Consider the following 57,671-nt stretch of genomic DNA (forward strand, 5'->3'; position numbering starts at 1 on the left):
AAATTAATCAACAAAATGGGTGTGTTGTATATGTTTTTCAACAATAGTGTTTATGTTAAAAAGCCAGAATTGAAAATTGATGCCATGAAGTACTTTCTATCAGATATTTTAAAAGTTTATGTAACTGATCAAAAAATTATTGATCAATATACTAATCGTGGAGATAAGTTAAATACAGTTTCAGATTATGCTTTACTTGTGCGATTCTTAATAACTGATCAATTTTCTTCTCGTGCTAAGATAGCGAAAGGCATAGAAATTGCCAAATTGCTTTCGATGTATGATATCAAACAGGGTGGTATGGCGTTCTATTTGCTGGCAATTCATGTTATTGGGCGAGATGATGTATCCCAACATGACATTGATTTTGCTAAAGAATTAGTTAAGAAATCGATTGAAATTTGCTCGGATCTGAAAAGTGATTGTGATATTGTTGAGCAAATGATTAGTCAAACAAAAGCAAAAATATAATAACTTTCAGTAGCTGAACAACCGAATGAGGCAGGCTTGTAGCCTGCTCATGCAATATGGCAGTGTTAGCAAGAGTAGGCTGGGCTGAAAAGCCCAGCAGCATATTGAATATCATTGAAAAACCAGTTATAAAAAGCCAAAATGGAATTATAGAAGACCAACCTGATGCGTTACCGTAGAGTACTGGTGTCCAACGCCACTTATTTTTTTACAGTAAATCTGCAAAATAGAAAAAGTAATTTGCTCGTTCGCAGAATAGATGCTTTAAGATTCGCTTTTAGAAAAATTCAACAGAGACATCCCTTTTATATAGACGCAATTGTCATTCTACCTGATCATTTCCATATGATTATGACCTTACCTGAAGGCGACTTGAATTACTCTACTCGTGTAAGTTTAATAAAAGCTACATTTTCCAGGCAAATTAATTCTGTTGAAACAATATCTCCATCTCGGAAAAATAAACGTGAACGTGGAGGTACTGGGAGCACATCATCAGAAACTCAACAGATTATGAACGTCATGTCGATTATATCCATTTCAACCCAGTCAAGCATGGTTATGCGCTTAACCCTTGTGATTGGAAATACTCGAGTATTCATCGTTTTATCAATCAGGATATTATAAAAAGAGATTGGGGCTGTAATGATGCTTTTGGATTATTGAGATTTGGGGAATAAGGGACGCTGGGCTTTACAGCCCAGCCTACGGTTGCTAATCCTCTCTTATAAAGGATTAAGGTTGTGCGCTGTCTATGTCTAATGGAACAGTGGGTGGGGTTCGTTTATTCTCTTCTTCATCAGCACCACCAAAAAACGTTACTTTACTGGCAAAGTGAATTTTTTTTACCTTGGCTACTTCATTAAAATTCGCTTCATCCAGTGTATCAATATCTTTAGACCATACTTGAATGTTTTTAATTGTCAAAAATTCTGGAGGAATTTTATCAGCTAATTGACTAAGTTTTTCATAGACTGGAGGGCTAATACTGTTGCTTTCCATTAACTCATTTAAAAGTTGCAGATTAACCTCTTTAAATAGCCCTGGAATGTCTTGTGTGAAGAGTGTATTTTTATCAGTGTTACTATCTACTTCACGATATTCTATATTTAAATAGCTGGCTACTTTAGCTGTTTCTTCAATAGTGAGCGTATTGAAAAAACTAATTGCTTCGTCAGTATGGTAATGAGCAGGCAAGTTACTAACAATTTCCCTAACTTCTAGATTTGCTATTTTATTTAACTGTTCGTCCATTTCGAAAGAAATCAATTCCCCAGATTTCAGTGATCTAAAAGAATATTCATCTAATTCACACATTCTTTTTAGTTTATTTGTAAAACTTTGAACTTCTTTTTGTAAACTACTGCGAAACCAATTGGATTCTGCAGATATTTCTCTATCAATTCGCTCCAAAGTGGCAATTGATTGGAGAAGTTTTTCAAGAACTTCATTTTTAGACTTGCTGTTTAAAAGAGAATTAATTTCTTGAGCGACTTTTACTAACTCATCGCATTGGGTGATTCGCAGATCATTTCGAGAGCCTTTGTACCACTGCCAGGATCGCTGGGCATTATAAATATTCACCGTTTGCAATAAACCATCGGCAACTTTATTTAATTCCAATTCCAGAAGTGGTTTATCAGAGTGTTTTGACCAGGTAATAGCACTTAAATGTTCTCTATTTACATTACTACGAGAGAGAAGTTTTATAAGATCTTCTTGCTCTTCGGGTAAGATACTGGCTGACATTGATATTTCGGCTGCAATATTTGGCCAGTTACGATTATAGGAAATATAGGTTTGCGTTTCGAGAGAAAGCATGGAATAGTTGGGCGTGCCGCTAGAGGATTTTTCTATTAAATAAGCTACTAACTCTTTTGGTTTATTCTCCGAGAGTAACTTCATCACTTCTTCTCGAAATTTCCCTATTCTTTCATATCCTTCGCTAACGATTTCATTTATGTGGTTTAACCGAGTGGGGTTTTCGCTTTTCAGCGCTTCTGAATACGTTTCAAAATCACCTAAGGAGTACTTTCCACGAGTTTGTAACTTAAAGAAATCTAAAAAATGACAAGAGATTCTTGAAAGATGAGAAAAAACATTTCCTTTAATACCTGTATCCATAACAAGAAACTCGTCAAAATGCGGAGATTCTTTAATAACAGTATAGTGTTGGGTAAATTTATCAGTAATTTCGGCCTGTTGGGTCTCGCTTAATGGCGCTTGCAGTCCAAGATCCCTGTGGTGCTGGTTGACATAGTTATAAACAATCTGCTCTATATTCGGTGCATTAGCGACAATGCCTTGTTTGACTAGGTTACCAATTTCAGTAGCGTAGGGATCTTTATCAAAAAAACGACCAAAATTATTTTTTGATAAGTCGTATTTTCTGCAGTAAATATTGATTTCAGCCAATAAATACTGAACCCTTATTGCCATTCTTTGTGCTAATTGCTCTCGACTGGTTACTTTATCTGATGAATCATAAAAAACGCTAGTATTAGTTTCACCCAAGAATTTCTGTTGAATGGCTGGATTATCCCAAATACCTTCTTGCACCTTGCTTACAATTAGAGTATTAATCCAATCTTTGATGGATGCATCTTTATCAATACCCATACTTTCTAAATAATTTAAATCAATATCGAAACCGTAATGATCTTTATCCATTGATTCTATTGTTTCGTCAACTTTTCTAATTTCCTTGAGAATGAGTTTTTTTAATTGGTCCAATCTTAGTGCCTGTTCTTCCGGTGGCACATTCATGTCTTTGTGTTCAAAAGCATTCATTACTGTTTCTATAATCTGTTCTTTAGCTGATTTTCTATCACTCAAAAGCGAGGTACCATCTTCTGGGAGAAACGCTGATCGTAAACGAGTTCCCAAGCCACTCGAAAGCACAGCAGATCCGAACAGATTAAATGCAGATCTGTTTCTTTTGATACTAAATATGGGATCTTCAAGACGAGTAAAAGGATCAGGGGTCAGAGGGGCAAGTCTCACGGCAAAAGCATTTTTCGCAGATTTAATTATTTTATGGATACTTGAGGGCAACTCTGGGATTCCGCTGTCTTGTAACTGGGAAATATCTCTGTCGTAGTTATTTTTTACTTCCCCAATTAGAACAATATATTTGTTGATTTGTTCAAGTCTTTGTATTTTCTCTTTCATTAGATCATGATATGCATAGCGGGAAATACCTTTTTGCTTCTTGATGTCTGCTATGTCATCTTCTAAATATTTTTTATAATCGAGAAGTTGATCTTCAGCGGACTTATCAGCCTGGTAACCGTGAAAAAATATTTTTAATTCCATTGATGCCATACAGGTATTATCCAGGCCAATCTCTTCTCCACCAACAATAGGTAACATCAAATGAATTTTGTTATTTTTATCGATATAAAGATAATCGAATCGTGCTGGTTCTTTGAAAGCGATAGTTTTAGTCATTTTAATAACCAATGTTGAATCACCTATAACAAGTTTAATATAAAAAGATCTAAATGGTCAATAAATTAACATCTTGTTGCTAATTATTATCTTGGTAATTGAATTAATATTCTGTTTTCGAGTTAATAAAACTTCTGGGCAATGCTTAATATTGGGCGCTGGGCTTTACAGCCCAGCCTACGGGTGCTGGATCCCCGCGGCTTTATGGGCTGTATATTCCCTCTCGCAATATAATACAGATATAAAAATTCGCGAATATAATAAACACAGAAAATAGCAAGCGTAGGCTGGGCTGAAAAGCCCAGCAAATCATCTGATGAATGGTTAATAGTTGAATTAAGATTCTGTTTTCGAGTTAATAAAATTTCTAGGCATGCTTAAGATTGGACGCTGGGCTTTACAGCCCAGCCTACGCTTGCTACGCTTGTTATAAATCAGTCAGTGAAAATTAATGACTATTAATCACAAGGGTGTAAATGTTAGCTAATCCTATTATCTGTGGAAGATACAGGCATTATAAAAACGAAAAATTATATGAAGTCATTGGCCAAGCGCGTCATAGTGAAACAGATGAAGAGATGATAGTGTATAGAGCACTTTATCATTGTGATCAATTTGGGGATAATCAACTTTGGGTTCGTCCTATGCGAATGTTTTTTGAGAATGTCCTTCATCATGGAAAAACAGTTCCTCGATTTCAACGGATAGAATAGAAATAAATGGCAAAGATTGTTTCTTATTACTTAGATATTCGTCTCTTAAAACGGAAACAGGCTGATTGCCTTTCTAATCAAGAATGCAAAACCTGAAACGTTAATTTATAGTTTTCAAGACTCCTAAATCGGTAAACATGCGTTGTATAACAAACATCAAATGAATACAATGAGATGAAAATATATTAATGATAGAGTTCAAATGCGTTTACTTTTGGCTATATTCTTGCCGTTTTCAGTATTTTTCACCATTGGTCGCCCAATAGCTGGAATTTTTTGTTTGATATTACAAATAACTCTTATTGGCTGGATCCCCGCGGCTTTATGGGCTGTATATTCCCTCTCGCAATATAATACAGATATAAAAATTCGCGAATATAATAAACACAGAAAATAGCAAGTGTAGGCTGGGCTGAAAAGCCCAGCAAATCATCTGATGAATGATTAATAGTTGAATTAAGATTCTGTTTTCGAGTTAATAAAATTTCTGGGCAATGCTTAAGGCTGGATGCTGGGCTTTACAGCCCAGCCTACGGGTGCTGGATTCCCGCGGCTTTATGGGCTGTATATTCTCTCTCGCAATATAATACAGATATAAAAATACGTGAATATAATAAATACAGAAATAGCAAGCGTAGGCTGGGCTGAAAAGACCAGCAAATCATCTGATGAATGATTAATAGTTGAATTAAGATTCTGTTTTCGAGTTAATAAAATTTCTGGGCAATGCTTAAGGCTGGACGCTGGGCTTTACAGCCCAGCCTACGGGTGCCACTCTTCATCGTTAATACTAATAAAATCAATTGGTTACAATATGTTCCTTTTTCAAAAACAGGAGCTTTACCTGATTTATCATCAGCAATACCGCACTCTTTAAGTATTGTCTATATTTCAGAGCCTCAAGTTATGAAACAAGAAGAATTAAAAATGCATGGCTCAATTTTTTTATTTTTAAATAAGTTCATTGAAAATAAATACGGCTCTGCAGGCTGGTTAAAATTATGCAAAACGGCTGATATACTCAATCCCTCTTATGAAATGCCCGAAAAAAATGACGAGAGAGTACAAATAAGAGTGGAATTTAAGTAATTACCCCCAAATATAAGCCGCGTCTTACAACTCATTATCACCTATTGAAGATGAAGTGTCGGGCCAAGGTCACACATAAGTCTTTTTAAATACGGCACGCCTGGTTGCTTTTATCTCATTTGTGTTTATGTTCCGTGGCTTGTCTGCGGGGGCTGTTTTTGTGTCGATCTTCTGGATCCCGCGGCCGCGGGGCGTCGGAGGAGCCGGGCCGGGTTTTCAGAAATATGTTTAAGATTCAGTTGCTTGCAACCAGGTTACCCCTGCTGTGTTGTCTTGAATATAGTTTTTTTAAAAGCCCCATACTAAATTTTCTAAATCCTTCAAGCTTCTTACTCTATCCTGCCAATTGGGAATTCTTATCTGCACGTTCAAATTACTGTATTGATGGAGCAGCATTAATGCCGTTAATTGATGACTCAACTTGTTGGTCAACTCTTGTGGCAGATAACCATATGCCAGTAAAAATGTATGCAGCAATTGTTTGTCGCCTTGGATCAGAAAAGCACCGGGGCCAAGCAAATCATATTGTGGCAAACCGAGCATTGCATCGCCAAAATCAATCAATCCACTGATATGCCACACACCATCTACTTGCTTAACTAAAAAATTCATAGGGGTATATTCTCCCGTTAAGAGAACAGTTTTTTTTATCTCTGGTAATATCTCTCTTATTGAATCAAGGTAAGCCGGAAGCTGCTGTAGTAAGGCCGTTGCGAGTTCTTTCTTTTGATGATTTTCTATGCAATACGCTATTTGTTTCTCAATAAATTGTGGCCAATAACAATCAATAGCCTCAAGTCCATTTGTCGGTAAGGTCTGTACTTCTCGAATAAGCGCTCCTAACTCACGAAGAATGACCATTTTATTGTTGTGTGCCATGGTTTCCCAAAGGACCTCTAAAAGTGTTCCTTCAAGTTTACTGATGATAAGATAGGGCCAACCAAATATCTCTCCCTCATACTCAAGCGCAGGAGTTTTTATCGAAAGCTTTCCCTCCACATGCTTTAATACTAATCGCTCATTTTCAAATTGGTTTTGATGAAATGGTGGAAAAATTTTAATGACTTTACTATCCCCATATGAAAAGACTATATTTGTCCCTTCGGAGAAAAGCATTAATGAGGCTTCTGGTAATTGGTGCTTACGAATAATTGCTTTAGCCAGATCTTCTTCAATACGCTGTTTATGTTGTTCATAGTTTTCGAAGGTATGAATAGTTGAGAGAGTTTGCTTTAAAGTGGTGTTATTCATCAATTTAATTCTGATATCTAATGTTAATTTATTTTACTATTTTTGGGGACAGCCGTGAAATTTTTATTGAAGCATTCGGGGGTTAATTAAATTACTTGCTTTATCTATTAGGTAATGGTGGAACTCCTGGTTGTAAGCAACCAGGTTTCTCGTTTATTTAAATCTATTGTTGGGTCTAGCGACTTATCTACTTCAGGCCCCAAAAAAATCATTGGCATCTATTTATAATTCTGGTTCAAATCTAATACTTCCTTCTGTTTCACTTTTTTTTAAGGTAGTCGCCTTGAATTTATCGATATGCTTATTTTTTCCATCAAACCATATACAGTTGATTGCATTACCTTCAATAGATTCTACCGTCATCAAATCGCCGCCGGATTTAAGCTCGACCTGATCTCCTACGCTAAATTGCTCTTCCATGGATTTCTTTCCTCATAAGATAAGCCTTTTGAATTATAGTAGAATAATGGCAATTTTAGGCTGTTGGAATAATAAAGCTCGTTCACGGGTGTAATTTCTTCACTGGGTAGATAGTTTCACACTAAACTTTTAGGAATATATGAAGATAAAAAATATTATGGTTATCGTTCTTATTATATTTAATTGGGGGTGTGCCCCTGGAGGGGAAAATCACAATAAAGCTTCATCGGTAACCGGATTTGAAGAATATAAGAATGTTGATTTTTCCAATTTATGGGAAAAAGATCGCTCATTTCAAGCTTTAGAAAGAGGCATTAGCGCTATTCTGGATGGAATATTGAGTTCATCGACTAATGAGAGGCATTTAAGTAAAAAACAGGCGAAACTTCTGGAAGAGTATGTGCGTCAAAATAGATTATTTTGTCAAAAAGGTTTTGACCATCTGTGGATGAGGCAATTGAAGAGGAATTTGGATTTGTTAGAAAAAACTGAAAATAACCGGATCGCATTTACGGTAAGTAAAAAAATGCAGGAATTATTTTCCGGGCGTCGATGCTAAGCATTAAACACGTTGAAATAACACATCATTTATAAATAATTCCATGAATTTATATTCAAGCAGCGGTAACAGTAACCGCAACAAAGAGAACATATATTTTTTTTATCAAGGAGGTATAAACATCGTTTTTTACCCATCATGGTGATTATAATGACAGTATTGGCTTTTTGTGGACCTATAGGGAGTGATTTGAAAGCGATTAGCGAACAATGTTTTTCCTTATTAACTAAAGAATGTACCTTGCTTGATAGTTCTGAACATACTTCAGGGGCACTATTATTCGCTATTGAGAGCGCTCCTGGTGATGTTATTGTTTTTGGACCAGAGATTTTCTTGGATGAAAAGCTACGTTTAAAATGTGATATCAAGGTGTTTCTGGAGCTGGATGCTGATTTGTGCTTGAGTAAACATTTGAGATTAGTTCAGGCCAATAAACTGAATGTTAATGAACATATTGAATATTATTTGAATAATATTCAGCCTTTGAATGATGAAATAAGAGTATCTGCCCAATTTGCCGATTTGCGGCGTCCCCAAGCGAGCTCAAATGAGGCATTAGTTGGTTTGCTTATTAATGCGCAAGAAAAAACCATCAGTGAACTCAAAAAAAATTGTAATGAATTTTTGCCTCGAGATGTGTTCTGGAATTCTGCAAATCATCAGCAAAAAACTGGCTCTGGCAAATCCAGCACTGTCTCCCCTGGTTCTACTCAAGTACTATTTGTATAGTTGGGTGGTAATCTATTCAGGTAAGAAACGTCGGGCCATGGGCCCGACTTACTAAAATGCAAGGCAATGAGCCTGGCATGTAGTCGTCAGACTAATCTGGGGAGTTAGATAGAGGGACTTTTAGCGTTTTCCATTTCGCTATCACTATCATTTTTTACGTCAAGCTTTGTTTTCTTTATTCTTGCTGCGGGAATTACTTTATCATCTATAAACAACGTACGACCAATCCAACCTCTCTGAGCTTTTTCATTCTCGTTAAGATCCCAGTGAAAAAAGCAGTTAGAAGAAACCTGTGGGCGATCTGCTGATTTTGGGGAGGGCTTTACTTCTGTTTTTCCATTTTTGTTAAGATCCCAGTGAAAAATGGAGTTAGAAGAAGTCAGTGGCCTGGTTGATGAGTCTTTCGAGGGCTTTACTTTTGTTTGAGTTTGATTGGAAGAAGATGAAGCCGGTGCTAATTCGTTTTCTCTTTTTCTTTTCTTATGCTCAGAATCATCACTTGCTAATCCACTATTGGATGGTGATGAATTTTCTTGTTTTATCGCTAATGGTCCCAGTAAGTCACTATAATCCAGTAGAAGGTCAAGGGGAGAATTAGTGTCGAGCTGACTAAATGCTTGATCGATTTCACAAAATTGGGCAGGGGTCATAAAAATGTACTCTCAAAAAAAATGCAAAGACTTAACTTTGCATTAATAAATGCTGCATTGTAGCTTAAAGATTAAATTTGATCTACAAGTGGCCAGTTGATTTTAAGGAAAAGAAGATTCAGTTTACACAAGGAGGCTTAAGGGTTAAATCCATGTAATTATTAAATGTAGGTTGGGCCGTTGAGTCTTGGGCCCAACCTACAATGATTTAGAAATCAAATCCAGGTATTCATCAGATTGCGGCTGTCGTGTCACTTCGGCGCGTTGCTACTTGAGACATGCGTGACAGTTCTGATAAGGACTGATCTATGGTTTCAATGATGAAATTAATTTCTTCCCGATTGATTGTCAAAGGTGGGGCTATACGGAAGACGTTACCCCACTGTCCTCCTTTGCCAACCAACAGTCCTTTGTCTTTACAAAGATCCATTAATTGAAATGCTTCATCAGAGGCCGGTGTTTTGGTTTGTTGATTTTTTACTAATTCAATGCCTAAAAGCAAACCACGACCGCGAACATCGCCGATGAGGGGATATTTCTTTTGCAGCTGTTGCAAACCATCTTTTAGTAGCTCTCCCATGATTCGCGCATTTTCAACAAGTTGTTCTTCTTTAATAATTTCCAGAGTCAGCTTGGCCTGGATCATTTGTAGTGGATCACCAGCAAAAGTATTAAAATACGTTTTGCCGGCCATTGTTTCGGCGATGTCATTTTTCATCAATACCGCCCCAACTGGAGCGCCGTTACCAAAGCCTTTAGCCATGGTTACCATGTCTGCATCGATGTTCAGGGTTTTGGTGAGTAAGAGATCACCGCCGCCACGTCCGGCTCCGGTTTGTACTTCGTCACTGATGTATTTACCGCCGTAATTATGAACAATATGAGCGACCTCATCGAAATAGGCATCGGGAGGGGTAATAAAACCGCCAACACCCATCACCGGTTCCAGTATAAAAGCCGCTATTTTGCCATGGGTCGAATTTTGAATGGTTGTTTCGACATTTTTTGCGCATTCCAGATCGCAGCTTTCAGGTTTTTGTTTAAATGGGCAGCGGTAGCAGTAGGGTTCAAGGGCAGAGGTTACCCCTGTAACTGGCTGACCTTTGAATCGCCAGATCGAGTGGCCGCATGAGGCCAGAGCAGCAGAAGTACCACCATGGTAGGAGTGACGTACATTCACCACCATAGTTTCTCCAGTCGCGTGACGGGCTGCCATTATGGCCAGTTCGTTGGCCTCAGAACCGGAATTAGTAAAGGAGACTCTGTTCATATTATTAGGAGCTTCTTCAAGCAGCTGCTCTGCCGTATCGATGGGGGCCTGATTCAAATAAAGAAGACTTGTATGTTGGATTACATCCTTTTCTATCGCTTCAATAAGCGCTTTTTTGATTTTAGGATGATTGTGTCCGGCCGAGATGCAAACAATTCCGCCTATGGCATCAAAGTAACGTTTTCCTTCAGAGTCCCATACATAAGTGCCTTGAGCCTTGGTCAGTTGAATGGGTTCTTTATGATAAAATCCAGCGGTGGGTAAAAAGTGTTTCTTTCTGAAATTAATAAGCTCTTCGTTGGAGCGTGGTTGTACTTGATCGTGGTTCTCATTCATGAGGGTTTTTTCCTTTTATGTTGATGTAGATTTGAGCTTGTAAATAAAGTACTTTTAAAGGCTCTGTTTGCTTTAAATCCTTGTTGATTTCCTGTGAGCCTTGCATTTTTTTTCAATGTATCTCGAATACCATATTCATTAGAATTCATCTCTTTATTATTCTCCTATTTTTTTATTGTCCTAAAACTGCATTGGAGAGACGCATCTAAGAAAGTATGGACGCCATAGTCTTTAACGAACTGACATAAACTTTCAAATATTCTATTAAAAGGTCGGTATAATCTTGAATAGGTAAGATGAATACATCCTATGTATTTCTTGGAAATGATGTACGGGGTGTTAATACATAGAATAATTTTTGGAGGCCCCGGCTTATAGCTTTCGCTCTCACCCGGGCTACTTATTCTGTTCTTATCCTTCATCCATTCTATTATTCGACAGAGTAAATAACCCCGTTTTGTGCTCCTTCGACACTTTTACTATAAGCCCGGGCGACACGACTGGCTGGCACTGCTTCAAAGCCACGGAAATAAGGGCCATAGTCAGCTAATGATTCCAATAGAACCGTAGGGCTTACCGCGTTAATTCGAATATTGTCAGGCATTTCAATAGCGGCACTTTTTACAAAAGAATCAATAGCGCCATTGACCATGGAGGCAGAGGAGCCATAGCGGATTGGGTCATGGCTTAAAATCCCGCTGGTTAAGGTAAATGAACCGCCTTTATTGATATAGTTCAGGCCAAGTAACACCAAATTAACTTGTCCCATGAGTTTGCTGTTCAGACCGATTTGATATTGCTCTGGTGTAAATTCATTCAAGGCTCCGAAATGGACTGTGCCTGTTGCTGAGACCAGTGCGTCGAATGAGCCAATCTCACGGTAGAGTGTTTCAATTGAATCGCGATTGGTAATATCTACTTGAAAATCGCCACTGGTGTTTCCCACCAAAATAAGGGTATGACGCGGTGCTAACTCCTTAGCAATGGCCTTTCCTATTGTTCCTGTGCCACCAACGAGAATAATCTTCATGTTCATTTCCTTTTGTCAGAGATTTCGTCTTTAAATTAGTAAAAAAATATACCTTAAAATTAATAATATAAAAAGGACGTTACTATCTACAAAGAAAGCCTGGAATGAGAAAACACTCATTTACAGACGCTAATCTGTGATTATTGCGCCAAAAAAATTTCGACGTTATTAACGTTCGGCTATCACCTTTGATCTGAATTAAATTAAATCACCATGTGTTTTATTTGCTATCATTAAGGCAATGAACATTGAAATTATCCTAAATTCCAGAGGAGAAGTTCATGTTAAAAATATATCTCTCAATATTCATCCTAATTTTAGCGGGATGCACTACTACTCAAGCTAAAAAAGAGGCAGAGCCCATTTGTTTTAAACCATCCTGTGCAACAAAAGCGGAAGACTTTTTTCCTCCAATTTATATTTCAACTCAAAATAAAGTTTTTCAGGAGATGAATTAAAAACGAGATTCAGGGCTTCTTCACTTGCAAAGGATAATGAGCAGGGACAATAAATCTTTTTCAGTTATTCAGTTTGGAGGGGGTTAATCCTGAAAAAGTTTTAAATTCATGAATAAGATGAGCTTGATCATAATAATTGCTGCTTTCCATAACCGCTTCCCAACCCATCCCTTTTCTTAAGTGCATTAAAGTATTCTGAAATCGCTTGATGAGCAGAAATTTTTTCGGGCTGAGACCAACAAGATCCTTAAAGCGTCTTTCCAGTGTTCTATCCGTGTATCCTAAATCTTTTGCCAGATGATGAACGCTGTCAGGAGCACTGAGATCCATTATTCGTTTCATCTGGGTAATAAAGCATTTATCAAAGCTTTTAGCTGTATTGGTAACTAAACCACTAAAGAACATTTCAAGCGTAGGTACAATTTCTGCCTGGGTATGAACGGATAAAAGGCGTTCCTCAAGCATGTTTTGAAGGCTTTGGCCAAAAATATCAGACAAATTGAGTGATTGATTAGTAAACGAGCTGGCAGATTCATTAAACAGAAGAGGAATGGCCCAAGGATAAAATTTGATTAAAAGGGTTCTCGTATTAGCGGTTGAACATTGGAACTCTTTATATGTGGTTTGCAGTCCACTAATACCACAACGAGCTAATTTTATTTGTTCACTCTTCTGGAGTAGTGATAAAGAACCCGAATATTGAAAACCCATGACCACATAAAAATCAGGCATTACTCTATAGGGTTGGATGCTTTTTTGTTCCTCTTTAGTGTCAATCTCAATGCTCTTTATAAGCGAAGACAATACAGGATTTAAAATTTCGGATAAAGATAATAATTGCATCAGAGATTCTTCAATTAAACATAATCTATAGAGAAAATTTTCATACGCATTATAGTATACAGGACGGTCAATAAATTGGCCAATTAAGACCTATTTAGCATCCCTTTAATTCAAGGTCTATGCCGGAATCTCCAACGCAAGGATTCTTACTTCTGTCTCCGTTTCATTGTCGTATTTTTACAATACGATTCATGAAAATTATCGCATTATTGATTTCTGATTTAAATTTCTAAACACGATGGAGAAATGACGTGAAGCAAAGTAATCAATTCATAAGTGCCAGTTACCCCTTTCAATCTCAGTTTGTTAAGGTTAAGGGCGCTAATTTACATTACATTGAAGAGGGGACAGGTAAGCCCATTCTTTTCATTCATGGTATGCCCTCTTCATCCTACATATGGCGAAATATTATTCCACACCTGAGTTCCTATGGGCGATGTATTGCACTTGATCTCATTGGTCATGGAAAATCGGACTCGCCCGACATAGAGTTTCGTGTTGAGGAGCATTTGGCGTATTTGACCGAGTTTATTGAGCGACTTAATTTAAAGGATATTTTAATTGTGGGCCACAGCTGGGGGGCCTCACTGGGCATCGCTTATGCAAAAGAGCATGAAAAGAACATTAGAGGTTTATGTTATTTAGAACCCATGTTAGGGGCATGGAAACATTGGGAGGATTTTAATCCAAATGCGTCTGAAGCTCAGGAAGTATTTAAGAAATTTCGTTCAGCTGAAGGATGGGATCTCATTGTTAATCAGAATATGTTTATGGAACAAATTTTTGTTAATGCATCAATGCGGCAACTTTCTCCGGAAGAGAAAGCAAACTATATCAATCCATTTAGCTCAATTGAAAGACGAAGAGCTGCCTGGAAAGCCCCTCAGGAATTACCTATAGAAAATACTCCAGCAGACGTTGTCTCTCTTATTGATGATAGTTTTTCCTGGCTGAAAAAAACGACTATCCCGCAACTATTTTTTTATACTGAGCCAGCGGCATTTTTCACCAAAGAAACTGTTGAAAAATACGTGCAGCAAGCGCGATCTGTAACACCCTATTGCTTGGGTAAAGGGGTTTATAATCACGCTGAAGATTATCCTCATGAGATTGGTTCCATTCTCGCCGCATGGCTTATTAATAATTATTCTTTAGGAGCAGATACACCGAAATTCAGTTTTTACACGACCATCCATAAGGCCATTAGAAAAGTCTTGTTTGATACATGTTTTATGGCTGGACAGACCGATTTTTCTGATAAGAATGAGGCAATCACATTTAGCGAAAAATTTTCTGGATTAATGAGTTTACTAAATAATCATGCGTTGCATGAAGAAACTTATATTCATCCCCTCCTGGATGAAAAAGAGATATTTACTTCGGTTGATGAGGAGCATGCTCAATTAGAGGAAGAGCTCCAAAGGCTGGAGCAAATGTTACGAATAGCGTGTGAAAATGAAGATCAGTCTGTTTGTTATGAATTGGGCAATCATTTTTATCTTGCATTCAATGAGTTTGTTCATCGCTATTTACATCATTTGTTCGAGGAGGAAACAAAAATTATGCCTGCTTTGCGAGAGGCCTATCCTCTTTCCACCTTGCTGTCTGTTATGGATAAATTTAAAAAATCACAGTCGGCAGAGGAGGTGATCCAATCAATGGGTTTAATTTTTGCTGCGATCAATATGAAAGAGGCTCTATTTATGTTGAATAGTATTCGGCAATCAGCACCTCAAGAAGTATTTGCAAAAATCCATGCACTTTTGAAACAAGTGATGCCCCAAATGAGATGGCAGCAACTTGAGACGCAACTTAGCAGTATTTCTTCTTAGGGATTGTAAGAACATCAGAACGTTGGGATTATCAGGAATTGCTGGGCAGGTTTACTAATGCCTGTTGGGAGCAAAACCCTGCTGCGGATTTTCGCGGCAGGGCTGCTCCACATGGCTAAGAAATCACGCAGGCGGTCTATAATCTTCCTTTTGGCTTTGAATCGGGCTGTTCAAGCGCTTTACAAGATCGGGAAGGTCGATATTTGTTCTTACGTTATGAAGGGTAGTTAACGCTCGTAAATCGTGCTCCGCGACCGAGCTCCCCACGAACTTGTTCCCCGCACCACCGAGGGGCCCACTAGAAATAGCACATTTCGAACCCAAGTCAACTACCGTGTCATCCCACACTTGTTTTTCATTTTTAGCTACGTCATTAAACACCAGGGTGCGTGTTAGCTTTGCCTTGGTAAAGTTGGGGTTATTCCAAAACGATTCTTCCGGGTCGCAATAATGATGACGAAAATGAGCGGTCAAGAGATTTTGGAGAAGTCCTACATCCTTGCACCAATGAAACTCCCGTTCTTTCCATGCCCAGCTTTCATAGTTTGTAACATACTGACTTAATCCGCCCATAAGCGATTGCACGCTAAACTGTTTTTCAAAATGTAGCTTACCATCTACTTCATAAACAACCCCGTGCTCCATCAGCTCTTTGTATTGGCGCTGCAATTCGGCTCTTATCTTTTCCCCTTCTTCGTTTTCGGGAAGACAATCAAGCATCATGTTGCACATGTAGAACACATCACCTGCCCATACTGCATGTTGAAATACGGTGATGCCCTTGCAGTCTCCTTTATTAATAGCGGGGCAAACATTAGAAATGTCTTTTAATGGGGCGTAGGTATAAAAAAATTCAGGATAGCTTTCTAATATAAGCTTCATCTTGTCTTGTTCACCAAATCCGGCCAATTTAAAGAGTGCATGTTGTACCAAAGGCTGAATAGCGGAGCGTAAATCAGGACGTATAGCCAGTAGCTTGACCAACATCTCAAGCTTACCTGTCGCCATGTATTGTACCAATTTAGTTTTTATGCGGTTATCTTGAATTTCACCAAGGCCAAACATGCGACTACTCAAAGCAAAACTGCTGCGCGATGGTTCCTCGTTTATATAGTTGGAAATTTCAGCCTTAGTATCTGGAGCTAAATCTTTTATACTATAATCTATCTTCTCTTGTGTCATAGCTTAATCTCAATATAGTTAGGTGCAATATTATACGTAATATATAATAATCGATCAATAATCGTTAGGCATGATCCACATTTTGAAGCTCCTTCGTTTTACTCTGAATGACGTTTTTAATAGCAGGAGGGCTGAGGAGAGGTGTGACTAAAACTTCTAAGCATGGCTATGAGTCTTCACCCGGGCAACAATTATAAATATTGGGTAAAGTCTGGGGTTTGTCAGTAAGATGATTGTTCCGTTTAAAGAGCGATCACATCGGTTTGCGATGGGATCGAATAGATGCCCATGGTATTGGTATCATTTGATAAAGTAACCGTCATCCCCAGATTATTAGCAGGCAAGCCATTTAACAGAACATTAAATGCACCGGTTAAGGGGGTGACTAAAAGCATGAAGGTTCCGGAGATAACTCCCCCCATAGTACCGGCCTGATCTCCATTGGATTCGGGAATAATAGTTCCTGTATTACAACTGGGGGATGAATTGATTAATACATCGACAACAAAGTCTACACACATCAACCAGGTCCCAATATTCATAAAAGGATTCGGCACTCCTCGAGGGGGCATCTTACAAATATCAATAGGTCCAGGAGTTAATACCTCCCCACCGGTCATGCATGCCATGGTCATCGTTATTTACCCCAGTTGAATTTGTTTTGCGGCAATCTTGGCATCACCTTCTGCATAAATTTCAATTTCATCGCAGTCTATGCGGTAATGATGTTTTACTATCGTTCTTAAGCGTCCGAGCAATTGATGTTCTAATTCTTCTATCCATTGATAGACACGTATTGCCTGAGTATTAATTGTATCGCTAAAGGTTTGTATGCGGTGACATATCATTTGCAGTGATTGATATGAGAACTTTAATTCATCGCCGCTAAATTGAGCATTTTTTATTGCAAAGATCCCTTGTTCTCCATCAATATGGTGGGAGGGGGCATCTGAATGAATGGTATCATCGGCTATCAGTCGGATAGTCTGAGCATTCACTTTTAAACAATTATTTTCACTCACCAGACTAACATTTTGGCCTAATTTAATAGAGAGCTCCGCTGTTTTATGGCGGTGAATAATCGATAAAATATAATAATCATTTACTTCTTTAAAGAGTAATACTTCATCATCCACTATGGGGGTGAGCAAACAGGAAAAAGCCAGTTGTGCTTTTATCAGTTGACCTTGAAAAATAAGGTGATAATGATGGTCAGAAATGAACTTGATTTTCCCTTTTAACAACTCTCCTTTATTCGATGTCATGGTAACGTCCGGCTCAAGCATCATGTACTCCTTCTTTGTATGACCATTGTTCCGCTTGCAATAATTCTATATTTGTTTTCAATGCCTTATCAAGATCGACCTGATCCCAGTTGACTCGAACTTCAGTCACGTGATGCAGCGAAGCGAGATTTAATAAGGCATGGGTAAAATTGCAATCGGTTAAATAACTGTTATTGAATTTTGCATAACTCAGGTTTGTTTTAATTAGTGAGCTTTTATTTATTTCCGACTCTTCAAATAATGCCTGGGTTAAATTTGCAAAATCAAAAAGACAATTTATTATTTTTGACTGGCTAAAATTAGATTGCGCTAAATGACAATGAGAAAAATCAATGCTGTCTAGGTGGGTGTTCTGAAGAACCGCTGGAGAGAAATCCATGCCTTTAAACGTGCTTTGTTTTATTATGGCTTTGAATAAATTAATGTGTTTTATTTCTGCTGCTACAGAAAAATCGACGTCTTGAATTTTTGTCTGAATAAATAAACTTCTGTGCAGGTTACAATGGGTAAATTGAATGTTACGGAATTCGCTGGAGTCAAAATTCGCAGCGGTCAAGTTAACCTTTTCAAAGAACACAGAAAAAAAAGTGCTGTTTTTTGCGGTTATTTTTTCCATATTACTATTAATAAAGAGGCTGTCTGATAAATCACATTTGGACAGATTCACTCGAGTAAGATTGCAGTTTCTGAACTCACTTTTTTTAAGATCATGACCCAGTAATTTGCTGTTTGAGAAACTCGACTCTGTCGCGTGGATTTGGATGGTTCCTTTATTAGAATTTAAAACAGCAGCAGTCCAATTGGTCTTATGGCTTATTAATTGAGTTATCGTGTTGGAAATGAACGTGCATAACCGCATGGTGCATGATTCAAAAGTCACTTGATCCAAGCGACATTGTTCAAAAACACTGGCTGTTAAGGTGACATTTTTGAAGACAACGTTTTTAAATTCGACTTCTAAAAACGCAGCACGCAAAAATTGCACATTTTCAATGGTGATGGACTCCAGGCAAACCTGCTTAATTTGCTCTCTGCGTGACAGTTTTGTGATTAACTCTTCAACATTCATGATGTTTCTTCCTGATTTAGCGCAATGTTTTTCGTCAGGCAATCTATTATTTTTTCATTCTCCCTCAGGCAGTTTGTGAAGGGGATACTGTATAAATTACAATGATTAAATTCGTTGTTTTTAAAAGCAGTTCCGTAAAAAATTCCTTGGAAAAAATTGATATCCTGAAAGAGGCAGGAGTCTATTTTGCAGGTGACAAAGCGGAGTTTTTTAGCGTTGCATTGACTGAAAATGGATTGGCTCCAGGTGCAATTAATAATCTGAGAGGCCTCCATTTCAGAATGGTTAATCGTTATTTGTTTATAATGGCCGCCCAATAGCGCTAAATTGCTCAGATTACAAGACTCAAAATGGGTGGCTGATATATTGGTCTGCTCATTGCCGCGCAATTTTATTATCCTGCATTTGATAAACTTGCTTTCGGTTACATTGGCATTGAGGAGATTTAAACCGGGCAGGGAGCAGTTGTTAAAAGTACAATCAGCAAGATTAGCTCCTTTACAGCTTAATCGGTCAAAATTGCTATCAGACACCGTTAAATGATCAAGAATACATTGGTTTAGGGAAAGATTAGGTGCGACTAGGTTGTTACCCGTTATGACGGATAATCGGGTGGAGTCAAAGCGGGTGTGGGATAAATCGGCTTTTGCCCAATTTATATTACTCCAACTCCCATGAAGCACAGTGGCAAATTGCAATCTGGCATCAGAGAAATTACACGAGTCGAAGGTACTTTCGCTAATGTTAAGAAAATTAGCTTTGAGTGCCATAAACACGCTTTCAATCAATTGACAGTTTTTAATTTGGGCGTAGTTTAAAAAGGTTTTTGAAAAATTACATTGACTGCCGGAGCATCCATCAAATACCACGTAATGGGCATGACATTCTTTAAAATCAGTTTGATTTAATGATGAGTTTTTTATTAAGGCATTGGATAAATTGGCCTGCTCCAACAGGGTTTCTGATAAATTGGTATGAATAAATGTGGCCGTTGATAAATCGGCATGGTTTAATCGGGTACGAGATAAATTGCACTCACTTAAATTGCAGCCTGACAGATTTATTCCCGATAAGTCTAAATCGGATAGATCGAGTCCCGCCAAATTCTCATTGGCAAAATGTTTCCCCTGTTGATAACCATTTAAAATGTCTTCTCGTGAAAATTTTGAAGGTTCCGCTGCTCTTTTACGAAACTGATATCGACGGCTTTCTTGATCCAACTGATCTAATTTTTGTTTCAGTTGATCTAATTTATTTAATTTCGTGGATTTTTCGGATTCAGAGTGAGAGCCATTGATAATTTGTTCTTTAAGAAAATCCAATTGTGGCAGATGATTAGGGGGTGTATTTTTAGGTGGATAAGATTCATTGGCCAACACGTTAAGACCACTGGGTGAGGGCATCGCTTGATTGTGCTTTTCATAATGTTTCGCTACGTCCAGCAATGTTTCCTCTGGCGTTTTTCCTTTGAATTGTTTTTGTGCTTCGAGCTGTTCAGGATCTTGAGTCGGGTGAAAAGATTTCACAATGTCATGAAACATGGTATCGATATTTATCTTTGTTCCAGTATTTGTTTCTGTTCCCGCTTTAGTTTTGAACGCAGCTTCTGCTTTGATTGCCTCTTCTTTTTTCCTGCTCTCCTCAACCTTGTTTTCTGGGGGAGTGCGCATTTTAATGTAATAGGTTAAGTCTTTTTTTGTTTCCGCTAGAGGTTCACTCACGCTATAGATAAAATCAATGTCTTTTGCGCTGATGTCTTGGGTATCGATTAGGCCATGCCAGATAAGAATTCCTTTTTCTTCCTCTGGAAGTAACCATACAGTATCCAAGTTCAAAGCTAACTCGTTCAGACTCTCAGTACTGGTAACGCGTTTAAAAAAACAGCGCACCCGTATACCAGGAAGCTGGCCCTGGATAATGGGTTTGACAGGATGCATGTTGGTACAGGAAAATCCTTCATCGCCATTAAAATAGTGTTCTCTTTGCTGATCACTTTCGGCAAGGTTAAAATAAAGCCAATTAATATCTGCTGGATAATAAGGGCTTTCATTTAAGAGCCAATCATTGTCAAAAGTTCCCAATTTATCGAGTTGATACTTGCAGGTAGGCGAATGGGGTAACAATAAAGCGGGAGGAGGGACATCTGTGGGTTGTCTCATCAGCTGCGTTGGTAATTCAATGTTAGGTACTTTTAATTCGCTGAAGATACCGCTTGCTGTAAATCCCTGCCCGTCTGGATTGATAGCATGTGTTTTCCCCCCATAAGCCTTATTTAAAGTAATGGGGATGTTGCTAAAACAACTGGGGCGGGATAATTGATAGCCTGAGCCAACTTCTGACCAAACCCGGTCTCCATAGACATTCAGTTGTTTTTGCATGCCATCAAGGGTCACTTTGACCATACTTTGACTGGTTGTGCCGTCGTAACTGTAACAGGAACCTTTGACAAAAAATTCCGCCCTTTTTTTGGGCATGTATAAGTCAATAAAGTCCCCTTGATTAGAGTCAAAGTTCTTTTTAGCAACCCGCCAAAACTCAGCATAGCTTAAGAATTCCTCTTTTTTTGCAAAAGAGAACATCGTCATGATGGTAATGGCTAATTGAGATTGGCCTTGATGGTGGTAGTTAAACGTGATGACCGAGTGGGTTTTATCTCTAAATATCTTCATCTTTGAAGAATAGTCCTAATGCTGCCAATTAACTTACACAGTTGTTGGCAATATGATACATGTTGAAATTGATGTCAATCGTATCTGCTTGCCTCGATTATTATCGTCTAATGACTTAGGACATGGGGATAAACTTCCTTGACAGAAACAAGAGTCTTTCGTTATTGTCTTGATTATTATTAATTTATATTCAAGCACTTCCCCTTCAAAAAAATTTCAAGGCAACAGGAGTCTTAATGAAAACTCAGATATTGATGCCCAAGCTGCAGGTTTCAGGAGTAGACAAATCACAAATAATTGTATTGGAATTTAAGGGTAAGCAAGCTATTTCTGAGTTATATCACTTTAATATTGAGTTTGTGAGTAAAACGTCCATCTCGGCATCGCAAGTCATTAATCAAAAAGCGCAATTAATTTTTGCTAAAAAAGGAGGGGGCACTACTCCATTGAATGGAGAGGTCGTATCCTTTGCGCAGCTTGATGATTTTGATGATTATCATCGATACAAAATTCTGCTGATGCCAAAAGTTCATCGCCTGCAACACATCCGAAAGACTGAGGTGTTCCTTGATAAGTCCGTTCCTCAGGTTATTAAAAAAAAATTAAATGATAATGGAATTACTCAAGTAGAATTGGATTTAATAACCGAGCACAAACCTAAAGAGTTTATTTTTCAATACAATGAGATAGATTGGAATTTTATTACGCGCTGGATGGAATTTGAAGGCTTGTTTTACTATTTTAGTCAGGATGAAAATGGCGAAAAACTGGTAATTACTGATAACAATTCAACTCTGAAAAACAATCAGGATATCAATGAGATTTATTATCAGTCTTATAAAATGGGCAGTGAGTCTAGTTCTACTGCAAATTTGGTTTATAATTTTGAGTTGACTACGGAGACCCTCCCCAAGCAAGTCATAGTAAAGTCCTATTATTATGAACAATCTTCAAAACCCTATACCTCTAAAATGAAAATTGATGAAACCGGCCACGGGGACGTCATGTTTTGGGCTGAAAATATTAAAAGTAGCAAAGAGAATCAGCAGCTCGCAAAATACATTAGTGAGAGTTATAAGTGTAAAAAGGAAATTTTAAGCGGTATTTCTTCTGGTTCGCTCATCATTCCGGGAACCATAATTAATCACAAAAATTTTAAAATATCCTCGCTAAATACCTCCATGCTCATTATTGAAAGTACTTACAGCGGCTCGCAAAAAAACTCTTATGCATCCCTTCATTCAGGAGAGGAACATTCCCCTGCGGACCACTTTAAATGCGAATATCGGGCAATTAATAAATCAACAGCCTACAGGCGCCCTATCCAGAATAACATTCCTCGTATTCCCGGGATGTTACCGGGTTTTATCGATCATGAGGGTGATGATAATCAGGTACAAATTAATAAAAAAGGATTGTATAAATTCCGCATAGCCATTAGTGAGGATAAACCAGGAAAAGGGTCGGGGTGGGTGCGAAAAATGGAGTCCTATCTTGGCGATCGCTATTCCTTTGCTTTGCCCCTTCGTAAAGGGGATGAGGTTTTAATCGGCTTCCAATTTGGTAATCCCGATCTACCCATTATAGTCGGTTCAGTTAATAACTCGACGCATCGTAGTGTTCTGACCTCTCAAAATCAAAATTATATGGGGCTGTATACCAAAGAACACAATATGTTTTTTATGAACGAACAGGAAGGTGAAACTCAAGGCATTCAATGTTCAACACCTAACAAAAATACTATGTTAACCTTGGGTACGGATGATATATTTAAGTCCCAATTAGACGCAGGTTATTTTCTTACTACAGACGGCAATGTGTATGAGCGTATTGGGAAAAGTCGTATTACCAATATATCGGATAATAGAGTACTTAGTATTGATGGCAATGAGACTAAAGAGGTTTGGGGTATTTCTGATTTTGCCTGTAAGCAAGCTGCTTATTACTCTTATTTGGGGGCTCACTCCGTATCTGTTTCGGGATTGGATTTCATGTCTAGGATGGGGGCCTCGATCACTGCTACATCCGGTTTTCAAGTCAATTTAACCAGCGGCTGGCGCTATGACGAAGATAAATCAACGAGTTTGAAAACAGCCCCGGTTATTTTGCAGGAGGCTGAAACATCCATTTCACTCAAAGTAGGCACTTCGGCAATTATCATCACTGAGGCTGGAATTACTATTGATGCACCAACTCTTGAAATTACCTCGCCCAGTATCACTATGTCTACTATGAGTATGAATGTTGCTCCGGGCAATGTGAATATCGCCGGTGTCGTCGCTGCGGGGAATCTGGTAGAACTGGGGCCTGGAGTGGCGGATGAAGCAATTGCAGCTGCAGAAATAGCTAATGTAATTGGTGAAGCCGAACTCGTTGCTGCCAGCGGCAGCATGGCCATAGTAAAAGCGGCCGCAAACGCGGCATGGGTATCAGTAAGCGACGCCACCAGTGAAGTACTGTCTAACGCGAATAAAATCCTGTTTGAACCTGTAATGACCAAAGCAGGATCTCTTATAATAAAAGCAGATGAATACCACATATTACATCCGGGGCTTGAACTTCCCCTCCATTTTAATAATGAGGAAGGAGGCTCTGAACTTCAAAGCACTTTGGCAGAGGCGCGAAAGGAGGCCGAAGAGGGTATATAAGAAAATTAGACGCCATTTTTCTTTTTTACTATGATCAAGAGAGAACAATTAATTTCATAATTATAAAAATTTATGCTAGCTTGTTACTATTACAGGATTTATAAATTATATTTGTAGTGCACAACCTGTTTATAAGGAATATAAAAATGACTAACAAGGAACAATCTGTTGCGCCAAAAGAACGGATTAATATTGTCTATAAAGCACTGATCGACGGAGTTGAGGAGGAGATTGAGCTTCCTTTACGCCAGCTGGTACTTGGAGAGTTCTTCAACGCTCCAACTAATATTCCTTTAGAAAAACGTCAAACAGTTAACGTCAATAAAGATAATTTTAATCAGGTATTAAAAGAACACAATATTAAATTATCTATTCGTATACCTAATCGTCTAAGTAAAAATAAAGATGAGACGATGAGTGTTGATTTGAAATTTGAAACAATGAGAGATTTTGATCCTGACGGGATCTTGCATCAGGTTCCGCAATTACAGAAATTGTTTGAAGTAAGGGAAGCCTTAAAGTCTCTTAAGGGGCCGTTAGGAAATATTCCAGAGTTTCGACGCAGATTGGACGCTATTGTTAAAGACTCCACGGCACGCGAAGAGCTGATTAAAGAAATGAAAGAAAAAAAATAAACAGAATAAATAGGATAGAATCGCGGAATCAAGGAGACTCCCATGGCTGATGCAAAGAAGACGGTTGAAACCCCACATGCTAAAAAGCTATTTGCCGGAACCAATCTCACTAACGATGAGGAGCAATTTGGCCTGACCCAAAAGGGTCTTATTGCATTTATAGATAATATTGTCGAAAGTAAACGCACTGAAGAAACGGTGACCCCTTCTTTAGTAGATGACATTATTGCACGTCTGGACAGGCAGTTATCTGCACAGATGGATGAGATTCTTCATTGTCCGGAATTTCAAAAGCTCGAATCGGCATGGCGAAGTCTGAAATATTTAGTGGATAAAACTGACTTTCGCGAAAATAGCTTGGTTGAGTTCATCAATGTATCAAAAGAAGAACTTTTTGACGACTTTATTGATGCTCCTGAAATTCCCAAGTCAGGCTTATTCAAGCAAGTATATACTACTGAATACGGACAATTTGGGGGCCGACCCTATGGCAGTATCATTGCCAATTATACTTTTGGACCAAGTTATAAAGATGTGACCTTGCTTCGTAATATAGCTGCTGTTTGCGCCATGGCTCATGTACCCTTTATTGCCGCAGCGGGTCCTGAGTTTTTCAACATCAAATCGTTGACAGATATGCCCCATTTGAATGACATTGAAGCGATCTTTGAAAGCCCTGTTTATATTTCCTGGCATAGCTTACGTGAATCCGAAGATGCGCGATATATTGGTTTAGTCTTGCCTCGTTTTATGCTGCGTATGCCTTATGGTGAAAATACTTATGGTGTGCGGTCATTCAATTATGAGGAAGATGTTAGCTCAAGTGAGAATGCCTTTTTATGGGGTAATAGTGCTTTTGCCTTTGCTGGCTGTTTATCCGAGAGCTTTGCCAGATATCGTTGGTGCGTCAATATTATTGGCCCACAAGGAGGCGGTGCAGTTGAAAATTTACCCTCTTATTTTTTTGATGCGTTGAATGATATTCAAACTAAAATTCCCACTGAATTGTTAATTTCAGAACGACGTGAATACGAGCTATCCGAACAAGGATTTATTCCTCTCACCATGCGAAAAGGCTCAGATAATGCAGCGTTCTTCTCAGCTAATTCAATCCAAAAATCAAAGCATTTTCCAGATACTCCAGAAGGAAAGGAAGCTCAAACCAATTATAAATTGGGAACCCAATTCCCTTACATGTTTATTATTTGCAGACTTGCTCATTATTTGAAAGTGATGCAACGTGAAAAAATTGGTCTGGCCAAAGAGCGCGATGACATAGAGCGTGAATTGAACACCTGGATTAATTCCTATGTGGTTGATATGGATAACCCAGTTCCTGAAGTCAGAGCAAAAAAACCTTTAAGGTATGCCAAAGTTTCTGTCGAGAATGTTCCGGGTGAGCCAGGGTGGTATAAGTGCGTATTAATTGTTCGGCCTCATTTCAAATTTATGGGGGCTTATATCACATTACAATTAACTGGCAGTCTAGATCTTACTAAAGGAGAATAAAAGTGGCTTCAAAAGAAAATGAAGGAAACCACCCAACTATATTGCCTATGCTTCCAGATGGCGATATTGCCCGTACCCAGTATAAATTGATGGCAAAGATTACAACCCAGGCATCAGGTTTGGTGAAAGGAAGCAGTACGGTAAAAGGATATGAAGGATGGGTATCCCTGCTGGATTTTAAACAACGAGTAACAAGAGCCTTTGATGCACAGGATCAATTAATTGGCGTTCCAGATTGTAAATACTTCCGTTTGACCGGGTTATGGGATCAGGCAGGGGTTGTGCCTCACACACAAAGCATTTTTACTGGGGAAAATATAAATTCTGCGGTGATTCATTGTCTTCGTTCTGGGGCTCAAGGTGAGGTTGAAGTGGCGGTTGAAATCACTTTAGAAGATGCCAAGGTATTGGAAATAGACTATGCCTATTCGCATCCTGCGGGGCCTTTGTTTATTGTGGATATGCGTCCTACAGTTTATAAAGTGATGGATAAGAAAAATAATCAAGAGTTTGGCTGGAACCTGACTAAATTGATGAGGGTTGGTTGATGCATGAGGAACGTCTGACCGAGCGAATCCGTCGTTATGCTCGTCATGGTTCTCCTTTATCAACAAAATTGGATTCCTCAGTATTAATTGAGTCGATTCGCAGTCATATTGAAAAAATCTTATCAACGAGGCAGGGCAGCGTAAAAATTGATAAAGATTATGGATTATCTGAATTAACAGCTCTTGTTGAAGATTATTCGTTTGCTTATCAAGAGGAGCTGAGAAATCACATCCAGGAAACCATTCTTCGTTATGAACCACGTCTGGATTCTATTGAGGTGTCTGAAATCCATATAAATTCAGGTAATCAAACCATTACCTGCAGTATTCTGGCGCAATTAAATAAATCATTTGAGAGTATTAAGGTTTATTTTACTACGGTTTTAACAAGTAAAGGCCGGGTACTCGTTAAGTTATAAATACTCTGAAGTCAAGGCAGAGGCATGATAATTGATTACTATCAAAATGAACTGAATAAAATAAGAAAATTAGCCAGAGAATATGCTGAGCAATATCCGGCAATCGCCCCATTATTAAGAGAGCAGAGCACTGATCCTGATGTGGAGCGTTTGTTGGAAGGGGTCGCCTTTCTAACGAGCCAGGTTCAGATGGTGATTGATGAAAAATTACCTGAGATGGTCGATGACTTAACCCAGCTGTTTTTTTCTCAATATTCAAAACCCATACCCAGTACCTCGGTGATCCAGTTCATTCCCAAGGATAATCTGGGCGAGGCGCTGTTCATTTCCAAAGGAACGGAACTAGCCTCGATTCCTATTAATGAAATTAAATGCCAATTTCGTACGACTATCCCCATCACCGTAGAACCGGTGGTTATTTCCAGTATTGATTTTCAGGATTCCGTAAGTGGCATTAGCCAGATTGAAATCAATTGCCGGCTTTGTGGTATTACGTTAGGTAATTGGCAGGCTTCTTCACTACGATTTTTTATTAATCAAAATTGGCAAGAGGCCAGCAATACCTTTTATTTACTGCAACGATATGTCAGTAGAATTACTGTTGAGGCAACGGGAGCCGATAAATTAGTTTTATCACCTGACCATTTACAACCATGTGCTTTTGATAATGAAGAGACTTTATATCCTGAGCCTTCCAATATTCATCATCCACATAGAGTTTTATATGAATATATTAATCAACCTTATAAATTTTTATTTCTACGTTTAACCGGGTTAGAAAAGTGGCAAAAAAATACTGATGAGCTTGATTTTAAAATCACCTTTGAATTAAAAGAAGTACCGAAATGGGTGTCCAATCTGGATGATTTTCAATTGGTATTGAATGCAGTACCTATAATTAACTTGTTTGATCATCATGCAGAACCTATTTTCCTAAATCATAAACAGCCGGATTATCGAATTGTTCCTAACAATGATTTTGATGAAAATTATTCGGTATATGAAGTGAAGAAGGTTACTGGGTATCGCCAGCAGGAAAGGAAACGTATCGAATACGATCATTTATTGAATTTCAACCAGGAGTTGAGTCTTAATTATAAATATACCTATCATCAACGTCCTTCAGTCACTGGGCCTGGTCGAACTACTCATATTAGTTTTTATTATGATTTTGATAATGAGTTGCCGGTCGATGAAACGATATCCGTCGAATTGGTTTGTAGTAACGGCCCGCTAACCAGGTTGTTGGATAAAGATGATATTACTTTGCCTACTGACAGTTCCCCTGAGAATTTAACTTATACTAATCTTATTCCACCTTCATCTTTTTTAATTCCGGTTTACGATCAGAGTCTGATCTGGAATTTTCAATCCTTGTTAGCCCTTAATTTGCTTCAGTTATTAGATAAAAACCATCTGCGGCATGTTTTTAATCTGTATATTTATGAAAAAGGTGAAAATTATCAGCTTAATATGAGCCGGATAAAAGGCATTGAAAGTATTATTGTTGATAAAGCGCGCCGTCTTTATTACGGCGAAATGATCGCGGGATCCCATATTACTTTGATTTGTGATCCGGATTGCTTTAGATGTATTGGGGATATGTATTTATTTGGTTGCGTGATGGATGTTTTTTTTGGCTTAAATGCACCAATTAATACCTTCACTCTATTACATTTGGAAAATGCAAGAACTAAAGAGGTATGGAAATGGTTACCGCGGCTGAACAACCCGAGCTTAGCATCTTAGATAAATTATTAACGCAACCCAAAAGCTTTAATTTTTATCAAGCCATTCGCTTAATTGGCCATCTATTAAAATATGAAGAAAAAAAAGGATTAAAAGGAACTTTATCCATCATTCCTTTATTAAGTTTAGCCTTTCCAGATGCGGATATTCGGGATATCAAACGGGACGAGGATAATCGCTTTACGTTAACGGCTACTTTTTTTAGTTTGTACGGAACAACCTCTCCGTTGCCTACTTTCTACACGGAACAATTAATCCAGGATGACGACTTTGATTCGGATGAAGTCAAATGTCTGTTGGATATTTTTCATAAACGTTTGTACAGCTTATTATTTAACGCCTGGTCTAAAAACAGGATATTTGAACAGTTTGCTGAATATGATGATGATCTTTATAAAGATGCTCTCTATGGGTTTATAGGATTAGCTGTTAAAGAGGTGCGTGAAAAAATACCCAATCACCGCTATTTATTGCGTTATGCTACTCACTGGGTATCTGATACCAAATCCATTTGGAGTTTAAAAAAATTTTTAACTGATTATTTCAAAGTACCTTTTAATGTATTTTCTTTTTTTCCTGCCATCCAAGATATACCGCAAGAACAATATTGTCTTTTGGGCGAGGCGAATCATCATTTAAGTGAAACTGCTTACTTAGGCAGCCAGTTTAAATCCAACAGTAACAGCTTATTGATTTCTATAGGCCCTTTAAATGCTGATGTATTCCCCTCATTTTTAGCTAATACAGAACACATCAACCGATTAAAATTGTTATTGCAATTATATATAAAGGAGCCTTTTTCCTATTTCATTGAAGTGATTCTTGATAAAGGTTCCTTTAAACCCATACGGTTGGCTTGTGAAATGACCAGTACCTTGGGGGTTGCAAGTTGGTTGGCACCTCAAAAGGATATTGATATGTTCAAAGTTCGCTATTGGTTAAAATAAGTGAAGCAATCAGGCTTAGTGGCTCCGTCATCCCGAGGAGTTTGCGACAAGGGGATCTCCTGAAATAGGCATGAGCTACATTTGGGAGATCCTTCGCTTCGCTTTGGATGACGTTTCTTACGCCAACTTATTGTTTTCCATATGCATTCTGATACCATGATAAGATTAGGTTTATTCTAAAAGGTTGCTGCTCATCAGAGCCTTTATATTAGGGATAATAAAAATAAATAGAATGTTGAAAATAATATTTTATCTCATCTTGCTAATTTTGGTTGGGTGTGGCGGAAAGAATAAAGAGCCCCAATTAGCAAGCAGCTATCAAGATAATGCAATCCTTATTCGGGCGCAGGCCAGCAAGGACTTGAATCAATACGACCATCGAAAACATACTTTAAAACTGGGCATAATACAGATAGAGAAAGTAGAAGACATCCAAAATCAGATTATTACCTCGGAAGGGATTAGCGAATTACTGGATGGGGATACCGAGGCGGATGGCTCATCGCCAAAAAATAGTAAAGTACATTTACAAACCTTTTTTGTTGCACCAGGAACGACCCAAACCTTCACTATGGCCCGGATGGCAGGTGCCAAAACTATTGTAGTTATTGCGGGGTATTATAATCTAACCCCTGCAGGAGTAGTGCGTATTTATGAAATACCGGTGTTTAAGAATTGGAAACCTATTACTTTTTGGGAAGAAACGCGTCGCATGGGACGAATTGCTATTTTTCTGGATCTAGGAGCACAGGCAATTAATTATACTGAAACCACTTCAAAAGTGACAAAACCATTGCCAAAAACAAAGAATCTTGTGACCTATAAATAATTGTTAGGGTAAATAAATATGATTTGGAATACGCCGATTGATTGGGAACATGGTCTTTTTTTGCAGCCCCAACATTTTCAATATACTGAACTGAATCAGCATTATATTCATTCTCAATTTTTGCGTTATGTAACTCCCTTTTTTTGGGGATTTACCGAGCTGGTTATTAACGAAAAATCATTAAAGAGCGGCGTTTTTGATGTAGAAAAAATGGCGTTTTTTTTACCTAGTGGCGAATTTATAGAAGTGGATGTTAATGCCAAATTTTTACCTCGTTCGTTTATTGCTGACTGGCCAGTGAATGCTAATTCGCTAAAAGTATATATAGGGGTGAAACAGCTTTCGAAAAATGTAGGTAATGTCACCGTTGTTGATGATATGGAAAAATTAGCGGGGGTAAGCACTCGCTATATCAGTTGGAATGCTGGAGATGAATTACCTGACTATTATCACCAGGGTGCCCAGGCTCACCTGCGCTCCTTATATTATGTGGTCAAGTTGTTTTGGGAAAGTGAAATTGAAAATACTCATAATTATTCCATTATCCAAGCCGCCGAACTCAAACGGATTAATAATGAAATATTTTTTGAATCCAGTTTTTATCCTTCCTGTGTCAGCATCGTAGCCCATAAAAATTTACATGAATTAATGAATCAAATACTGAATGATTTAGTGAAGGTAACGAGTAAGTTAGAACAATTCAAACAACCCATCGACTCTTACAGCTCCCAAATTGATAATAGCAATTTTGGACGGTTATTTTCATTACGCTCATTATTACGCAACGTTCCTTTTATGAAACATTTACTCAGCGCGAAAGACATTCATCCCTGGCAAATATATGGCCTCTTGCAACAAATCATTGGTGAATTAAGTTTTTATTCAACAGATGTTAATTTTTTTGAAGGAGGCATTGGGAGCATTTCGGCGTTGCCTGTCTATGATCATAGTGATTTGAGTAAAAGTTTTAATTTAATTGCCTCAATGATGACCAAACTATTATTCACTATTATGGCTGATCCTGATCGAATCCGCCGTCTGGTTAAAGAAAAAAATCATTATTTTGCTGATCTGGGAACTCATTTTATCCAACAAGGCCGAAATTATTTCCTGGTTATTTATGCCCAAAATGATCAAGAAGAAATTGCCGAAATGATAAAAGATTTTGGTAAATTATGTTCTTATACCGAGATCGAAAATTATATTGATTTTGCCTTACCAGGTGCCCCTGTTTCCAGACTGCTTTCCGCTCCGGATGGAGTGCCTAAAGGAGCTAATTGCCTTTATTATAAAATTGACCATAAATCATCGATGTGGTCCAAAGTAGAGAGGGAATGCAAAGTTGCATTTTACGTTGGAAAAGCTCCCGTAGATATAATAATCGATATCGTAGCGGTAGGAGGATAAAGTGACTCTTCAAGCTCTCTTTTATGATCTATTTAAGTACGTATGGGACTTAAAGGGTAATGAGTTCGCCTCGGTCACTTATAGTGACTTTCGGGGGCGGGTAGTCTCTTTAATTACCACCATTAAACTTAAAGGGCGTGAGGTAGATCAGGATAATTTGAATTCTGCTTTATTTGCTGTTTGTGCCTGGATTGATGAATTAGTGCAAAAATCCCCATGGGTCGGCGTTGCTGAGTGGCAAGATAAGTTGTTACAGGCTGAGTATTTTAATACAACTGCTGCCGGGGAAGAGTTTTTTAGTCGTCTGAGTAAGATTCCGAGTAAACAAGAAGATCTGGTGAGAATTTACTATCGCTGTTTGGTTTTAGGTTTTAAGGGCGTGTATCATAAACCGGTGGATAAGCCCGATTTGCTTAAATATAAAAATTTTGCGCTGGAGCAGTTGAGTGACGGGTTTAATATGGCGCATTATCCATCGGAGTTTATTGCGTTTCCTTTAGCTTATAAGAATGACGCTTTAAAGATTATTCCTTCAAATATAAATCAACGAAAAAGTTTGTTATGGTGGTTGTTACCAATACCGGTCATCTTAATAATTTATTTCTTTTTTTATTTTGTAATTAATAGCACTGTTACTAATTATTTACAGTTAATTAAATAAATACTAGAGAGGCAAAATGGGACGACTAGGACATATCATTTTTTGGATCGTGATTGTCGCTATTTTGGGCGTTTACGCTGCCTTTATAACGTTTAATCGAGATTATCCTATTTGGATAGGCATATTGATTTTTCTCGCATTGATTCTGGCTTTTTTAATATTTGACGGCATTACCTGGGCTATCAGAAGGTGGTATAAAAAGAGAAAGAATGTAAAGGCGCTGGCGGCTGGTGAAAAGATTGAAACCGCTGGTTTATATTTAACCTTAAATAATGCTCTTGACTATATCCAGACAAATCACATCGCAGGTGGTACAAAACGTTTTTGGCAAATGCCATGGATTATTTTTTTTGGTAAAACGACTATTCTTATTTCTAATGGCTTGAAGCTCCATACTCATTTTATGGTGGGCGATGCTGAGGATGAAGCACTGCAACGCAACCAGGTTTATGTACTGGATAATTTTGCAATATGGTGTGTTGATAGTGAGTTGCTCGAAGCAAATACCTCAAAAACAGTAGAAAAACAATGGCTTGATTTTCTTAAACACATTAAAAGTCAAAATAAAATAAAGCCGCCGATTGATCAGATCGTCATTGAGCTGCCAGCTTCCCGACTTTTAAATGGCGATAAATCAGATATAGCTTTTAACGCTCGTACATTGAAAGACAGGGTGGATCAGGTCAGTCAGTTAACTGGCTATCGTCAGCAAGTATTATTCTGTATTACCCAATGCAATAATTTAGCGGGCTTCCAAGAATATGTTGAACTATTGCCTGAGAATTTATTGACTCAGGCAATAGGATATATCGTTGCCGACCCCTTAAAACAGTCAACATCCACCGAGCCACTTAACTATATAAGTAACCGTGCTGATAAAGTGATAGATATTGTTTTATTGGAGAACGAAAAACCAATTAATGCGGAAGTATTTAATTTTCCCTTGGCATTGAATGAGTTAAAAGAGAATTACTCTCGCTTCACCAGCGTGTTTTTTGCTTCTTCAGCCTATACGGAACCCTCCGTTTTGCATGGCGTATTTTTGTTGGGTGAATATACTCGCAATGGAAAAGAAGATAGTGTTTTTTATTACGATTTTATTGATCAAATCCAACTTTCATTAATCCGACCGATGTCGTTATTAAGTTCTGAAATCAAGCAAAGAGATAAGCGAGCGTGGGAGTATCTGGGGATTTGGTATCTGGCTACTGCCGTTGCAGCAGGCTATCTGATTTATGTTTATAATGCGACCTCCAATCGTCTGATTGAGTTAATCAAGCCCTTGCCCAAAAAAGAAGTATTCTCCGATCAATTTGAGCAAAATTTATTGCAGTTTAGTGATTACCATACGGTGATGAATCAACTCGATGCCTTTAAGAGCCAATTGCAAATTAAAGTATTGCCCTATAAAGGGGGCTTGGAACGACTGTATGCTTACTACAGCAAACAATACATTATTAACTTTAAAAAACACATTTTGAATCTTCTTGATAATCGAATGGTACAAATGTTTCACAGAGGAGGTCTTACTGATACCGAACAAGCCTATTTAGTGCAGAATATGGTGAGTCGGATCAATTTACTCCAGGCAAAAGTAACCAGTAGGGCCAATAGCGACACGATAATGCAAATGCCCAGCCCACGTATTAACTATTTGGGTTATAACAAACTGCCTGATCGCGTTCTGAATACTTTTGGCTTGTTGTATAAAGATTATGTGATTTGGAATCCCAATTTAGAGGAGTTGCGAGGCGAGTCAGGCAAATTGATTTTATGGCTTGATCAATCAGGTATCTTAGCCTCTGATTTGCATTGGCTCGTTCAGTGGGGAAATACCCAAGAGGATGCATCAGAAATTGGATTGAATAGTTTCTGGATAGGCTCTAATGTCATTAGAGAGTATGTCATTGCCCCTGCCTATACTACTGAAGGGATAGCAGCAATTCAGTCATTGATCATTCAAATTGAATATGCTTTACCGGTTTATATGGATATAAGCCGGCAAAAAAATAATTTTATGCTTTGGTTTGCTGAGGCACGCCTGGGAGAGTGGAAGCGTTTTTCCCTTAATTTCTATAAGGGTACTAAAACCTTGGCCTTTCAATACGAATGGGATCAAACCTTCGATGACATGCTGCAATCCAGCAGTCCCTATAATGGCTTGTTACATCAATTGGCGTCCGAATTTCAGAATAAACTACCCTTAACGCCCCCTCATTGGGTTCAGCTCGTTCAGCAATTCTCCGATTTGATGGTTTACAGCCATGACAGCGATAATGGAATAGAGTTTAAACAACTTTCTAATCTGGTTTCTGATTGGATGAATAAGCTTAAAGAAAGGCCTTCTCAGTGGGACGGCGGAGGCATAAATCCCTATAAGAGACCTCCATCTGTCGCCAATAAATTGAATTTTAATGCCCAAGTCAATGCAGTAAAAGCGTATATGCGATATAGAGATTTGCTAAAGAAACTCTATAAAGAGCCTTATGTCCAATCCATTAAAGCCTATACCAACGCCAAGAACTTGTATGCAAGTCAAATTGAGGCAGACAGGCAATCGTCCAAAGTGATGCAGGCTTACCAGGCTTTAGTTGATATGAGACGAGCTCTTGATCATTATGATCAATTGGATGGTTCCAATCCTTTTTGGATGCTGATGCGTGGCCCTTTAGACTATTACATAGATTATACCAATCGCTTTGCGTCCTGTTACATCCAACAGAAATGGCTGGATGAAGTGTATCTTAAAACCACTTCTTTAAGTGGCATTGAATTAAATCAGACTCTATTTGGTAAAGGAGGGTTGGTTTGGATTTTTAATGATAAATACACTTTACCTTTCATCAAGCAGATAGGGGACAACTTTGTCCCCAGATTTGTTCTAAATCATGAGTTTCCCTTCAAAAGTCAGTATTATCGATTATTACTGTCCGGTACAAGAATGAATGGTGATTTAGAAGCATTAAGTCATCTAAAGCAAAAACCGGAGGAACGTCCACCGGTCAATTTGACTATTCACGCGCAACCGACGAATCTTGATGTAAAAGCAACGGCGCTTCCGTATAAAACAATTTTGCGCGTTAAGTGCAAAGAGAAAGAGTATGTTTTAGAAAACTATAATTATCCCTCTCACCAAAGAATTACTAATTGGCAATTAGAGAGTTGCGGACCAACCGACATTTCTCTTTATTTCCCGGGCGCCACCTTAGTGATGGAGTATCCTGGAAATGAAGGGTTTTTACGATTTTTACAAGCGTTTGATGGAGGGATAAAAGAGTTCCATCCCAGTCAGTTTCCAGATCATATAAAGTATTTAAGAGCTCATAACATTGATAGCATACGGCTTACTTATAAGGTAACTGGGGGCCATGACATTGTTTGGCAAATTGGCAAGTACTTTGCTGCCCTAAGAGAAAATGAGTTGGCTGAAAAAAATCTGTCGCGAGTGATTAAAGTTCCAAGAGCGATAACTGAATGTTGGGCTCAAGGCGAATATGATGTCTAAACTTGATGCTATTAGTGCCCTTGGCGCAAAACCATTATCAGGTTCCAATCAGGCGGGGCAGGAATGTTATGAGCTGCCTGAATATATAGCTTTACATACTGAAATTCAAAAATTATCGAGAGTGGGGCAATCTTCAAGTGTTAATTGGACAACGATTATTGAAAACTCAGTTACCTTGTTAACCAATCATACTAAAGACATCCAAATTGCATCATATTTATCTTATAGTTTGTTTCGCCAATATCGGTTTCAGGGATTGGCGGTCGGGTTAAAATTTCTTGTGGATTTTATTCGAAATTTTTGGGATGTAGCTTATCCTCAAGGGCGTGAAAAAGTAAAAATTGAATTTCTAAACTGGTATGCTGCACAATCTATTAACTATTTAATGCAAATCCAATTAATTAAAGAAGACGGCGAGTTTCAAAAATCCATACTCAATTCGATTAAAAAACTGGAAAATGAACTATTAGCTCATGGAGCAAATATTGATTTTTTTTCGAGTTTAAGAAAAAAAATAGAATTAATTGAGGCCTTTTCAAATCTTCCTGAACCTGAAAAAACAGAAGAAAAGCAATCAGCCAAGCTGAATGAGACAACGCAGTATCCATCTAAAGAATCAAAAATAAATTTGGAATCCGCATTATTGATTTTAACCCAATCGGCGCGGGAATTAATGGGCAAAGAGCCATCCAATGCCTATTCTTATTATTTAAATCGCATTGCGGCCTGGAGCGGTATAGAAGAAGCTCCGTTGAGTGAAGACGGGGTAACTTTAGTCAAATCGCCAGAGTATTTCAATCACGAGCGGATAAAAAAAGCTCAGGAAGCGGGTTACCCTACAGAACTTGCTGCAATTGCAGAGGAAATGATCCCCCAAGAACCCTTTTGGCTGGATTTACATTTTATTAGCCTTAATGCCTTAAGAAAACTGGATGGTTCATTTAATCCGGTAATCGAAATGATAAAACGTGAGTTTGTTAATTTTCTGGCTCGATTTCCATCTATTGAACAATTGAAATTTAGCGACGGGGTGCCTTTTCTAAGTGAACAATATAAAGAGCAGTTTGCCACTTTTTCAAAAGAGAAACTGCCAAATCTTGCAAGTCACATTACTGCATTATCGGCGATTGAACAAAAACAATTAAAACAAATGAAAGAAGTTCTTACTGAGAAGAATCAGCGTGGAGATCTTGCATCACTGGAGTTATTGAACAAGAACTCCATTAGTGGGAAGGTAAAGCTGTTGTCTTATATGGCAATCTGCGATTCATTGCTTAACCGTAATGAACAAGTCGTTTTAAAGCCTAATCTTACTTTTATTATTGAATTGGTTGAGCGCCATCAATTAATCACTTGGGAGCCCAGCCTGGCCTTAGAAGCACTTATTTTGGTTTATCGGTGCATGAAATTTTTAAAGAATAATATCCCTCCCCATCAAATGGAGCACGTTTTTTCTTTAATCACTCAAATTGATATGAAGACAGCAATAGAATTGTCTCAATTGCAATAAATCGGTATCCGTATCCTATGGACCGGGTAACCAACTACCTCTACCCCTTAATAGTGCTAAGACAGACAACTAACTTTCTTCCATGCGGCTCGAAAGGCTTCGAGATAGCGCTAAAGTGCCCTCATTGTCATTAGAAAAACGCCATCCCGAGCGTAGCGTGGGATCTACTCGATAGCGGGAGATCCTTCGTCGCAAGCTCCTCAGGATGACGAAAAAAGTTTTTTAACTTAATGGCATTGAAGCGCTCCCTCAGTCCGAGGATAGACGCCGCTAAAACCCCTTGGCTTGACAGCCAAGGGACATCATATGGCCCATTGTGCTTCTATACCTGGCATGCTCTATCGTTGGTGTTGGAAAAATAAGTTTTTATCGCCGTAATGTGAAGCCAATAAATAACTTTCTAACATGAGTGTTCCTATATGGTACTCCGCACCTTGGTATTCGCCATACACTTCATAGATAGGGCCAAAAGGCACTTGTAAAAATGATGTTCTGAAGTCTTCACGGGAATTTTCAGGAATTAAATCCTTTACCAGGTTGCTTGACCTGAAATATATCCGCTCTGGAAATATGGGAATGCCATTGTATTTACCTTCACTGGTCCATACAGCCAAATGCCACAAAGGCAGATCATTGGCAGGAGCACGTGTCCATTCAAATATTTTCTCAATGGCTTTCAACGTCCAGCTCGTTGGGTGAGGGATCTGATTGGAAAAATCTTTTGCAAAATAATTCCAATTCTCTTTTTGTCCCTCAAGCAAATTCATCACTTGCAAATTCAAAGAAGGATTTTTGGAAATTAAGATTTTAATAGCCATGCCAGGGATATAGTTTTCATTGGTTGGAGGGGTTGCCAGAGAAAGACGTGCCAAACCAATGCCGCCGGTTTGATAAATACCAGTAAACGGGTGGTTTGCAGCAGGAATAAATGCAATTTTGCCTACCGAACCATTGGCATGAATAATTTTCATTCGTCCCTCAGGTAATTCGTCGCTGGAATAGTCGAAAGTAGGTTTTAAGTTAAACAATCCTTTTAGTTTTTGGAGGACTTCTTTAAAACTGTTGCCACTGAATGGTGGTAAAGGCTCTTCTTCATGACTTTGGGTAATTTCACTCCATAATAAATCCCGCTTTTCTTCAGCCGCTAAGTCTTGGTAATTGCTCGGTAATTGAGCATATAAACCCGTGTTTAGGAAAGAATAGAGCAGTCCACTAATAATCAAAGTCCGACAACGATGCATCAAACGCTCCTTGTTATCAAAATTTATTTTTCTGACAGGGTATATGAAATGGAAAATCTTTTCTAATATTTTGTGGCAAATCTCTTTCCCTGCGGTATATTGAAGTTTCAATGGATTACTTTTTCAAAATTTATAGAGGGTTAAATGAAATCAATTGGTGTTTATTTGGGTGCTAAGTTTGGTAATGATAGTGAGTTTTGTGAAGCTGCAATTTTACTGGGTAAGCAAATTGCCAGGATGAATTTAACTCTAATATACGGTGCTTCGAGCACAGGTATGATGGGACTTTTAGCTACCACGGTGAAAGAGCATGGCGGTACGGTCATAGGAGTTACGACCAATCACCTGATAGAAAAGGAAAAACCGTTGACTATATTAGATGAATTACATGTAGTTGATTCGATGCAGGAACGAAAGAAAATGATGGCAAAGTTGGCCGATGCATTTATTGTGATGCCAGGTGGTCTTGGGACGTTTGAAGAAGCGTTTGAAACATGGAATGCAATAAAAATCGGGGTGCTGCAAAAACAGATTGGCTTCCTTAATATAAATGGTTATTTTGACGGACTATTCTCCTTTATTGGAACGTGCGTACAAAGCGGTTTTTTATCAAAAAAAGATGAACATATCCCTGTAATTCAATCCAATGTGAATTCACTGCTGGTAGAGATGCTGCAATTGTCGATTCCAGCTACTGAGGTCTTGGGATAGATCGCCCCCAAACAGGGTACTTTTCAAAGTACCCTGTTTGGGGGCATTACTTCAGATTATATCCTCATCAGGCCTCAGTCTGTTTTAACTGCTTGGCTCTTGGAGTAAGTACTGCCAGAATGATTGCACATAAAAGGAGTGCCGGTACATCTCCCAGCAGATGTCCCATATGTTCACGATAATAAAATGCCTGCACAGCCATGATACCGCCATGAACGATACTTGACCAAACCGTAAACCAGATAAGGCTCAGATTCTCTAAAGGATTAAAAGCTGCCAGGATTAAAAACACCCCAAGGGTTGCATAGATTCCAAGTATCATCTGCAGATAGGGTGAAACACCTGCTGCGTGCCAAGCCCAACCTGCTGGCCAAAAAACGGTTAAGGGATAAATGCCAAAAATAAACATTAAACCGATAAGGATCAAAACAACTCTTAAAATCCTGACTCTTTGAACTAGCTCCATGTTTTTTCTCTATTGAAAGTGACTGTTATTGGGAATATCCATATTGCTAAGATAAGTATAGCAATAAAATGTTAGTGTCAAAGCAGACCAGTCTTCATCGGGTATTATCGATTCAGAACAGAGGCAGTCATTCTGGAAATACAGGTCTTTTTACCGGCTTCATTAAAAATATCAATTTGCCAAATTTGAGTGGTACGTCCCAGATGAATAGGCGAAGTGACCGCTCTAACCAGGCCTTCTCTAACTGAACGAATGTGATTGGCATTAATTTCCAGGCCAACACAATAAAATTGATTGGGATCAATGACTGCATTTGCCGCCATACTGGCAACTGTTTCGGCCAGGGCCATGTTGGCTCCGCCATGAAGAATACCTATCGGTTGTTTGGTTCGGTCATTTACAGGCATCGTGGCTGATAAAAAATCCTCGCCCACTTCGGTAAATTGAATACCAAGAAATTCAACCATGGTATTTTTGCCAATCCGATTTAACTCTTCTATAGAAATTTCTCTGAACCATATAGCCATTTTTATCTCCATGTAACAAGGTTAATTATAGTAAGTCTCTCCCTAAAATGATCTTGGTATCAGCTATTTATCATTTAATACTTTTAAAGTGTAAGAAGGCAGCTTAGTATATTTTATAGATGAGTGGGTGCGGTAGAATAAATTAATCATAAATAGAAATGGAGAAATAAATTATGGACTTGCAGCTCAATGGTAAAACAGCTCTGGTAACAGGCTCTACTGCTGGAATTGGCTTTGCCATTGTAGAAGTATTAGCTCGTGAAGGGGCGGCGGTAGTAATCAATGGCCGTTCCGAAGAGCGGATTAAGCAGGCAATCCAAAAAATAAAAGCCAGCGTTCCCTCTGCTCAATTGATTGCAGCACCGGCTGATATAAGTAACCCAAAAGAGATAGAAGCTTTAATTCATCAAGTGCCCACGGTGGATATTCTGGTCAATAATGCAGGTATTTACGAAGTAAAACCCTTTATCAATATTTCAGATGAAGAGTGGTTGCGTATGTTTAATACTAATGTGATGAGTGGGGTTCGTTTAAGCCGCCATTATCTTGCATCCATGCTGAAGCAAAACTGGGGAAGGATTATTTTTATTTCCAGCGAATCAGGATTACAAATTCCCGCAGAGATGGTCCATTATGGCATGAGTAAGACCGCTCAATTAGCGATTGCTCGCGGCATTGCTGAAACAACCGCAGGTACTCAGGTTACTGTTAATTCCATTCTTCCAGGCCCTACGAGTAGCGAAGGTATAGTCCAGTTTGTCAAAAGTATTGGAAAAGAACAAAGCAAATCGCCAGAACAAGTTGAAAAAGATGTATTCACTACAATGAGACCTTCCTCATTAATCAAACGTTTTGCTGCTCCTGAAGAAATTGCCAATATGGTTGCGTTTATATGCAGTCCGTTATCCGCAGCGACCAATGGGGCGTCTGTTCGAGTGGATGGTGGTATTTTGCGTTCTATCGCATAATACTAAAAGGGTAGCCTGATTGTTGAAAGTTAATTCTGGAAAATACATTAAATGCTCTTGAGACTTGTCAATCATGTAAGGAGAGACCGTGATATATAAGCATATTATGATAGCGGTTGATGGAAGCGACACTTCCGCTTTAGCCATGCAGGAAGCCATTAGAATGACTAAAGACCAAAAGGCTACTTTACGCATTGTCTATATAGTGGATGAAAGTTTTGTTCATGATGGTGAAGCCGTCATTGATTATGATGTTCTTTGGGAGTCCGCAAGAAAAGACGGACAAAAAATTTTAAATGAAATGGAAGAGATTGCTCGTCAAGCCAAAATTAAATTTGAAAGTCAGCTTATTGAGCTCAAAGCGTTTCAAGGCAACATTGCTGAGAAAATTAACGAAGCCACCGAAAGTCAACCTACAGATCTATTAGTTATTGGAACTCATGGTCGTCGTGGTTTTAATAGGTTACTTTTGGGCAGTGTAGCCGAGAACGTCGTTAGAATCGCCACCAAACCAGTGTTGCTTATTCGAGGAGAATAACCTGTTTTTTTCATTTGATGGTGCAGTTGCGTCTTTCTTCTCATGCCTACGTGTCGTAGGAAAACAGATAAAACCTGTTATAAAATCAGCTCAGTGCCCTCCTTAGTCGGACGGCTATGGATTGGTATAGTTGTATGGTGGCGATAAGATAAGATGATAAGGATTGATAATACGATGTGTTTGCTGCAGGTATCAACGCATGACCGTTGAAAAAAAATGGGAACATTTTATCCACGAAGCAGATATAGGAGTCAGGGGTGTGGGTCCTACTTTACCTGATGCCTTTGAAATGGGCGCGTTAGCTTTAACCAATGTGATTACGAACTCCGACGCCGTTAAGCCGGTCAAATCAGTGCATGTCTCTTGTGAGGCACCTAATCAGGAAATTTTATTCACCGATTGGTTAAATGCCATTATTTATAATATGGCCATCCACAACATGCTATTTTCTGAATTTCACATAACCATAGAAAATGGAACATTAGAGGCTATTATTAAGGGAGAGGCAGTTGATCGAAAGCGTCATCAGCCGATTGTAGAAATTAAAGGGGCTACGTATACCGAGCTAAAAGTAGTCAAAAAAGATGAGATATGGATAGCTCAGTGTATTGTGGATGTCTAATTATTTAATGTATTGATTAAGAGAGGAATATAATGGATTTAACCCTCTTGGAAAAAATAAACGACTTTGAATGGCAAATTCCCAGGCATGGAACTATGCAAGTCCCGGGAGTCATTTTTGCATCAGAGCAGTTAGTTACTGACATGGATATGAAAGTTTATGAACAATTATCCAATGTAGCCACATTACCGGGAATCGTTCAGGGAGCTTACGCCATGCCCGATGCTCATTGGGGATATGGTTTCCCTATTGGTGGGGTTGCCGCTTTTGATCCGGAACGAGGCGGGGTTGTGTGTGCCGGAGGGGTAGGATTTGATATTTCTTGCGGAGTAAGGCTCTTATCCACCGGTTTAAAACGCTCTGAACTGGAACCCTTCAAAGAACCAATGGCGGATGCCTTATTTGCTCATATCCCTGCGGGTGTTGGCAGTAAAAGCCGTATTCATTTAACCATAAAAAAGTTGGATGACATGTTACGGGGGGGAGCTCAGTGGGCAGTCAAGCAAGGATATGGTGAACGCGATGATCTAGAACGCATCGAGGATCATGGCTGTGTCGAAGGGGCTCTTCCTGAATATGTTTCTGAGCAGGCCAAAAAACGCCAAAAGAATGAAATGGGCACTTTAGGTTCGGGCAATCACTATCTGGAGATTCAGGAAGTTAACCAAATTTATTGTCCGCAATCGGCGGCGGCCTTTGGTTTGAACGAAGGCGATATTGTGGTGAGCATCCATTGCGGTTCACGCGGATTAGGACATCAAATTGGAACAGATTATTTACGTTCCATGTTAATCAATGCGCAACGAGAGGGCTTTAAGCTGATCGACAGAGAACTGGCGTGCGCCCCTATTTACTCTGCAAGCGGTGAACGCTATTTAGGAGCCATGCGTGCAGCTATTAATTGCGCCTTGGCCAATCGTGAAATAATTACTCATTTTATGCGTGAGGTGTTTCAAGACGTGCTACCCGGCACCAGGATAGAGCTGATTTATGATGTCTCTCACAATACCTGTAAAGAAGAATACCATGAGGTTGATGGCAAGTTCTTGCGCTTATTTGTCCATCGTAAGGGGGCAACCCACGCATTAGGACCAGGTCACCCCAAATTACCTAAAGTGTTCACCCATGTTGGGCAACCAGTCATCATTGGGGGCAGCATGGGAACCGCTTCTTATGTTTTAGTTGGTACAAAAATGTCGGAAAATAAATCATTCGGCTCCGCCTGTCATGGTGCCGGCCGTGCAATGAGTCGGCATCAAGCCATGAAAAAATGGAGTGGGAGTGAAATCATCCGCCAGCTTGCTGAGCAAGGTATTTTGATTCGCAGTGGTTCCTACCGCGGAGTAGCAGAAGAAGCGCCCCAGGCTTATAAAAATGTTGATTTAGTCGTTAATTCCGCTCAGGAGTCCGGTTTAGCAAAGAAGGTGGCCAAGCTCACTCCGGTGATTTGTGTTAAGGGGTAGGTTGGAAATGAATCACTGAGGTTGCATCATAAAAAAAGAGCCTATATCATTCTTCTGTAGTTCAGAGTACCCAAATTAATTGGGTAAATCAGTGACTTAGGGATAAGGAATTGTAATGGGCCTCCATGAAAAAAGCACCCCGCTAAATAATGAATTAGGCATTTCGAAGGGGGCAGTTGCCCAAAGACGTGCAGAATTGATTGCCGCGAAATTTTCAGGTTACGCAGGAATAATGCCGAATAAGGTCCCCGTTGTTAAACCTTTGGCTGGTACGCCAATAGAATCCGGAAAAGCACTCAGTCACCCTACCCGATCAAGACCAGTTTTTTCTCATAGACCGCCTTCTCGTCGAAAGGATACAAGAGTTCATTTTTTTGCAGAAAAAGTGGAAAACAGTAATGAGTTAACCAGCCCGCCTTTGGCGGCTAATCTGGCCGGCTTACTTAAAAAAGCGATATCCGATGCTGAACGTTGCTATCGAGAACACTATCAAAACGGTAGTTGCTCGAGACAGCCCAACGGGTGGTTCAGTTGGTGGCGCCATGGCGCGGCCGGACAAGAAAAAGCTGGGGAGGTTTGTGTAACTGCTCAGGAAGAAGATACTTGTGATTCATTATTAGATAAAATGCGCCTTTTTTTCGATAGTCCAGAAACACGGTATAATAATCATTCTTTTGCTTCCTATTTATTAGATGAACTGGATAAATTGCTGCATCATTTTTCATTACCTGGCTGTAAAGTGGAAGAGGGAGCTTATGACAAAGATTCATGGTTTGCTGTTGCTGTACAATTAGGAAAAATAGTCCCTGTAGCGGAAAATGGTGATGCTCTGGTGATGAGTTAGACCGTAATAGAGAATGTCAACAATCTACTGCCACGATTTCAGATGATGTCCCCACATCCTCAACCTCTTCGTCGTCCTGAGCATCCCCACGTCGTCCTGAGCGCCTTTACATCATCCCGAGCACCTTTACGTCATCCCGAGTGAAGCGAGGGATCTCCTGAATGTGGCACACGACTTAACATAGACTCTGATATAAATCGTCCCAATTTGGATTCAAAGTATTAATAAGATCATTCTTCTTTTTTCGAGACCATCCCTTGATTTGTTTCTCTCTAGCAATAGCGCTCATAATATCACCGCATACCTCATAATAGACGAGGCGATCTATATTGTACTTCTGAGTAAAACCTTTTTGCATTTTATGTTTATGTTCATAAATACGTCGTATCAAATCACTGGTTACTCCCGTGTATAACACTTTATTGTATTTATTCGTTATAAGGTAAACATACGATTCAACATGCATGGAGACTCCTTGTTGGTATGGACTAGTTCCCTGTTAGCATCCATCAGGGAAAAGATAGAATAGCAGAAAAAAATATTTTGAGCGTTGTTTGCTAATTCATGCCACCTTCAGGAGATCCCTCGCTTCGCTCGGGATGACGTAAAGGCGCTCGGGATGATGTAAAGGTGCTCAGGATGGCGTAGGATTGTTCTGGATGATGCGGGATTGTTCGTGGTGATGTTGGGATGACGTAAAGGCGTTCAGGACGACGTGGGGCTATTCGGGATGGCGGGGATTTAAGGTCCCGCGAATGTGTCGTGGGACCTTGATTTATTATGAGTACTTAGCTTTTTTACTTAGCAGCTAATTCTATCGCAAAGGCTAAAGCTAATTTGGAGAAATTAGTTATATGATCCAGGTTCAACAAATCCATAGTATCTGACGGAGTGCCGATATTAGGATTAAAGTTTTCGAAGATTGATTCACTTGAGAAAGCCGCTGGAATGTCTTCTTCATTCCAGGAAACATGATCACTACAACTCGTGCCACAACGTGAGTAATTAACGGGAACACGAATGTAAGTGGTAATTAATTTGGTGATATAGTCATTTAAATCCTTGTTGGTATTATCAGTAAACACCCACATAGTAGGATCATCATGAACACGGTACCCTGTTTGGTCTAACTGAAGTGCTGCCTTAACCCGAATGGAGTGCTCATCGAAATAGCGCACTACATATTGAGAGCCTGCCAACTCTCTGTTTTTTGCTGCATACCAAATAATATAAATTGGGTGTTTTAATTCTGTTTTAGAAGCTAATAAAACACGAGCTGTTTCCATAATAGCTGCTGCGCCGCTTCCCTCATCAGCACCAGGCATGCGACCATCAAGAGTATCCATATGAGCGCCGATTACCACACCTGGAGCTTTAATGTCTTTACCAATGACGGTTACTAATGAAGGTTGATTATACCAGCCTGTTTTTACAAAAAATGTTTTAGTATCGGTACGACCGTATTCAACGGCCATGGTTTCAAATTTATCTTTCAACCAATGCGCAGCAGCAACACCGGTATCTTTAGTGGCAGAACGATTCGTGTAGGCTGTTAAATGGTTTAATGTTTGCCAAATATTATCCGCTACTACCGCTTTCAAAGCAGTATTCACTTCAGTTTGATGTTTCACTACATAGAGGTCATTATTTTTTATGGCTGACGTTACGGCGCTTTTTTGTAACAGGCTCTGTGCTGACTGTTTCTTGGCTGTGGTTAATTGATCACTGACATTAACCACATCACCGCATTGAACTTGATCCGCTAACAGGATAAGTTGTTTCACATCACTGTTCGCTACATCAATAATTTTGAATTGAGGGTTTTCTGCTAATACCTCATGGCCAATAGTAATTTGAGTCGCAAGGCATTGTGGTACCTTCAATTGTTCATGAGCTGGCGAAATGACTCCAAAAATAGAATGACTTGCCAGGGAAATACCCGCGGTAATCCATGTTAAATATTCAAGCATTTTCTCTCCCAATTTATTTTAGTCAATGTGGATATGGACCGTACAAGCAAAAGAAAAACATGGATCACCAATGGATGGTTTTTTAACTCAAATGTCCATTAATGATTATTTTTTATTTGTTGCCAAGATTTAGCTTTAAATATAAGTGGGCAAATATACTACAGCAAAGGCAAAAAATAAACCCATTGTGCCTAAAAAAAATCCTTTTTCTCTTTTTTCATAGTGAAGTTGGCGAAGGGGGAGGCAATTAAGGCTGGTGTCATGTTGAGCCTGAATTCATTACCGGTTGTGATTGCAACATCTCACGAAGCTGCGTTATTATTCATCATGCGCAAAAAATAGCTCTCATTATGCCTCATTTAACATTGGAATATAGCAATAATCTTAGGGTAACAGATCGTTTTAACCAGTTGTTCGATGAGTTGCATCGTTTGTTAGCTGAAGAGCTCCCTACTCAATTATCCAGCTGTAAAAGCAGATGCATCGTACATCCACTATTTTTTATAGGCGATCAGGACGAAAAAAATGCCTTTGTTCATTTAACGATAAAAATGCTTCCGGGAAGAGCTGACGCTAAGAAAAAGCGGTTAGGTGAGATCATATTAAATATATTGCGCGTCTTTTTTAAATCAGAATCAACTCAATTGAATCTCAGTTTATCTGTTGAAATTTTGGATTTAGATAATAATTATTATAAATGTTGATCCATTGGATCAATAGGTAAGCGAAACTTACTGTTAGGTATTGGAGCTACGAACAATTAACACAGGCATAGTAGCGATACGCACAATGTGCTCTGCCACGCTACCCAAGAAAAAGTGACCAAAGCCTTGTCGACCATGCGAGCCAATAACCAATAAATCAGCAGACCATTTTTTCGCTTCTTCAACAATCACATCTGCAATTTTTCCCTTAAATAGTTTCCGTTCAAGGAGACACTTTTCAATCTTTATGGAGGTCTGCTTTTCAATTATTTTTACCGCATTATCTAAAATTTCTTTTCCTTCCTCTTTCAGGCTATTAATTAATAACGCATAATCAAAACCTGGCCCGCCATAATAGACCATATTTTCATCGACTACGTGAATAATACGTAAATGAATTTTTTCACCCTTTGTGAGTTTAATTATTTCTTCAACCGCTGCATTTGATACGTTACTTCCATCAATTGCCAGCAAAATATTCCTATAAATCATTAATAACTCCAACGCTTCCATTGTCTGTGATGACAGACTGTTCTTTATCCTTATAGTTTAATTATAGATTATGTTGTTGATTCATTGATTTTTTATTAAGGTTTACTGGAATTTTAAACTAAATTCGGGCACTCTTAATTGGTAAAATCAGGCTATAATAAAACATAATTTCTTTCAGTCACGGAGACATAGATGAAAAGCTCGCCCATTGAAAACGAAAAAAAAACAGTGGATATAATGGATGCTATATATAACCGCCGAGCAGTTCGTAACTATCTTCCTACCCAAGTTAACTCCGATTTAATCCATATTTTGTTAGATGCCGCTATGCAAGCACCTACAGCCTTGCATGAAGAACCAAGGGCATTTGCTGTAATCCAAAATAAAGAACTATTGAATCGCTTATCAGACAGTTGCAAAGCCGAGTTGCTCAATGAAACAGATAAATTGGCGTCCGAACAAAGAAAGCGTGTTCTTGGTGTGGTAAAACAAAAAGACTTTAATGTTTTTTATAATGCGGGTACCTTAATTGTTATTTACAGCACTTATCCAGGTCCGTTTGTAACTGCGGAATGTTGGCTGGCTGCAGAAAACTTAATGCTTGCGGCCTATGGTAAAGGACTTGGTTCTTGCGTGATCGGTTTTTCTCTTGCCGCTTTAAATTTGCCTGAGTGGAAGCAAGAATTAGGTGTTCCTGCTGATATGATTCCTCAGGCAGCTATAATTATTGGATGGCCTGCAGAAAAACCCTTGGCTCCTTCACATAATTCGCCAACCATTCTTTCATGGAAATAATCTGCGGGATCTGATCTATCCCCATGAATTTTTGGGCTCTTTTGCCTACGTACCGCGCTTTATGCGCGGTATCCGTATATGCCGTCTCAGAGGAAGGATTCCAGAATTTAAAAATTGGGGTGAATCGTTTGATTAACATGGATAAGTCCGAATAATTTCATCTTTTAATTGAATTGCTACGTGTTCAATTGCCTGTTCTACAGGATGAGAAAGAGTGGATTCGAAGACAATAAGATCAATTTCTATTCCGTATAATATAATGTTGTCTGGCAAGTCATTAAGAGCACTGCCCAATTGCAGTGCTTGAGCAATCCCCATATCATGAGTTGATAATCTGTTTTCTGATTTAATAATATCATCATTCTTAAAGCGATGAACGGTTCCTGGTTCACTGCCTGATTTTACTGCATCAATAATAAAAACAGTACGGGCGCCGCTCATCAACTCGATTAATCGTGCTCCTGGACGATCATGGCTTTCTATACTCACCCATTGAGTGATATTGGGGTGCATTGCGAGGTGCTGTTTTAACGCATCAGCTACCTTCCAGCCTGCCTGATCATCTCCAAAAGGGGAGCCAATGCCCAATACTTTGATACGATTCATTCGCGATTCACTTTGATGTTTAGAAAATGGGTTGAACAAGAAATACAGGGATCATAATTACGGATGATCATCTCACTACAGAGGCGTAGGGAATCCTCCGCTTTATCTAAACCAAAATGACTCAAAGAAATACGCAAATCCTCTTCAATTCGAGCTTGATTTTGACTGGTGGGTGGCACGATACGCGCTGAAGTCACCTGGCCTTTTTCATCAAATTCATAACGCTGCCATAACATGCCTCTGGGGGCTTCCGTGCAGCCAATGCCTATCCCTGTCTGGGGAGTGACTTCCGGATGAGGCTTATCCACTATTTTATATTGTTCTAAAATACGAATGGATTCTAAAACACAATAATAAATTTCTACCGCTCTGGCAATGATGCTGGAGTACATATTGGCGGAAGGGAAGTTAATTTTTAAACTTTGTAAAAGAAGATGGATGGGAGTAGGCAAATGGCCAAAACAATTATTGACTCGCGCAAGGGGCCCTACCAAATAAGGTTTATTCTGTAACAAACAGTGCAAAGCATTAGAGTATGGGACTTGATGCTCTTTAAAATAAGCATCAAACTCATCAATACTAATATTCAATCCGCGATCGGATACTAATCTCCCCTCATTTAGAGGATATTCTGTAGGATGATAAAGAGAAACACTGGTAAATTCATGGGAATTATCAGGCAATGAGAGCCCTGAAAGCCAGCGAATTAATGCCTCACAATCTTCAATCAGGTCTTTTGCCTTTTCTAAGAGTCTATTGGTATCGGCATCATTGGGCGCTTTATAAAAACCACCAACACAAGCTCCCACCGGATGAACCGAGCGGGCTCCAAGCAGTTTAATCAAGTCATTGCCGAATGCTTGCAGACGCATTCCACGTCGCACCTCAAGCGGATAGTCTTTTGCCATTTCTGGTACTGACTTAAATCCGAGAAAATCAGGCAGGGCCAAAAAATGAATGTGCATGCTATGACTTTCCAGCCATTCACCGCAATAAAATAAGCGGCGCATGGTTCGCACCCAAGGACTTGGTTGAATGCCAAAACAATGTTCAATAGCCTGGGTAGCGCTCATTTGATAGGCCACGGGACAAATACCGCAGATTCGCGCCACAAAATCTAAAACATCGGTGTAGCTTCGTCCTTCCAAAAATTTTTCGAATAATCGCGGCGGTTCATAAATTTTTAATTTTAATGTTTTAATGGCGCTATCGCGAATATGAAGCTCAAGAGCTCCTTCACCTTCTACACGCGCCAGAATGGGGACATTAATGGAGATATTTTTACTCATTACTGATTTTAATTCCCTTAAAATAGTTTCCTGCTTTATTAAAAGCAGGTGCTTGATTATTGATATGCAAAAACTTTTGGGCAATGGCTTCTGGGCTTAATCCAAGTTGTTTGAACCAATGTCCCAAAGATTGGGTATTCGGATTTTGTTTAGGACCATAACAGGCATAGCATCCCCGTCCTACCGATGGACAAAGGGAGCCGCAGCCGGTTTGGGTTACAGGTCCCATGCAAGGGTCTTTTTTGGTAACCAACACGCAAACATTCCCTTTGCGTTTGCACTCCATACACTCAGAATCTCGTTTGATGCGTGGGGTTGCATTGGATAATAAAAAACGAATGGCTTCTAAAACCTGATTGCCATTAACCGGACATCCCCATAATTCCCAATCGACTTTAACATGATGAGCAATAGCTGTTGAGGTGTTTAAGCTCTTGATATAGTCTGGTGTGGCATAAACATCGGCTACCCACTCTTTGGAATCTGCGACGTTGCGTAAGGCCTGAATTCCTCCTGCGGTTGCACAAGAGCCTATGGTAATAAGGTATTTGCTGTTTTGGCGAATTTTTTTGATGCGCACTTCTTCGTCTGGGGTTGAGATGCTGCCTTCAACAAAAGCGATGTCTACCTGAGCTTCAAGGTCTATGGATCCGGCTTCAGCAAAATGGACCATCTCAACCAGTTCAGATAAGGTCAATAAGGCTTCACCTGCATTCAAAAATGCCAATTGGCATCCATCGCAAGAGGTAAATTTATGCACCGCCAAACGTGGCTTCATGGTCATTAAAATCCTGGTTCATGGAATAATTCTTTAATTTCCGAGTATGCAAATACAGGGCCATCCTTACAGATAAAAAAACCACCATATTGACAATGGCCGCATTGTCCTATGCCGCATTCCATATTTCGTTCCATGCTCAGATAAATATGCTCTTCAGAAACTCCTTTCTTATTGAGCACCTTAATTGCGGTATTCATCATCATTTCAGGGCCACACATCATCGCAATAGTATTTGCGGGATCCAGTTTAATTTTATCGATCATATCGGTGACATAGCCCACACTCCATGGCCATTTGGGCCCGGCTTGATCTGCTGCAATGTGAATTTCAGTATGAGGTGATTTTTTCCATAATTCATACTGTTTTTTAAAAATAAAATCCTCGCTGTGTTTCACTCCTTGCAGAATACTTAAATGCCCATATTGAGCCCTTCTTTCTAGAATATAGTTAATGATAGAAATGGAGGGAGCACAGCCAAGTCCCCCGGTGACGACAACAATGTCTTTGCCTTTTGCTTGTTTCAGTGGCCATCCTCGACCATAAGGCCCACGAATTCCAATTCTATCTCCAGGGTGTAATTTTTGTAATGCTTTAGTCACTCGTCCTACAGCTCGAATGGTATGACTGAGAATATTCTTTTTCTTCGGATCAGAAACTATAGAGATGGCCACTTCCCCGACACCATAAAGATAAAGCATATTAAATTGACCTGGATAAAAGATAAACCGTTCGTGATGCTCCGGATCAATAAAGCGCAGATGGAGGGTGAAAATAGTCGCCGACTCTTGGACTCGTTCCGCAATCTCCGCTTCAAAAGGAAGATAAGGGTCAAAATGGGGTTTAAACACTCTCTTTTATCCTCACATTCGATTCACCTGAAATAGCAGCTAACTCTTCAGTAATATCAATTCCAACCGGACACCACGTGGCGCAACGTCCGCATCCCACACATCCGCTAGTACCAAATTGATCAAACCAGCTTCCTACTTTATGAGTCAACCATTGGCGGTATTGTTTGCGCGTGTCATCACGAACTATGGTTCCGTTTAAATAACTATGGCCTGTAGTAAAACAAGAGTCCCATTCGCGCTGATGTTCACTGCTGGTAGCATCCAACGCTGGTTTTTCCACTTCACTATGACAAAAACATGTAGGGCATACTGAGGTGCAATTGCCGCAGGATAAACACCGTTCGGCCACTTCCTCCCAACGGGCGTGATTTAAATTGGCAAATAATAAATCTCGTAAAGCCCGTTGATTATCTAAAGGTATCCTTTTGCTTTGCATGGCTCCTGCTTGATCGACATTGTTTATTGCATCTTGGCATTGAGTCGTTTTAGCCTCCGCTAAATTTAAAGGTCCAATAATTGCCTGGCCTCGCTCGCTGCCTGTTTTGACTACAAAGCCCTCATCTACTTCAGTCATCAGGATGTCAAAAGGATGGCTTACTGCAGGACCTGTTCCCGCTGAAACACAGAAACAATTTTCTGAAGAGTAAGTACAATTTACCGCAATGACAAAGAGATGCTCGCGCCGACTCTTATAACGCGGATCAGGATGGTTATTTTCAATAAACACTTTATCCTGAATACTCATTGCTGCCAGATCACAAGAGCGCGCACCAATAATAGCCACGGGTCTTTCACTGGGCTGATGGGGTTGGAAGATTAGTTTCCCTTCGCTATTGCGAATTACTTTCCATACCGTTTCCTGGGGTTTAAATAAAATGGGTTTTATTGCTTGAGGGCCATTTGCAAAAGCGAATGCCTTGTGTTCAGGGATCTTTTCTAATCGATAGTTCCCCGGCGTTTGGTGATCACGGATGCCCCAGGGTAATTGCTCTGCATGATGAAGCACATCATAAACAATAGCGCCGTCACGTACTTGCGGACCAACGCAGGAAAATCCTGCATTGTGTAACGCATCAAGCAGGTTTTGTAATTGCTTATGAGGTAAAAAATAGCTTGGTTTATCCACAATCATAGTCATCCTTTTAACAAATTCTTGGCAATTGCTCTCCCGCCAACCAATCCATAATCCTCATCCCACCCAATTTTGTTTTCAGCTGTACAAAATGACGCGCATCTTCGATGACTTCGCCAATGACTTCAGCATGCAGTCCAAGAGGATGGGCGCGCATAACTGGTAACAATCGCTCCGTATCATGGGGAGGACAAATCGCAATTAACTTTCCTTCATTAGCTACATATAAAGCATCAAGTCCTAATAATTCACAGGCACTGGCGACCTCAGTACGAATAGGAATGTTACGTTCATTAATCATTAATCCCACCTTGGACTGCTGGGCCAACTCATTTAATGTCGTTGCCAGACCACCACGAGTAGGATCACGCAAACAGTGGATGGTAGGCACAGCACGTATCATGCAAGCCACCAGATCATGTAATGATGCGGTATCGGATTGAATGGTGGTTTGAAATTGCAAATTATTGCGATGAGCCATAATAGCAATCCCGTGATCACCGATATATCCGCTTACAATCACCTGATCACCTGGTTTTGCTCGATTACCTGAAATATGAATTCCTTCAGGTACTACTCCCACACCCGTAGTGGTGATGAACACTCCATCTCCCTTACCGCGTTCAACTACTTTGGTATCGCCGGTGATAATAGCGACGTCGGCCTGTTGAGCAGCCTGCGCCATCGAGGTCACAATTTTTTGCAAATCTGCAAGAGGAAAGCCTTCCTCTAAAATGAAACTGGCTGATAAGTACAATGGTTTTGCGCCAGACATGGCAATATCGTTAATCGTTCCATGGACAGATAAAGAACCAATATCACCGCCGGGAAAAAATAAAGGTGAAATCACATGAGCATCAGTTGCCATGACCATACGACCGGATGAGACGGAAAAACAGGCTTGATCGTTTTTTTGAGCTAACCATTGATTATCAAAAGCAGCTAAAAATAATTGATCAATCAATAGAGCCATAACTCGCCCGCCACTACCGTGACTTAGATTGATTAATCCTTCTTTAAAATTCAGTTTCGGCCCTTTAAATTTTTTATTTATTACTTCAGTCATTGTTTACACCCGTCCATAAGCATACACGGCAGCGCATGCCCCTTCAGAGGAGACCATGCAGGAACCTAAAGGATTTTCAGGAACACATACTGTGGCAAATAATTTACACTCCATCGGTTTTTTTACACCGCGAAGCACCGCGCCACAAAGACATTGCTTGTGTTCCTGGGCACCAAAATCAGGTAATTCAAATCGTTGTTCTGCATCAAATTCAGCATACTCTGCTTTTATTTTTAAAGCACTGTGAGGAATAAAACCTAGACCACGCCATTCAAATTGGTCGCGTAACTCTAAAACTTCGGCCATTATTTGTTGTGACATCACATTCCCCAAACGATTGACCGCACGAGTGTATTGAATTTCTACCTCACAGCGGTTTTCATTGATTTGGTGGATTAACATCAAAATAGAATGCAATAGATCCAAAGGTTCAAAGCCTGAAATCACAATAGGTTTTTGATATCTTTGACACACTGCCTCATAGGGACGGCTCCCAATGACAATGCTGACATGAGCGGGGCCAACGAATCCGTCTAAAGTGACCTCATTCGATTGCAGCAAGCTGTCCATCGCAACAGGGGTTAAAACATGATTACAAAAAACACTAAAGTTAGTGAGTTTTAATTTTCTGGCTTGTTGGATCACCAAGGCGGTTGGTGGGGTGGTAGTTTCAAAACCAATAGCAAAAAAAACAACTTCTTTTTGCAGGTTTTCCTGGGCAATTTTTAACGCATCATCTGCGGAATAAATCATGCGCACATCCGCACCGGATGCCTTAGCATGCAATAGACTTTTTTGTCCAGTGCCTGGTACTCGTAACATATCAGCATAACTACAAAGAATAACATGTGGTAAAGAGGCCAAGGCAATGGCTTTATCCGTCCTTGCCATAGGGAGTACGCATACAGGACACCCTGGACCATGAATCATTTCTACATTGTCAGGAAGTAAGCTTGGAATTCCATAGCGATGGATAGCATGGGTATGCCCGCCGCAAAACTCCATAAATTGATAGTGTCGCCTCGGATCCACCTGGTCAGCAATTTTCTGAGCCAGTACTTTTGCATAAGCTTCATTGCGAAAGTCTTCTATGTATTTCATTCCGGGGTATCCTCTAGCATTTGAGCAAATAAACTTAAGGTTTTTTGCGCCTCTTGTTCATCTAACCGTGTTAAAGCATATCCGACATGAATAATGACATAATCACCTTCAGTGACTTCATCTAATAAGGCAATGGAGATTTCTTTGGTGATGCCGCCTAAATTGATTATGGCTCGGGCATTGTCAATAATTTGGGTGATTTGTACGGGCATAGCTAAACACATAGACTATCCTTGCAGAATACTTGTTCCAGTAATCCATGCCTGTCCCAGGGAAATTCCCCCATCATTGGGCGGAAGGGCTCGCGGTAATAAAGGCTGGATACCCAATTCTTTTAATGCCTTGGTTAATCCTTCTGCCAGTATTTGATTCAAAAAACAACCGCCACTTAACAATATCATATCTATCCCTTTTTCTCGACACATTTGGTTAATCCAGGCAGCGAGGCCTGCAATGAGGGTTCCGTGAAAAAGATTGGCTCCTGCAACGGGATCTCCCAGGTCTGATAGCAAAGCCAGGGTGGGCAACAGATTAAAGTGATTGTCTTTTATTTGCCATCCGTTGGGTACTACTGACAATTCAGTAACCAGACTTTCCAGGCGCATCGCCGCTTGCCCTTCATACTGCGACATCAGTTTAATCCCTAACAAAGCACTCGCCGCATCAAATACACGTCCACAACTTGTGGTGGCGGGACTGTTTATTTTTTTATCCAGAAGATGAACAATGGCCTGGGCTTGAGGGCAGCTGGAAAAGCGTTTACTGATTTCGCTTCCTCGGCCTAAACAATGTAAAATGCTTGCTGCCATCCGCCACGGTTCACGTGCGACGATTTCTCCTCCGGGCTGCAACAGCGGATAAAAAGACCCCAGCGGTTCAAAAGTGGCGTTTTCGAATAAAAAAAACTCTCCGCCCCGGGCTTCTCCAAGTAAACCGTATCCATATCCATCAAGGGCCAATCCTAAAATACGGTGTTGAATACCGTGCTCTGCTGCAACAGAAGCCAAGTGAGCATGGTGATGTTGAATAGCCAATGCAGGGATACCATAATGTTGAGCAAGGCGGGTGGTATAAAAATCGGGATGTAAATCATGGGCAATTCGCTCAGGTATTACATCCAGAAAATTTAATAAATGATTTAATGATTCATGAAAGAAATCAATGGTCGCTTTATTAGTTAGACTACCGATATGCTGTGAAACAAAAGCCTCATCACCACGGGTAATACAAAACGTATTTTTAAGATGCCCTCCAACTGCCAAAGTTGGAGGGATAGCATATGGCAGTTGAATTGGTGTTGGGACAAATCCACGAGAACGCCGAATAAACATCGGGGCCTCATTGATAATACGCAAGACGGAATCATCTTCACGGGTAATAATTTGGCGATTATAGGAAACAATTTTATCTGCTATGGTTTGCAGTTCCAGTTCCGCATGATGATCATCAATAACCAGCGGTTCGCCTCCTGAGTTTGCGCTGGTTACTACTAGTGTCATTGCCTGATATTCATTTAACCAAGCACAACCGTTTGGATTTCCCGCAAAGGCATTAAAGAGTAAATAATGCAGGGGGGTGTAGGGAAGCATGATGCCAAGGTGGTTTAAACCGGGAGCTATTTCATCCGGTAATGATTTTTCTTTTTTTCGGAGCAATACTATGGGGCGGGCAGCGCTCTCCAATAAGATTCGAGCTTGCTCATTGATTTCAACAGTTCGCTCTGCACTTTCAATATTAGCAACCATCAGCGCTAATGGTTTTGTTTCACGATTTTTTCTTTCCCGCAGTTTTAATAAGGCATTCTCATTTCGCGCATCACAAATAATTTGA

The 57,671-nt window shown here is 39.5% G+C and carries 56 protein-coding genes (1 of these 56 running past the window's edge); 29 read left to right on the top strand and 27 right to left on the bottom strand.

Annotation, left to right across the window (positions count from 1 at the left end; translation table 11 throughout):
- Both LOX96_RS12355 and LOX96_RS12360 read left to right on the top strand, forming a co-directional pair.
- A partial coding sequence (locus LOX96_RS12355) for a hypothetical protein (RefSeq protein ID WP_250456370.1) occupies positions 1 to 471 on the top strand: 471 nt, incomplete at its 5' end.
- Positions 472 to 636: 165 nt separating this feature from the next.
- Positions 637 to 1,098: an REP-associated tyrosine transposase gene (locus LOX96_RS12360; protein WP_250424778.1), complete on the top strand. Its 462-nt coding sequence runs from the start codon at positions 637 to 639 to the stop codon at positions 1,096 to 1,098.
- A gap of 108 nt (positions 1,099 to 1,206) precedes the next feature.
- Here LOX96_RS12360 and LOX96_RS12365 read toward each other — a convergent pair whose 3' ends face one another.
- Positions 1,207 to 3,921 (bottom strand): protein SdcA, encoded by a 2,715-nt coding sequence (locus LOX96_RS12365; protein WP_250424776.1) that lies wholly within the window; start codon positions 3,919 to 3,921, stop codon positions 1,207 to 1,209.
- A gap of 476 nt (positions 3,922 to 4,397) precedes the next feature.
- On the opposite strand from LOX96_RS12365, the gene LOX96_RS12370 reads away from it, so the two are divergent.
- The 3 genes from LOX96_RS12370 to LOX96_RS12380 all read left to right on the top strand — a co-directional run bounded on the left by LOX96_RS12370 (position 4,398) and on the right by LOX96_RS12380 (position 5,723).
- A complete protein-coding gene (locus LOX96_RS12370; RefSeq protein ID WP_250424774.1) occupies positions 4,398 to 4,634 on the top strand; it encodes a DUF1653 domain-containing protein in 237 nt (78 codons plus the stop codon).
- Between the two features lie 202 nt (positions 4,635 to 4,836).
- The gene (locus tag LOX96_RS12375) at positions 4,837 to 5,031 is read left to right on the top strand and encodes a YqaE/Pmp3 family membrane protein (RefSeq protein WP_250456371.1); all 195 of its coding nucleotides are present in this window, start codon (positions 4,837 to 4,839) and stop codon (positions 5,029 to 5,031) included.
- 329 nt (positions 5,032 to 5,360) lie between these two features.
- Positions 5,361 to 5,723, top strand: coding sequence for a hypothetical protein (locus LOX96_RS12380; RefSeq protein ID WP_250422798.1), 363 nt, complete (start codon positions 5,361 to 5,363; stop codon positions 5,721 to 5,723).
- A 288-nt stretch (positions 5,724 to 6,011) separates the two neighbouring features.
- Here LOX96_RS12380 and LOX96_RS12385 read toward each other — a convergent pair whose 3' ends face one another.
- Together LOX96_RS12385 and LOX96_RS12390 are read right to left on the bottom strand one after the other, a co-directional pair.
- A complete protein-coding gene (locus LOX96_RS12385) occupies positions 6,012 to 6,974 on the bottom strand; it encodes an aminoglycoside phosphotransferase family protein (protein WP_250422796.1) in 963 nt (320 codons plus the stop codon).
- 222 nt (positions 6,975 to 7,196) lie between these two features.
- Positions 7,197 to 7,394 (bottom strand): YodC family protein, encoded by a 198-nt coding sequence (locus LOX96_RS12390; protein ID WP_250422794.1) that lies wholly within the window; start codon positions 7,392 to 7,394, stop codon positions 7,197 to 7,199.
- 139 nt (positions 7,395 to 7,533) lie between these two features.
- On the opposite strand from LOX96_RS12390, the gene LOX96_RS12395 reads away from it, so the two are divergent.
- Together LOX96_RS12395 and LOX96_RS12400 are read left to right on the top strand one after the other, a co-directional pair.
- Positions 7,534 to 7,953, top strand: coding sequence for a hypothetical protein (locus LOX96_RS12395; protein ID WP_250422793.1), 420 nt, complete (start codon positions 7,534 to 7,536; stop codon positions 7,951 to 7,953).
- A gap of 150 nt (positions 7,954 to 8,103) precedes the next feature.
- Positions 8,104 to 8,682 carry a nucleoside/nucleotide kinase family protein gene (locus tag LOX96_RS12400; protein WP_250422791.1) on the top strand — a complete coding sequence of 193 codons (579 nt, stop codon included), beginning with the start codon at positions 8,104 to 8,106 and terminating at the stop codon, positions 8,680 to 8,682.
- 104 nt (positions 8,683 to 8,786) lie between these two features.
- Here the strand turns inward: LOX96_RS12400 and LOX96_RS12405 are convergent, their stop codons facing one another.
- The 3 genes from LOX96_RS12405 to LOX96_RS12415 form a co-directional block, all read right to left on the bottom strand.
- The gene (locus tag LOX96_RS12405) at positions 8,787 to 9,332 is read right to left on the bottom strand and encodes a hypothetical protein (protein WP_250422789.1); all 546 of its coding nucleotides are present in this window, start codon (positions 9,330 to 9,332) and stop codon (positions 8,787 to 8,789) included.
- A gap of 232 nt (positions 9,333 to 9,564) precedes the next feature.
- Complete coding sequence (locus LOX96_RS12410; RefSeq protein ID WP_250422787.1) at positions 9,565 to 10,938, bottom strand: aspartate aminotransferase family protein; 1,374 nt, start codon at positions 10,936 to 10,938, stop codon at positions 9,565 to 9,567.
- Between the two features lie 430 nt (positions 10,939 to 11,368).
- The gene (locus tag LOX96_RS12415) at positions 11,369 to 11,968 is read right to left on the bottom strand and encodes a short chain dehydrogenase (RefSeq protein ID WP_250422785.1); all 600 of its coding nucleotides are present in this window, start codon (positions 11,966 to 11,968) and stop codon (positions 11,369 to 11,371) included.
- A 281-nt stretch (positions 11,969 to 12,249) separates the two neighbouring features.
- On the opposite strand from LOX96_RS12415, the gene LOX96_RS12420 reads away from it, so the two are divergent.
- Complete coding sequence (locus LOX96_RS12420) at positions 12,250 to 12,426, top strand: hypothetical protein (RefSeq protein WP_250422783.1); 177 nt, start codon at positions 12,250 to 12,252, stop codon at positions 12,424 to 12,426.
- A 60-nt stretch (positions 12,427 to 12,486) separates the two neighbouring features.
- Here the strand turns inward: LOX96_RS12420 and LOX96_RS12425 are convergent, their stop codons facing one another.
- Positions 12,487 to 13,269, bottom strand: a complete 783-nt coding sequence (locus LOX96_RS12425) for a helix-turn-helix domain-containing protein (RefSeq protein WP_250422781.1) — start codon at positions 13,267 to 13,269, stop codon at positions 12,487 to 12,489.
- 251 nt (positions 13,270 to 13,520) lie between these two features.
- Between LOX96_RS12425 and LOX96_RS12430 the strand changes: the two genes are divergently transcribed.
- On the top strand, positions 13,521 to 15,101 hold the full coding sequence (locus LOX96_RS12430; protein WP_250422779.1) for a haloalkane dehalogenase: 1,581 nt from the start codon (positions 13,521 to 13,523) through the stop codon (positions 15,099 to 15,101).
- Positions 15,102 to 15,224: 123 nt separating this feature from the next.
- Here LOX96_RS12430 and LOX96_RS12435 read toward each other — a convergent pair whose 3' ends face one another.
- From LOX96_RS12435 to LOX96_RS12455, 5 genes are all read right to left on the bottom strand, one after another.
- A complete protein-coding gene (locus LOX96_RS12435) occupies positions 15,225 to 16,283 on the bottom strand; it encodes a hypothetical protein (RefSeq protein WP_250422776.1) in 1,059 nt (352 codons plus the stop codon).
- 242 nt (positions 16,284 to 16,525) lie between these two features.
- Positions 16,526 to 16,918 (bottom strand): PAAR-like domain-containing protein, encoded by a 393-nt coding sequence (locus LOX96_RS12440; protein WP_250422774.1) that lies wholly within the window; start codon positions 16,916 to 16,918, stop codon positions 16,526 to 16,528.
- 6 nt (positions 16,919 to 16,924) lie between these two features.
- Positions 16,925 to 17,572, bottom strand: a complete 648-nt coding sequence (locus LOX96_RS12445; RefSeq protein WP_250422772.1) for a DUF3540 domain-containing protein — start codon at positions 17,570 to 17,572, stop codon at positions 16,925 to 16,927.
- Positions 17,562 to 18,638: a pentapeptide repeat-containing protein gene (locus LOX96_RS12450; protein ID WP_250422770.1), complete on the bottom strand. Its 1,077-nt coding sequence runs from the start codon at positions 18,636 to 18,638 to the stop codon at positions 17,562 to 17,564. The genes LOX96_RS12445 and LOX96_RS12450 overlap by 11 nt, the downstream gene beginning before the upstream one ends.
- A complete protein-coding gene (locus LOX96_RS12455; protein ID WP_250422767.1) occupies positions 18,635 to 21,307 on the bottom strand; it encodes a DUF2169 family type VI secretion system accessory protein in 2,673 nt (890 codons plus the stop codon). The genes LOX96_RS12450 and LOX96_RS12455 overlap by 4 nt, the downstream gene beginning before the upstream one ends.
- Positions 21,308 to 21,543: 236 nt before the next feature.
- On the opposite strand from LOX96_RS12455, the gene LOX96_RS12460 reads away from it, so the two are divergent.
- The 12 genes from LOX96_RS12460 to LOX96_RS12515 all read left to right on the top strand — a co-directional run bounded on the left by LOX96_RS12460 (position 21,544) and on the right by LOX96_RS12515 (position 37,674).
- The gene (locus LOX96_RS12460; protein WP_250422765.1) at positions 21,544 to 23,955 is read left to right on the top strand and encodes a type VI secretion system Vgr family protein; all 2,412 of its coding nucleotides are present in this window, start codon (positions 21,544 to 21,546) and stop codon (positions 23,953 to 23,955) included.
- A 146-nt stretch (positions 23,956 to 24,101) separates the two neighbouring features.
- Positions 24,102 to 24,590 carry a type VI secretion system contractile sheath small subunit gene (gene tssB / locus LOX96_RS12465; RefSeq protein WP_250422763.1) on the top strand — a complete coding sequence of 163 codons (489 nt, stop codon included), beginning with the start codon at positions 24,102 to 24,104 and terminating at the stop codon, positions 24,588 to 24,590.
- Positions 24,591 to 24,632: 42 nt separating this feature from the next.
- Positions 24,633 to 26,099 (top strand): type VI secretion system contractile sheath large subunit, encoded by a 1,467-nt coding sequence (gene tssC, locus LOX96_RS12470; protein WP_250422761.1) that lies wholly within the window; start codon positions 24,633 to 24,635, stop codon positions 26,097 to 26,099.
- Positions 26,100 to 26,101: 2 nt separating this feature from the next.
- On the top strand, positions 26,102 to 26,647 hold the full coding sequence (locus LOX96_RS12475) for a type VI secretion system tube protein Hcp (RefSeq protein WP_250422759.1): 546 nt from the start codon (positions 26,102 to 26,104) through the stop codon (positions 26,645 to 26,647).
- Positions 26,647 to 27,066, top strand: a complete 420-nt coding sequence (tssE, locus tag LOX96_RS12480) for a type VI secretion system baseplate subunit TssE (protein ID WP_250422756.1) — start codon at positions 26,647 to 26,649, stop codon at positions 27,064 to 27,066. The genes LOX96_RS12475 and tssE overlap by 1 nt, the downstream gene beginning before the upstream one ends.
- A gap of 24 nt (positions 27,067 to 27,090) precedes the next feature.
- Positions 27,091 to 28,815 (top strand): type VI secretion system baseplate subunit TssF, encoded by a 1,725-nt coding sequence (tssF, locus tag LOX96_RS12485; RefSeq protein WP_250422754.1) that lies wholly within the window; start codon positions 27,091 to 27,093, stop codon positions 28,813 to 28,815.
- Positions 28,776 to 29,762: a type VI secretion system baseplate subunit TssG gene (gene tssG, locus LOX96_RS12490; protein WP_250422752.1), complete on the top strand. Its 987-nt coding sequence runs from the start codon at positions 28,776 to 28,778 to the stop codon at positions 29,760 to 29,762. Before tssF ends, tssG begins: the two co-directional genes overlap by 40 nt.
- 232 nt (positions 29,763 to 29,994) lie before the next feature.
- Positions 29,995 to 30,591: a type VI secretion lipoprotein TssJ gene (locus tag LOX96_RS12495; protein WP_250422750.1), complete on the top strand. Its 597-nt coding sequence runs from the start codon at positions 29,995 to 29,997 to the stop codon at positions 30,589 to 30,591.
- Between the two features lie 18 nt (positions 30,592 to 30,609).
- The gene (gene tssK / locus LOX96_RS12500) at positions 30,610 to 31,998 is read left to right on the top strand and encodes a type VI secretion system baseplate subunit TssK (protein WP_250422748.1); all 1,389 of its coding nucleotides are present in this window, start codon (positions 30,610 to 30,612) and stop codon (positions 31,996 to 31,998) included.
- Position 31,999: 1 nt separating this feature from the next.
- Positions 32,000 to 32,659 carry a DotU family type IV/VI secretion system protein gene (locus LOX96_RS12505; RefSeq protein WP_250422746.1) on the top strand — a complete coding sequence of 220 codons (660 nt, stop codon included), beginning with the start codon at positions 32,000 to 32,002 and terminating at the stop codon, positions 32,657 to 32,659.
- Positions 32,660 to 32,675: 16 nt separating this feature from the next.
- Positions 32,676 to 36,164 (top strand): type VI secretion protein IcmF/TssM N-terminal domain-containing protein, encoded by a 3,489-nt coding sequence (locus LOX96_RS12510; RefSeq protein WP_250422744.1) that lies wholly within the window; start codon positions 32,676 to 32,678, stop codon positions 36,162 to 36,164.
- On the top strand, positions 36,157 to 37,674 hold the full coding sequence (locus LOX96_RS12515) for a TssA family type VI secretion system protein (protein WP_250456372.1): 1,518 nt from the start codon (positions 36,157 to 36,159) through the stop codon (positions 37,672 to 37,674). Before LOX96_RS12510 ends, LOX96_RS12515 begins: the two co-directional genes overlap by 8 nt.
- A 338-nt stretch (positions 37,675 to 38,012) precedes the next feature.
- On the opposite strand, the gene LOX96_RS12520 is transcribed toward LOX96_RS12515, so the two are convergent.
- Positions 38,013 to 38,915 (bottom strand): hypothetical protein, encoded by a 903-nt coding sequence (locus LOX96_RS12520; RefSeq protein WP_250422740.1) that lies wholly within the window; start codon positions 38,913 to 38,915, stop codon positions 38,013 to 38,015.
- Between the two features lie 144 nt (positions 38,916 to 39,059).
- Between LOX96_RS12520 and LOX96_RS12525 the strand changes: the two genes are divergently transcribed.
- A complete protein-coding gene (locus LOX96_RS12525) occupies positions 39,060 to 39,626 on the top strand; it encodes an LOG family protein (RefSeq protein WP_250422736.1) in 567 nt (188 codons plus the stop codon).
- 67 nt (positions 39,627 to 39,693) lie between these two features.
- On the opposite strand, the gene LOX96_RS12530 is transcribed toward LOX96_RS12525, so the two are convergent.
- Positions 39,694 to 40,092, bottom strand: a complete 399-nt coding sequence (locus tag LOX96_RS12530; RefSeq protein ID WP_250422731.1) for a DUF6632 domain-containing protein — start codon at positions 40,090 to 40,092, stop codon at positions 39,694 to 39,696.
- A 104-nt stretch (positions 40,093 to 40,196) separates the two neighbouring features.
- Positions 40,197 to 40,619, bottom strand: coding sequence for a hotdog fold thioesterase (locus LOX96_RS12535; protein WP_250422727.1), 423 nt, complete (start codon positions 40,617 to 40,619; stop codon positions 40,197 to 40,199).
- A gap of 173 nt (positions 40,620 to 40,792) precedes the next feature.
- On the opposite strand from LOX96_RS12535, the gene LOX96_RS12540 reads away from it, so the two are divergent.
- The 5 genes from LOX96_RS12540 to LOX96_RS12560 all read left to right on the top strand — a co-directional run bounded on the left by LOX96_RS12540 (position 40,793) and on the right by LOX96_RS12560 (position 45,054).
- The gene (locus LOX96_RS12540; protein WP_250422724.1) at positions 40,793 to 41,587 is read left to right on the top strand and encodes an SDR family NAD(P)-dependent oxidoreductase; all 795 of its coding nucleotides are present in this window, start codon (positions 40,793 to 40,795) and stop codon (positions 41,585 to 41,587) included.
- 88 nt (positions 41,588 to 41,675) lie between these two features.
- Positions 41,676 to 42,125 (top strand): universal stress protein, encoded by a 450-nt coding sequence (locus LOX96_RS12545; RefSeq protein WP_348645851.1) that lies wholly within the window; start codon positions 41,676 to 41,678, stop codon positions 42,123 to 42,125.
- Positions 42,126 to 42,324: 199 nt separating this feature from the next.
- Positions 42,325 to 42,747: an archease gene (locus LOX96_RS12550; protein ID WP_250422722.1), complete on the top strand. Its 423-nt coding sequence runs from the start codon at positions 42,325 to 42,327 to the stop codon at positions 42,745 to 42,747.
- A 32-nt stretch (positions 42,748 to 42,779) separates the two neighbouring features.
- Entirely contained in the window at positions 42,780 to 44,210 is a 1,431-nt protein-coding gene (locus LOX96_RS12555) for an RtcB family protein (protein ID WP_250422721.1), read from the top strand.
- 115 nt (positions 44,211 to 44,325) lie between these two features.
- A complete protein-coding gene (locus tag LOX96_RS12560) occupies positions 44,326 to 45,054 on the top strand; it encodes a hypothetical protein (RefSeq protein WP_250422719.1) in 729 nt (242 codons plus the stop codon).
- A 175-nt stretch (positions 45,055 to 45,229) separates the two neighbouring features.
- Here LOX96_RS12560 and LOX96_RS12565 read toward each other — a convergent pair whose 3' ends face one another.
- Positions 45,230 to 45,520 (bottom strand): GIY-YIG nuclease family protein, encoded by a 291-nt coding sequence (locus LOX96_RS12565; RefSeq protein ID WP_250422717.1) that lies wholly within the window; start codon positions 45,518 to 45,520, stop codon positions 45,230 to 45,232.
- A 331-nt stretch (positions 45,521 to 45,851) separates the two neighbouring features.
- Positions 45,852 to 47,024 carry an aminopeptidase LapA gene (gene lapA, locus LOX96_RS12570; RefSeq protein WP_250422715.1) on the bottom strand — a complete coding sequence of 391 codons (1,173 nt, stop codon included), beginning with the start codon at positions 47,022 to 47,024 and terminating at the stop codon, positions 45,852 to 45,854.
- A 350-nt stretch (positions 47,025 to 47,374) separates the two neighbouring features.
- Here lapA and LOX96_RS12575 point away from each other — a divergent pair, with 350 nt between their 5' ends.
- The gene (locus tag LOX96_RS12575; protein WP_250422713.1) at positions 47,375 to 47,728 is read left to right on the top strand and encodes a 5-carboxymethyl-2-hydroxymuconate Delta-isomerase; all 354 of its coding nucleotides are present in this window, start codon (positions 47,375 to 47,377) and stop codon (positions 47,726 to 47,728) included.
- 33 nt (positions 47,729 to 47,761) lie between these two features.
- Here LOX96_RS12575 and LOX96_RS12580 read toward each other — a convergent pair whose 3' ends face one another.
- Complete coding sequence (locus LOX96_RS12580) at positions 47,762 to 48,220, bottom strand: universal stress protein (RefSeq protein WP_284498372.1); 459 nt, start codon at positions 48,218 to 48,220, stop codon at positions 47,762 to 47,764.
- A gap of 192 nt (positions 48,221 to 48,412) precedes the next feature.
- Between LOX96_RS12580 and LOX96_RS12585 the strand changes: the two genes are divergently transcribed.
- Positions 48,413 to 49,015, top strand: coding sequence for a nitroreductase family protein (locus tag LOX96_RS12585; RefSeq protein ID WP_250422710.1), 603 nt, complete (start codon positions 48,413 to 48,415; stop codon positions 49,013 to 49,015).
- A gap of 132 nt (positions 49,016 to 49,147) precedes the next feature.
- Here the strand turns inward: LOX96_RS12585 and LOX96_RS12590 are convergent, their stop codons facing one another.
- The 9 genes in view from LOX96_RS12590 to hypF are tightly spaced (at most 10 nt apart) and all read right to left on the bottom strand, a layout consistent with a single transcriptional unit that may run on beyond the window.
- Positions 49,148 to 49,621 carry a hydrogenase maturation protease gene (locus LOX96_RS12590; RefSeq protein ID WP_250422707.1) on the bottom strand — a complete coding sequence of 158 codons (474 nt, stop codon included), beginning with the start codon at positions 49,619 to 49,621 and terminating at the stop codon, positions 49,148 to 49,150.
- The gene (locus tag LOX96_RS12595) at positions 49,618 to 50,910 is read right to left on the bottom strand and encodes a Ni/Fe hydrogenase subunit alpha (protein ID WP_250422705.1); all 1,293 of its coding nucleotides are present in this window, start codon (positions 50,908 to 50,910) and stop codon (positions 49,618 to 49,620) included. Before LOX96_RS12595 ends, LOX96_RS12590 begins: the two co-directional genes overlap by 4 nt.
- Complete coding sequence (locus LOX96_RS12600) at positions 50,903 to 51,688, bottom strand: NADH-quinone oxidoreductase subunit B family protein (protein ID WP_348645852.1); 786 nt, start codon at positions 51,686 to 51,688, stop codon at positions 50,903 to 50,905. Before LOX96_RS12600 ends, LOX96_RS12595 begins: the two co-directional genes overlap by 8 nt.
- 5 nt (positions 51,689 to 51,693) lie before the next feature.
- Entirely contained in the window at positions 51,694 to 52,539 is an 846-nt protein-coding gene (locus tag LOX96_RS12605; RefSeq protein ID WP_250422701.1) for an FAD/NAD(P)-binding protein, read from the bottom strand.
- The gene (locus LOX96_RS12610; RefSeq protein WP_250422699.1) at positions 52,532 to 53,674 is read right to left on the bottom strand and encodes a 4Fe-4S dicluster domain-containing protein; all 1,143 of its coding nucleotides are present in this window, start codon (positions 53,672 to 53,674) and stop codon (positions 52,532 to 52,534) included. The genes LOX96_RS12605 and LOX96_RS12610 overlap by 8 nt, the downstream gene beginning before the upstream one ends.
- A gap of 10 nt (positions 53,675 to 53,684) precedes the next feature.
- Complete coding sequence (gene hypE / locus LOX96_RS12615) at positions 53,685 to 54,740, bottom strand: hydrogenase expression/formation protein HypE (RefSeq protein ID WP_250422697.1); 1,056 nt, start codon at positions 54,738 to 54,740, stop codon at positions 53,685 to 53,687.
- A 3-nt stretch (positions 54,741 to 54,743) separates the two neighbouring features.
- Positions 54,744 to 55,841 (bottom strand): hydrogenase formation protein HypD, encoded by a 1,098-nt coding sequence (gene hypD, locus LOX96_RS12620; RefSeq protein WP_250422695.1) that lies wholly within the window; start codon positions 55,839 to 55,841, stop codon positions 54,744 to 54,746.
- Positions 55,838 to 56,065: a HypC/HybG/HupF family hydrogenase formation chaperone gene (locus LOX96_RS12625; protein WP_250422693.1), complete on the bottom strand. Its 228-nt coding sequence runs from the start codon at positions 56,063 to 56,065 to the stop codon at positions 55,838 to 55,840. Before LOX96_RS12625 ends, hypD begins: the two co-directional genes overlap by 4 nt.
- Before the next feature lie 3 nt (positions 56,066 to 56,068).
- Positions 56,069 to 57,671, bottom strand: partial view of a carbamoyltransferase HypF gene (gene hypF / locus LOX96_RS12630; protein ID WP_250422690.1) — the 3' portion only. Its footprint extends 632 nt past the window's final position; 1,603 of the gene's 2,235 nt are visible here — the last part of the coding sequence; the start codon falls outside the window, past its right edge; it ends in the stop codon at positions 56,069 to 56,071.

This window comes from Legionella maioricensis (assembly GCF_023618015.1).
GTDB classification, from domain to species: domain Bacteria; phylum Pseudomonadota; class Gammaproteobacteria; order Legionellales; family Legionellaceae; genus Legionella; species Legionella maioricensis.

Coding starts and splice junctions, on each gene's coding strand:
- LOX96_RS12405 (WP_250422789.1), bottom strand. CDS start 9,332: ATGACCCCTGCCCAATTTTGTGAAATCGATCAAGCATTTAGTCAGCTC.
- LOX96_RS12585 (WP_250422710.1), top strand. CDS start 48,413: ATGAAAAGCTCGCCCATTGAAAACGAAAAAAAAACAGTGGATATAATG.
- LOX96_RS12360 (WP_250424778.1), top strand. CDS start 637: ATGCGTTACCGTAGAGTACTGGTGTCCAACGCCACTTATTTTTTTACA.
- hypD (WP_250422695.1), bottom strand. CDS start 55,841: ATGAAATACATAGAAGACTTTCGCAATGAAGCTTATGCAAAAGTACTG.
- LOX96_RS12515 (WP_250456372.1), top strand. CDS start 36,157: ATGTCTAAACTTGATGCTATTAGTGCCCTTGGCGCAAAACCATTATCA.
- tssK (WP_250422748.1), top strand. CDS start 30,610: ATGATTTGGAATACGCCGATTGATTGGGAACATGGTCTTTTTTTGCAG.
- LOX96_RS12375 (WP_250456371.1), top strand. CDS start 4,837: ATGCGTTTACTTTTGGCTATATTCTTGCCGTTTTCAGTATTTTTCACC.
- LOX96_RS12550 (WP_250422722.1), top strand. CDS start 42,325: ATGACCGTTGAAAAAAAATGGGAACATTTTATCCACGAAGCAGATATA.
- LOX96_RS12420 (WP_250422783.1), top strand. CDS start 12,250: ATGTTAAAAATATATCTCTCAATATTCATCCTAATTTTAGCGGGATGC.
- LOX96_RS12435 (WP_250422776.1), bottom strand. CDS start 16,283: ATGACACAAGAGAAGATAGATTATAGTATAAAAGATTTAGCTCCAGAT.
- LOX96_RS12445 (WP_250422772.1), bottom strand. CDS start 17,572: ATGATGCTTGAGCCGGACGTTACCATGACATCGAATAAAGGAGAGTTG.
- tssB (WP_250422763.1), top strand. CDS start 24,102: ATGACTAACAAGGAACAATCTGTTGCGCCAAAAGAACGGATTAATATT.
- LOX96_RS12540 (WP_250422724.1), top strand. CDS start 40,793: ATGGACTTGCAGCTCAATGGTAAAACAGCTCTGGTAACAGGCTCTACT.
- LOX96_RS12390 (WP_250422794.1), bottom strand. CDS start 7,394: ATGGAAGAGCAATTTAGCGTAGGAGATCAGGTCGAGCTTAAATCCGGC.
- LOX96_RS12525 (WP_250422736.1), top strand. CDS start 39,060: ATGAAATCAATTGGTGTTTATTTGGGTGCTAAGTTTGGTAATGATAGT.
- LOX96_RS12565 (WP_250422717.1), bottom strand. CDS start 45,520: ATGCATGTTGAATCGTATGTTTACCTTATAACGAATAAATACAATAAA.
- LOX96_RS12400 (WP_250422791.1), top strand. CDS start 8,104: ATGACAGTATTGGCTTTTTGTGGACCTATAGGGAGTGATTTGAAAGCG.
- LOX96_RS12625 (WP_250422693.1), bottom strand. CDS start 56,065: ATGTGTTTAGCTATGCCCGTACAAATCACCCAAATTATTGACAATGCC.
- tssG (WP_250422752.1), top strand. CDS start 28,776: ATGGTTACCGCGGCTGAACAACCCGAGCTTAGCATCTTAGATAAATTA.
- LOX96_RS12440 (WP_250422774.1), bottom strand. CDS start 16,918: ATGACCATGGCATGCATGACCGGTGGGGAGGTATTAACTCCTGGACCT.
- LOX96_RS12575 (WP_250422713.1), top strand. CDS start 47,375: ATGCCTCATTTAACATTGGAATATAGCAATAATCTTAGGGTAACAGAT.
- LOX96_RS12560 (WP_250422719.1), top strand. CDS start 44,326: ATGGGCCTCCATGAAAAAAGCACCCCGCTAAATAATGAATTAGGCATT.
- hypE (WP_250422697.1), bottom strand. CDS start 54,740: ATGACTGAAGTAATAAATAAAAAATTTAAAGGGCCGAAACTGAATTTT.
- LOX96_RS12425 (WP_250422781.1), bottom strand. CDS start 13,269: ATGCAATTATTATCTTTATCCGAAATTTTAAATCCTGTATTGTCTTCG.
- LOX96_RS12580 (WP_284498372.1), bottom strand. CDS start 48,220: ATGATTTATAGGAATATTTTGCTGGCAATTGATGGAAGTAACGTATCA.
- tssC (WP_250422761.1), top strand. CDS start 24,633: ATGGCTGATGCAAAGAAGACGGTTGAAACCCCACATGCTAAAAAGCTA.
- lapA (WP_250422715.1), bottom strand. CDS start 47,024: ATGCTTGAATATTTAACATGGATTACCGCGGGTATTTCCCTGGCAAGT.
- LOX96_RS12610 (WP_250422699.1), bottom strand. CDS start 53,674: ATGATTGTGGATAAACCAAGCTATTTTTTACCTCATAAGCAATTACAA.
- LOX96_RS12595 (WP_250422705.1), bottom strand. CDS start 50,910: ATGAGTAAAAATATCTCCATTAATGTCCCCATTCTGGCGCGTGTAGAA.
- LOX96_RS12510 (WP_250422744.1), top strand. CDS start 32,676: ATGGGACGACTAGGACATATCATTTTTTGGATCGTGATTGTCGCTATT.
- LOX96_RS12365 (WP_250424776.1), bottom strand. CDS start 3,921: ATGACTAAAACTATCGCTTTCAAAGAACCAGCACGATTCGATTATCTT.
- tssF (WP_250422754.1), top strand. CDS start 27,091: ATGATAATTGATTACTATCAAAATGAACTGAATAAAATAAGAAAATTA.
- LOX96_RS12395 (WP_250422793.1), top strand. CDS start 7,534: ATGAAGATAAAAAATATTATGGTTATCGTTCTTATTATATTTAATTGG.
- LOX96_RS12415 (WP_250422785.1), bottom strand. CDS start 11,968: ATGAAGATTATTCTCGTTGGTGGCACAGGAACAATAGGAAAGGCCATT.
- LOX96_RS12385 (WP_250422796.1), bottom strand. CDS start 6,974: ATGAATAACACCACTTTAAAGCAAACTCTCTCAACTATTCATACCTTC.
- LOX96_RS12455 (WP_250422767.1), bottom strand. CDS start 21,307: ATGAAGATATTTAGAGATAAAACCCACTCGGTCATCACGTTTAACTAC.
- LOX96_RS12410 (WP_250422787.1), bottom strand. CDS start 10,938: ATGAATGAGAACCACGATCAAGTACAACCACGCTCCAACGAAGAGCTT.
- LOX96_RS12590 (WP_250422707.1), bottom strand. CDS start 49,621: ATGAATCGTATCAAAGTATTGGGCATTGGCTCCCCTTTTGGAGATGAT.
- LOX96_RS12535 (WP_250422727.1), bottom strand. CDS start 40,619: ATGGCTATATGGTTCAGAGAAATTTCTATAGAAGAGTTAAATCGGATT.
- LOX96_RS12495 (WP_250422750.1), top strand. CDS start 29,995: ATGTTGAAAATAATATTTTATCTCATCTTGCTAATTTTGGTTGGGTGT.
- LOX96_RS12370 (WP_250424774.1), top strand. CDS start 4,398: ATGTTAGCTAATCCTATTATCTGTGGAAGATACAGGCATTATAAAAAC.
- LOX96_RS12600 (WP_348645852.1), bottom strand. CDS start 51,688: ATGAAGCCACGTTTGGCGGTGCATAAATTTACCTCTTGCGATGGATGC.
- LOX96_RS12520 (WP_250422740.1), bottom strand. CDS start 38,915: ATGCATCGTTGTCGGACTTTGATTATTAGTGGACTGCTCTATTCTTTC.
- LOX96_RS12555 (WP_250422721.1), top strand. CDS start 42,780: ATGGATTTAACCCTCTTGGAAAAAATAAACGACTTTGAATGGCAAATT.
- LOX96_RS12380 (WP_250422798.1), top strand. CDS start 5,361: ATGCTTAAGGCTGGACGCTGGGCTTTACAGCCCAGCCTACGGGTGCCA.
- tssE (WP_250422756.1), top strand. CDS start 26,647: ATGCATGAGGAACGTCTGACCGAGCGAATCCGTCGTTATGCTCGTCAT.
- LOX96_RS12530 (WP_250422731.1), bottom strand. CDS start 40,092: ATGGAGCTAGTTCAAAGAGTCAGGATTTTAAGAGTTGTTTTGATCCTT.
- LOX96_RS12460 (WP_250422765.1), top strand. CDS start 21,544: ATGAAAACTCAGATATTGATGCCCAAGCTGCAGGTTTCAGGAGTAGAC.
- LOX96_RS12450 (WP_250422770.1), bottom strand. CDS start 18,638: ATGAATGTTGAAGAGTTAATCACAAAACTGTCACGCAGAGAGCAAATT.